General features: G+C 69.3%; 46 protein-coding genes and 1 pseudogene. 18 read left to right on the top strand and 29 right to left on the bottom strand.

All coding sequences use genetic code 11. From position 1 onward, the window contains the following. The 3 genes from miaB to recA form a co-directional block, all read right to left on the bottom strand. Positions 1–1,138, bottom strand: a 1,138-nt coding sequence (gene miaB / locus A5646_RS17635) for a tRNA (N6-isopentenyl adenosine(37)-C2)-methylthiotransferase MiaB (RefSeq protein WP_067023075.1), incomplete at its 3' end; no start/stop codon positions are given. A 59-nt stretch (positions 1,139–1,197) separates the two neighbouring features. Next, the gene (gene recX, locus A5646_RS17630; protein ID WP_067023063.1) at positions 1,198–1,719 is read right to left on the bottom strand and encodes a recombination regulator RecX; all 522 of its coding nucleotides are present in this window, start codon (positions 1,717–1,719) and stop codon (positions 1,198–1,200) included. Further along, entirely contained in the window at positions 1,685–2,737 is a 1,053-nt protein-coding gene (gene recA / locus A5646_RS17625; RefSeq protein ID WP_066860775.1) for a recombinase RecA, read from the bottom strand. Before recA ends, recX begins: the two co-directional genes overlap by 35 nt. Before the next feature lie 231 nt (positions 2,738–2,968). Here recA and A5646_RS17620 point away from each other — a divergent pair, with 231 nt between their 5' ends. Continuing rightward, positions 2,969–3,628 carry a (2Fe-2S)-binding protein gene (locus tag A5646_RS17620; RefSeq protein WP_067023060.1) on the top strand — a complete coding sequence of 220 codons (660 nt, stop codon included), beginning with the start codon at positions 2,969–2,971 and terminating at the stop codon, positions 3,626–3,628. A 54-nt stretch (positions 3,629–3,682) separates the two neighbouring features. Further along, on the top strand, positions 3,683–4,309 hold the full coding sequence (locus A5646_RS17615; protein WP_066860941.1) for a flavodoxin family protein: 627 nt from the start codon (positions 3,683–3,685) through the stop codon (positions 4,307–4,309). A gap of 30 nt (positions 4,310–4,339) precedes the next feature. On the opposite strand, the gene A5646_RS17610 is transcribed toward A5646_RS17615, so the two are convergent. The 3 genes from A5646_RS17610 to A5646_RS17600 are packed head-to-tail and all read right to left on the bottom strand — an operon-like array spanning position 4,340 to position 6,076. Next, on the bottom strand, positions 4,340–4,546 hold the full coding sequence (locus A5646_RS17610; RefSeq protein ID WP_067023057.1) for a DUF3046 domain-containing protein: 207 nt from the start codon (positions 4,544–4,546) through the stop codon (positions 4,340–4,342). Between the two features lie 41 nt (positions 4,547–4,587). Beyond that, positions 4,588–4,860: a hypothetical protein gene (locus A5646_RS17605; protein WP_066879634.1), complete on the bottom strand. Its 273-nt coding sequence runs from the start codon at positions 4,858–4,860 to the stop codon at positions 4,588–4,590. Positions 4,861–4,909: 49 nt separating this feature from the next. Further along, a complete protein-coding gene (locus A5646_RS17600; protein ID WP_067023072.1) occupies positions 4,910–6,076 on the bottom strand; it encodes a glycosyltransferase in 1,167 nt (388 codons plus the stop codon). A 50-nt stretch (positions 6,077–6,126) separates the two neighbouring features. Here A5646_RS17600 and A5646_RS17595 point away from each other — a divergent pair, with 50 nt between their 5' ends. Next, the gene (locus A5646_RS17595; protein WP_066860787.1) at positions 6,127–6,558 is read left to right on the top strand and encodes a limonene-1,2-epoxide hydrolase; all 432 of its coding nucleotides are present in this window, start codon (positions 6,127–6,129) and stop codon (positions 6,556–6,558) included. A 16-nt stretch (positions 6,559–6,574) separates the two neighbouring features. Here the strand turns inward: A5646_RS17595 and A5646_RS17590 are convergent, their stop codons facing one another. From A5646_RS17590 to pgsA, 4 genes are all read right to left on the bottom strand, one after another. Then, complete coding sequence (locus A5646_RS17590) at positions 6,575–7,384, bottom strand: hypothetical protein (RefSeq protein WP_066879639.1); 810 nt, start codon at positions 7,382–7,384, stop codon at positions 6,575–6,577. A 10-nt stretch (positions 7,385–7,394) separates the two neighbouring features. Further along, positions 7,395–8,213, bottom strand: a complete 819-nt coding sequence (gene pspA / locus A5646_RS17585; protein WP_066860793.1) for a phage shock protein PspA — start codon at positions 8,211–8,213, stop codon at positions 7,395–7,397. A gap of 123 nt (positions 8,214–8,336) precedes the next feature. After that, a complete protein-coding gene (clgR, locus tag A5646_RS17580; RefSeq protein ID WP_066860796.1) occupies positions 8,337–8,663 on the bottom strand; it encodes a transcriptional regulator ClgR in 327 nt (108 codons plus the stop codon). A gap of 108 nt (positions 8,664–8,771) precedes the next feature. Next, positions 8,772–9,380: a CDP-diacylglycerol--glycerol-3-phosphate 3-phosphatidyltransferase gene (gene pgsA / locus A5646_RS17575; protein ID WP_066860946.1), complete on the bottom strand. Its 609-nt coding sequence runs from the start codon at positions 9,378–9,380 to the stop codon at positions 8,772–8,774. A 38-nt stretch (positions 9,381–9,418) separates the two neighbouring features. On the opposite strand from pgsA, the gene A5646_RS17570 reads away from it, so the two are divergent. After that, entirely contained in the window at positions 9,419–9,952 is a 534-nt protein-coding gene (locus A5646_RS17570) for an amino-acid N-acetyltransferase (RefSeq protein WP_066860799.1), read from the top strand. 51 nt (positions 9,953–10,003) lie between these two features. On the opposite strand, the gene A5646_RS17565 is transcribed toward A5646_RS17570, so the two are convergent. Beyond that, complete coding sequence (locus A5646_RS17565; protein WP_156749228.1) at positions 10,004–12,688, bottom strand: DNA translocase FtsK; 2,685 nt, start codon at positions 12,686–12,688, stop codon at positions 10,004–10,006. 2 nt (positions 12,689–12,690) lie between these two features. Here A5646_RS17565 and A5646_RS17560 point away from each other — a divergent pair, with 2 nt between their 5' ends. Genes A5646_RS17560 through A5646_RS17550 form a run of 3 tightly spaced genes read left to right on the top strand, consistent with a single transcriptional unit; the run spans position 12,691 to position 14,713 of the window. Continuing rightward, positions 12,691–13,005 carry a putative quinol monooxygenase gene (locus A5646_RS17560; protein ID WP_066860802.1) on the top strand — a complete coding sequence of 105 codons (315 nt, stop codon included), beginning with the start codon at positions 12,691–12,693 and terminating at the stop codon, positions 13,003–13,005. After that, complete coding sequence (locus tag A5646_RS17555; RefSeq protein WP_067023055.1) at positions 13,005–13,835, top strand: mycofactocin-coupled SDR family oxidoreductase; 831 nt, start codon at positions 13,005–13,007, stop codon at positions 13,833–13,835. The genes A5646_RS17560 and A5646_RS17555 overlap by 1 nt, the downstream gene beginning before the upstream one ends. A gap of 5 nt (positions 13,836–13,840) precedes the next feature. Then, on the top strand, positions 13,841–14,713 hold the full coding sequence (locus tag A5646_RS17550; RefSeq protein WP_082976065.1) for an SAM-dependent methyltransferase: 873 nt from the start codon (positions 13,841–13,843) through the stop codon (positions 14,711–14,713). Between the two features lie 90 nt (positions 14,714–14,803). Here the strand turns inward: A5646_RS17550 and A5646_RS17545 are convergent, their stop codons facing one another. The 9 genes from A5646_RS17545 to A5646_RS17505 all read right to left on the bottom strand — a co-directional run bounded on the left by A5646_RS17545 (position 14,804) and on the right by A5646_RS17505 (position 24,145). Further along, positions 14,804–16,480, bottom strand: coding sequence for a ribonuclease J (locus tag A5646_RS17545; protein ID WP_067023051.1), 1,677 nt, complete (start codon positions 16,478–16,480; stop codon positions 14,804–14,806). A 19-nt stretch (positions 16,481–16,499) separates the two neighbouring features. Then, positions 16,500–17,402, bottom strand: coding sequence for a 4-hydroxy-tetrahydrodipicolinate synthase (gene dapA / locus A5646_RS17540; RefSeq protein WP_066879648.1), 903 nt, complete (start codon positions 17,400–17,402; stop codon positions 16,500–16,502). 70 nt (positions 17,403–17,472) lie between these two features. Then, positions 17,473–18,225: an FAD-dependent thymidylate synthase gene (gene thyX / locus A5646_RS17535; RefSeq protein WP_066860954.1), complete on the bottom strand. Its 753-nt coding sequence runs from the start codon at positions 18,223–18,225 to the stop codon at positions 17,473–17,475. A 5-nt stretch (positions 18,226–18,230) separates the two neighbouring features. Beyond that, positions 18,231–19,322 (bottom strand): restriction endonuclease subunit S, encoded by a 1,092-nt coding sequence (locus A5646_RS17530; RefSeq protein ID WP_067023049.1) that lies wholly within the window; start codon positions 19,320–19,322, stop codon positions 18,231–18,233. Further along, positions 19,319–20,725, bottom strand: coding sequence for a type I restriction-modification system subunit M (locus A5646_RS17525; protein ID WP_067023046.1), 1,407 nt, complete (start codon positions 20,723–20,725; stop codon positions 19,319–19,321). Before A5646_RS17525 ends, A5646_RS17530 begins: the two co-directional genes overlap by 4 nt. After that, positions 20,725–21,948, bottom strand: coding sequence for a winged helix-turn-helix domain-containing protein (locus tag A5646_RS17520; protein WP_067023043.1), 1,224 nt, complete (start codon positions 21,946–21,948; stop codon positions 20,725–20,727). The genes A5646_RS17525 and A5646_RS17520 overlap by 1 nt, the downstream gene beginning before the upstream one ends. Before the next feature lie 55 nt (positions 21,949–22,003). Further along, positions 22,004–22,738 (bottom strand): cell division protein DivIVA, encoded by a 735-nt coding sequence (locus tag A5646_RS17515; protein ID WP_066860823.1) that lies wholly within the window; start codon positions 22,736–22,738, stop codon positions 22,004–22,006. Between the two features lie 74 nt (positions 22,739–22,812). Further along, positions 22,813–23,337 (bottom strand): dihydrofolate reductase, encoded by a 525-nt coding sequence (locus A5646_RS17510; protein WP_067023040.1) that lies wholly within the window; start codon positions 23,335–23,337, stop codon positions 22,813–22,815. A gap of 7 nt (positions 23,338–23,344) precedes the next feature. Beyond that, a complete protein-coding gene (locus A5646_RS17505; RefSeq protein WP_067023039.1) occupies positions 23,345–24,145 on the bottom strand; it encodes a thymidylate synthase in 801 nt (266 codons plus the stop codon). A 151-nt stretch (positions 24,146–24,296) separates the two neighbouring features. On the opposite strand from A5646_RS17505, the gene A5646_RS17500 reads away from it, so the two are divergent. Beyond that, positions 24,297–25,046, top strand: a complete 750-nt coding sequence (locus tag A5646_RS17500) for a dienelactone hydrolase family protein (RefSeq protein WP_067023036.1) — start codon at positions 24,297–24,299, stop codon at positions 25,044–25,046. On the opposite strand, the gene A5646_RS17495 is transcribed toward A5646_RS17500, so the two are convergent. From A5646_RS17495 to A5646_RS17480, 4 genes are all read right to left on the bottom strand, one after another. After that, complete coding sequence (locus A5646_RS17495; protein WP_067023033.1) at positions 25,035–26,246, bottom strand: glycosyltransferase; 1,212 nt, start codon at positions 26,244–26,246, stop codon at positions 25,035–25,037. The two genes, A5646_RS17500 and A5646_RS17495, sit on opposite strands and share 12 nt — an antisense overlap. A 158-nt stretch (positions 26,247–26,404) precedes the next feature. Further along, positions 26,405–27,508, bottom strand: coding sequence for an acyl-CoA dehydrogenase family protein (locus tag A5646_RS17490; protein WP_067023030.1), 1,104 nt, complete (start codon positions 27,506–27,508; stop codon positions 26,405–26,407). Further along, positions 27,505–28,704: an acyl-CoA dehydrogenase family protein gene (locus tag A5646_RS17485; RefSeq protein WP_067023027.1), complete on the bottom strand. Its 1,200-nt coding sequence runs from the start codon at positions 28,702–28,704 to the stop codon at positions 27,505–27,507. Before A5646_RS17485 ends, A5646_RS17490 begins: the two co-directional genes overlap by 4 nt. Then, on the bottom strand, positions 28,701–29,483 hold the full coding sequence (locus tag A5646_RS17480) for an SDR family oxidoreductase (protein WP_067023025.1): 783 nt from the start codon (positions 29,481–29,483) through the stop codon (positions 28,701–28,703). The genes A5646_RS17485 and A5646_RS17480 overlap by 4 nt, the downstream gene beginning before the upstream one ends. Positions 29,484–29,614: 131 nt before the next feature. Between A5646_RS17480 and A5646_RS17475 the strand changes: the two genes are divergently transcribed. Further along, positions 29,615–29,944: a PE-PGRS family protein gene (locus tag A5646_RS17475; RefSeq protein ID WP_066860851.1), complete on the top strand. Its 330-nt coding sequence runs from the start codon at positions 29,615–29,617 to the stop codon at positions 29,942–29,944. Positions 29,945–29,956: 12 nt separating this feature from the next. On the opposite strand, the gene A5646_RS17470 is transcribed toward A5646_RS17475, so the two are convergent. Both A5646_RS17470 and A5646_RS17465 read right to left on the bottom strand, forming a co-directional pair. After that, a complete protein-coding gene (locus A5646_RS17470; protein ID WP_067023022.1) occupies positions 29,957–33,202 on the bottom strand; it encodes a carboxyl transferase domain-containing protein in 3,246 nt (1,081 codons plus the stop codon). Further along, on the bottom strand, positions 33,199–34,731 hold the full coding sequence (locus tag A5646_RS17465; RefSeq protein WP_197505227.1) for a class I adenylate-forming enzyme family protein: 1,533 nt from the start codon (positions 34,729–34,731) through the stop codon (positions 33,199–33,201). The genes A5646_RS17470 and A5646_RS17465 overlap by 4 nt, the downstream gene beginning before the upstream one ends. A gap of 39 nt (positions 34,732–34,770) precedes the next feature. Here A5646_RS17465 and A5646_RS17460 point away from each other — a divergent pair, with 39 nt between their 5' ends. The 8 genes from A5646_RS17460 (at position 34,771) to A5646_RS17420 (ending at position 47,511) form a co-directional block, all read left to right on the top strand. Continuing rightward, positions 34,771–35,604: a thioesterase family protein gene (locus A5646_RS17460; RefSeq protein ID WP_197498020.1), complete on the top strand. Its 834-nt coding sequence runs from the start codon at positions 34,771–34,773 to the stop codon at positions 35,602–35,604. Positions 35,605–35,857: 253 nt separating this feature from the next. Continuing rightward, on the top strand, positions 35,858–40,171 hold the full coding sequence (locus A5646_RS17455) for an AAA family ATPase (protein WP_197505226.1): 4,314 nt from the start codon (positions 35,858–35,860) through the stop codon (positions 40,169–40,171). Between the two features lie 100 nt (positions 40,172–40,271). Continuing rightward, entirely contained in the window at positions 40,272–41,072 is an 801-nt protein-coding gene (locus A5646_RS17450) for a hypothetical protein (RefSeq protein ID WP_066879682.1), read from the top strand. Further along, positions 41,038–42,246, top strand: coding sequence for a polyprenyl synthetase family protein (locus A5646_RS17445; protein WP_082972233.1), 1,209 nt, complete (start codon positions 41,038–41,040; stop codon positions 42,244–42,246). The genes A5646_RS17450 and A5646_RS17445 overlap by 35 nt, the downstream gene beginning before the upstream one ends. Further along, positions 42,243–42,701, top strand: a complete 459-nt coding sequence (locus A5646_RS17440) for a hypothetical protein (protein ID WP_066860866.1) — start codon at positions 42,243–42,245, stop codon at positions 42,699–42,701. Before A5646_RS17445 ends, A5646_RS17440 begins: the two co-directional genes overlap by 4 nt. A gap of 271 nt (positions 42,702–42,972) precedes the next feature. Further along, positions 42,973–43,995, top strand: coding sequence for a hypothetical protein (locus tag A5646_RS17430; RefSeq protein ID WP_066860872.1), 1,023 nt, complete (start codon positions 42,973–42,975; stop codon positions 43,993–43,995). Next, entirely contained in the window at positions 43,988–44,392 is a 405-nt protein-coding gene (locus A5646_RS17425) for an SCP-2 sterol transfer family protein (RefSeq protein WP_066879688.1), read from the top strand. Before A5646_RS17430 ends, A5646_RS17425 begins: the two co-directional genes overlap by 8 nt. After that, positions 44,389–47,511 carry an NAD(P)-binding protein gene (locus A5646_RS17420; protein WP_067023013.1) on the top strand — a complete coding sequence of 1,041 codons (3,123 nt, stop codon included), beginning with the start codon at positions 44,389–44,391 and terminating at the stop codon, positions 47,509–47,511. The genes A5646_RS17425 and A5646_RS17420 overlap by 4 nt, the downstream gene beginning before the upstream one ends. A 17-nt stretch (positions 47,512–47,528) precedes the next feature. Here A5646_RS17420 and A5646_RS17415 read toward each other — a convergent pair whose 3' ends face one another. The 3 genes and pseudogenes from A5646_RS17415 to A5646_RS17405 all read right to left on the bottom strand — a co-directional run. Then, on the bottom strand, positions 47,529–47,930 hold the full coding sequence (locus A5646_RS17415; protein WP_066860964.1) for a flavodoxin family protein: 402 nt from the start codon (positions 47,928–47,930) through the stop codon (positions 47,529–47,531). A 62-nt stretch (positions 47,931–47,992) separates the two neighbouring features. Further along, entirely contained in the window at positions 47,993–48,448 is a 456-nt protein-coding gene (locus tag A5646_RS17410; RefSeq protein WP_066860881.1) for a hypothetical protein, read from the bottom strand. A 24-nt stretch (positions 48,449–48,472) separates the two neighbouring features. Continuing rightward, positions 48,473–48,757: pseudogene (locus A5646_RS17405) on the bottom strand (dihydrodipicolinate reductase C-terminal domain-containing protein); the annotation flags it as partial. On the opposite strand from A5646_RS17405, the gene A5646_RS28250 reads away from it, so the two are divergent. After that, on the top strand, positions 48,672–48,910 hold a 239-nt coding region (locus tag A5646_RS28250; protein WP_369806956.1), incomplete at its 3' end, for a dihydrodipicolinate reductase C-terminal domain-containing protein. The pseudogene A5646_RS17405 and the gene A5646_RS28250 sit on opposite strands and share 86 nt — an antisense overlap.

Genomic DNA, 48,910 nt, shown 5'->3' with positions numbered 1-48,910 from the left:
TCAGCCGGTCATAGCGTTCCTGCACAACGGCTTTCGGGATCTGCCCGTCGAGTTCAGCGGCCGGGGTGCCGGGCCGCTTGGAGTACTGGAAGGTGAACGCGGCCGAAAAGCGGGCCGCCCGCACCACGTCCAGTGTGGCCGCGAAGTCCGCTTCGGTCTCACCGGGGAACCCGACGATCAGGTCGGTGGTGATGGCGGCGTGCGGCATGGCGGCCCGGACCCGGTCGATGATGCCGAGGTAGCGCTCGGCGCGGTACGAGCGCCGCATCGCGCGCAGCACCCGGTCCGACCCGGACTGCAGCGGCATGTGCAGGGCGGGGCAGACATTGGGCGTCTGCGCCATGGCCTCGATGACGTCGTCGGTGAATTCGGCCGGGTGCGGCGAGGTGAACCGCACCCGCTCCAGCCCGTCGATGTCGCCGCAGGCCCGCAGCAGGCGGGCGAAGGCGCCGCGGTCCCGCGGCAGCGCCGGGTCGGCGAAGGACACCCCGTAGGCGTTGACGTTCTGGCCCAGCAGCGTGACCTCGAGCACGCCGTCGGCCACCAGTGACCTGACCTCGGCCAGGATGTCGTCCGGGCTGCGGTCGACCTCCTTGCCCCGCAGCGACGGGACGATGCAGAACGTGCAGCTGTTGTTGCACCCGACCGAGATGGAAACCCAAGCGGCATAGGCGGATTCGCGAGCGCTGGGCAGTGACGACGGAAACTCCTGCAGCGCCTCGGCGATTTCCACCTGGGCGACCTGGTTGTGCCGGGCCCGCTCCAGCAGGGTGGGCAGCGACCCGATGTTGTGCGTGCCGAAGATGACGTCGACCCAGGGCGCCTTGCGCAGCAGCGCGTCGCGGTCCTTTTGGGCCAGGCAGCCGCCGACGGCGATCTGCATCTCGGGATTGCCGCGCTTGCGGGGCGCCAGGTGGCTGAGGTTGCCGTACAGCTTGTTGTCGGCGTTCTCCCGGACCGCGCAGGTGTTGAACACGACGACGTCGGCGTCGGCACCCTCGGCCGCGCGTCGGTATCCGGCCGCTTCCAGCAGGCCCGCCAACCGCTCCGAGTCGTGGACGTTCATCTGGCAGCCGTAGGTGCGGACTTGGTAGGTGCGCGCCGGCGCGGCGTCCGCCGCCACGGTCTCTCGCACCATCGAAGTCACCCGGCCATGGTACGGCGGCCGGTCGGCACGCGAGAAACCGCACGTCAGGGCTAGACCCGGCGCCGCTCCCGCTCGGCGGCCAGCTCGGCGAAGACGACCTCGCACGCCATGTTCTGGCTGTAGCCACGGCGCGCCAGCATCCCCACCAGCCTGCGGGTCACCCGGGCATCGTCGTCGTTCAGCGTTTCCCGGCGCAGCTTGGACCGGACCAACTGCTCCGCCCGGTCCCGCTCGGCGCCGGCGTCGATCCCGGCGAGCACCGAGGTGATCACGTCGTTGTCGACGCCCTTGGTGTGCAGTTCGGCGGCCAAGGCGCGCTTGCTTTTCCCGGCGTGGGTCCGGCGGGACTGCACCCACTCCTGGGCGAAGTCGGCGTCGTCGATCAGGCCGACGGAGGCCAACCGGTCGAGCACCCGCGCACTGACGTCGTCGGGATAGCCGCGCTTGGCCAGCCGGCCGCGCAGTTCGGCGCGGGTGCGCGCTCTCGCGGTGAGCAGGCGCAGGCACAGCGCTCGCGCCTGCTCCTCGCGGGAGGGCTCAGAAGTCGACGGGGGCGGGCAGGACGCTGTCATCGGACAAGCCATCGGTCACGACCGCGCCAATGCCGAGCTTTTCCTTGATCTTCTTCTCGATCTCGTTGGCGACTTCGTCGTTTTCCTTCAGGAACGTGCGGGCGTTCTCCTTGCCCTGGCCGAGTTGCTCGCCTTCATAGGTGAACCAGGAGCCGGACTTGCGGATGAAGCCCTGCTCCACGCCCATGTCGATCAGCGAGCCTTCCCGGCTGACCCCCTGGCCGTAGAGGATGTCGAACTCGGCCTGCTTGAAGGGCGGCGCCACCTTGTTCTTGACGATCTTGACCCGGGTGCGGTTACCGACCGCGTTGGTGCCGTCCTTGAGCGTCTCGATCCGGCGCACGTCCATGCGCACCGACGCGTAGAACTTCAACGCCTTTCCACCCGTGGTGGTTTCGGGGCTGCCGAACATCACCCCGATCTTCTCGCGCAACTGGTTGATGAAGATCGCCGTGGTGCCCGAATTGTTCAGCGCGCCAGTCATTTTGCGCAGCGCCTGGCTCATCAGCCGGGCCTGCAGCCCGACGTGGCTGTCGCCCATCTCGCCTTCGAGCTCGGCGCGCGGCACCAGCGCGGCCACCGAGTCGATGACCAGGATGTCCAGCGCGCCGGAGCGGATCAGCATGTCGGCGATCTCGAGGGCCTGCTCCCCCGTGTCGGGCTGGCTGACCAGCAGGGAATCGGTGTCCACGCCGAGCTTCTTGGCGTACTCCGGGTCCAGGGCGTGCTCGGCGTCGATGAAGGCGGCGACGCCGCCGGCGGCCTGGGCGTTGGCCACCGCGTGCAGGGCGACCGTGGTCTTACCCGAGGATTCCGGGCCGTAGATCTCCACGACCCGGCCACGGGGCAGCCCGCCGATGCCCAGGGCCACGTCCAGCGCGATGGATCCGGTGGGGATGATCGAAATCGGCTGACGCGTCTCGTCGCCGAGACGCATCACCGAGCCTTTGCCGTAGCTCTTTTCGATCTGGGCCATCGCCAGTTCGAGAGCCTTCTCGCGGTCGGGGGCTTGCGCCATGGTGTCTCTCCTATAGTCGGTGTTCGTCTGACCGGTATCGGTCGGTTGGCGGTGACACTAGAGAAGGCCACCGACAAGTTGACTGGCCGAACGCTCACCACACTAGCCGAACAGGTGTTCGATTCAAGTTCGACACGCCGTTGCGCCCCGGCGCGTGTGGCAACATCGGCGATCGAAAGGCGCCGACGGGCCTCTTCGGGGCGGATCCCCCCGAGAGGCGGTCGCGAACCCATGGACATCTCCCCCCAGCTGGCCGAAACGGCTTCCTACGGAGGCTTTTTCGCGCTGACCGTGGGTGGGGACCCGGCGGGATGGCATCCGGTCGCGCGGTCCTACGCCGACGGCTGCGCCGACCTGATCGACGCCACCGCCCGCCGCTACCACACGACGGACCTGCGGATCGGCGCGTCGCTGGTCCACCTCGCCCACGCCACCCGGCTGTGGTCACCGGTGCTCGCCTGCGCGATCGGCCACGGCGTCGTCCCCGACCTCGATGAACTGCAACGCGCCGACGACGACGCCCGGTTACGACTGCCCAGGCCCGTCGGGCAGCCCGTCGATTCGCACGACGCGCTGTACCGGGTGGTCGTCGAAGAACACCTGCAACCGCTCGCCGCCGGCCTGCGGGTCAACCTGGCGCCCGCCCTGCTCGCGGGCAACATCGCCTCCGCGCTGGTGGGCGCCGCACGGGCCCTGGTGGCGGCGCGGCCCGACCTGCACCGCAAGACCACCGAGCTGACCGGGTCGCTGCTGGACACCGGCGTGCTGGCCGGATCCGGTGTCATCACCGGCCCGCAGCTGGGATTCCGGCGCCGCAGCTGCTGCCTCTTCTATCGGCTGCCCGCGGGTTCGCTGTGCGGTGATTGCGTGCTGCACCGGGTGCCGGGATAGGCCGCTGGGGCGCGGGCCTCGTTTGTCGTTGCCCGGTCGGGGTACGTGAGCACCATGTCCTCAGCCGCAACCCCGTCCCTGCGCGCCATCGCGTTGGTCTGCTCGTTGAAGAAGAGCCCGGCGCCGTCCAGCAGCGAACTGCTCGCCGACCAGTTGCTCGATCAGCTGCGCAGCGCGGGCGTCGAGGGTGAGAAGGTGCGCTGCGTGGACCTGGCGCTGCTGCCCGGGGTCGAGGCGGACATGGGTCCCGGCGACGAGTGGCCGGCGCTGCTGGACAAGATCAAATCGGCGGACATCGTCATCGTGTCGACGCCCACCTGGGTCGGCCACATGTCCAGCGTCGCCCAGCGCGTCCTGGAGCGCCTCGATGCCGAGCTGTCCGACACCGACGACGCGGGCCGACCGGCGATGGTGGGCAAGGTGGCGCTGGCCGCGGTCGTGGGCAACGAGGACGGGGCGCACAAGATCGTGGCCGACCTGTTTCAGGCGCTCAACGACATCGGGTTCTCGATCGCCGCGCAGGGCTGCACCTACTGGAACGGCGAGGCGATGCAGGGCACCGACTATACCGACCTCGACGGCGTCCCCGAGCCGGTCGCGTCGGCCACCGGAAATGCGGCGCGCAACGCCGTGCACCTGGCCACCGTGCTGCGGCAGAACGGCTACCCGGCCTACGAATAACTACGAATAACTACGAATAGCGCGCGGCGATCACCACTGTTCGCGCGGCACGTCGAAGTCGACGCACAACGCCCGCCACACGTCGCGCGGCTCGATGCCGGCCTCGATGGCCTGGGCGGCGGTGCGCCCGCCGAAGCCGCTCAGCACGTGATCCACCAGGACCGAAGACCCGTACGTGGTGCCGAAGCGCAGCACCACCCGCTCGTGAAACTCCGTTAGCCGCACGCCAGTCAACATACCCAGCGCACATGGATCGGACACCTGAGCGGGCGGCCCGCCTACCTCCAGCTGGCCGGCAGATCGACGATGTGATTCGGGCAGTCCTCCTGGACCGCAATCGACATGATGTCGCGCGCGCGTTGGGCCGACATGGTGGCCCGCAATTGCATGAAGGTGTATTCGGCCGGAGCGAGTCCCTGTTGCGCGGCGGCCGGATCGTCCAGCAACTGGCAGGCCTGCTGTTCCTCGGGACTGTCGGCGTGCGCGACGGCGGCGCCGCCCAGCGAGCCGGCCAGCAGGGTGCCGGCGGCGATTGTCGTGATGATCCTCATCGAGTGCCTCCCGCCGAAGCATAGGGCCACCGGCCCGGGGCGCCGCGGTTCATCCGGCCACCGCAAGCGCGTCGCGGCACACCCGGACCGGATCGGCGACGTCGGCGATGCCGGCGGCCGCGGCCTGCGCCGCGGCCCGGTAGCAGGGCGACGACAGCACCTCGTTGACCGCGGCCACCAACGCGTCGGCGGTCAGCGGGCGGATCAGCCGCGCGCTGCCCTGGCGCAGCACCCGGTTGGCGATCTCCCACTGGTCGCCGCCGCCGGGCACCACCACCAGCGGCACGCCGGCCAGCAGCGTCTTGGCCACCATGCCGTGGCCGCCGCCGCAGATCACCAGGTCGGCGTGCGCGAGCAGCTCGTCCTGACGCCCCAGCCCGACCGCCGCCCACGGCGGCACCGCGAGCTCCGGTCCGTCCAGCCGCGACACCAGCAGGCGCGAGCCCGCCGGCATCGTCTCCCCCGGCGTCAAGCACTCCAACGCGACTTCGGCCAGGCCTTCCGTCCCGATCAGTGCGGTCGACGGCGCGATGACCACCACCGGCCCGGAGCCGGCCGGAACCTCGAGGACGCGGTCGGTCGGTTCGAAGTGCAACGGCCCGACCAGGACGGCCTCGGCCGGCCAGTCCGGGCGGGGGACCTCCAGCGCGGGCAGCGTCGCGATCAGCCGCCGCAGCGGCCCGGGATCGCGGGCCGGCAGGCCGATCTCGACGCGGGAAGCCGACCGTTGCCGCAGCCCGGCCCGCCAGGACCGCGCCGTCAGCGCGCGCATGGTGGCGTCGCGCAGCCGGCCCCGGATGCCGGTGCCCGGCGCCAGCCCACTGCCTATCGGCGGCAGGCCTTTCGACGGCAGGTACAGCGGGTGCGGGTTGAGCTCGATCCACGGGATGCCGAGCAGTTCGGCGGCCATGCCGCCGCCGGCGGTGATGACGTCGGACACCACCAGGTCGGGCGCGAGTTCGCGCAGCGCGGGCACGTTGAGTACCGCCATCCGCGCGGCGCGCCGGTGGATCCTGGCGCCGGCGTCGACGTCGTCGTCGGGGTCGGCCAGCCCGTCCAGCGCGACGGCGTCGATGCCGGCGCCGCGGGCGGCGTCGAGCCATTCGGCGCCGGTGAAGATCGTGGGTTCGTCACCGGCTTCGGCGAAGCGTTGGCACAGCGCGATCGCCGGGAACGAATGCCCGGGATCCGGCCCGGCGACCACGGCGACGCGCATCGTGCTCACCCTGCCATAGCGCCCCGCGGCCACGCGCCTACGCTGACAAGATGACCGAGCTGACTGGGACAACCGTTGCGAACACCCGTACGGTCGAAGGCTTCCTGAACGCGCTGCAGGAGGCGGATTACGACGCCGCGGGCGCCGCGCTGGCCGACGACCTCGTCTACGAGAACGTCGGCCTGCCCACCATCCATGGCCGGGCCAGGGCCATCAAACTGTTTCGCCAGATGGAGGGCCGCGCGGCCTTCGAGGTGAAGATCCACCGCATCGCGGCCGACGGCGGCGCGGTGCTGACCGAACGCACCGACGCGCTGATCTTCGGCCCGCTGCGTCTGCAGTTCTGGGTGTGCGGCGTGTTCGAGGTCCAGAACGGGCGAATCACGTTGTGGCGGGATTACTTTGACTTCTTCGACATGCTCAAGGCCACCGCGCGCGGCCTGGCGGCGCTGTTGGTGCCGTCGCTGAAAGCGACGTTCTGACAACGCTTCTCGGCGACTAGCCGGTTCCCCGCAGCCCGCCGAGTTCGTCGAAGGCCTGCGCCCAACCGAGCAGCCGGTCCGTCGCCCCGGCCAGCTCCGCGCGGTAGTGCTGCGACGCGGCCGATCCGTCGCCGTTCGCCGAGGACACCAATTGCGCTGCCGCGGTGACCATTTCGTTGTATTGGCGAACGCCCGCAGACAGCTGGGCGGTGAACGCGTTGATGGTGGGCACCAGATACGTCCGCGATTCCGCGCTGGCTTCGGCCGCCCGCTCCATCGACACCACCTGCGCGGCGGTGGACGCCATGGCGGCCGAGGTTCTGGTGGCGGCGGCGGTCAGGTCGCGGATCTCGGCGGCCGGCAACATCGCGCCCCGCTCGATCACCGCCACCAGGGAGGAAAATCCACGCTCGGAGGCGCCCAGCGCGTACATCGCCGGGCGCGCCGCCGAACCCGGCGGCGGCAGCCGGCGCCCGGTGGTGGCCCGCGGCACCGGCAGCGGCTCGGAGCGCAGCCAGCGATAGCGAAGCAGCAACAGCGTCGCCGGGATCGCCATGAACACCGCGACGCCGCCGGTGATTTCGAGCAGCAGCGCGAACCAGCCCCAGGCCGCCAGCAGCATCGTCACCGCCGCCCAGAACACACAGCCCGCGCTGAAGATCAGGCCCCAGCGCAGCGCGCGACGACGGCGCCGCAACTGGCGTGCGCGCGGGTCCGCGGCCGCGCTGAGCTTGCGGGCCACCAGGTCGGACAGGTCGGCGGCGGTGGCCAGTCCGCGGTGCAGGAACGCGCGCCACGGACCGGGCCGCGACGCCTTCACCGCCATGACGCTTCGGCTACTGGCCAAGTGGCTTCTCGGTCACCGAGCCGCCAGCGCTCTCCGCGGGCGCGGGCGTCGTCCCCGCGGCCGGCGTCCCGCCGGTCGGCAGGGCCTCCCCGCGCATCGAGGCGCGAATCTGCTCGAGCCGGGAATGACCGGCCATCTGCACCCCGGCCTGCTCGACCTCGAGCATCCGGCCCTGCACCGACCCCTGCGCGAGCTCGGCGGCCCCGATCGCGTTGGCGTACCGTCGCTCGATCTTGTCGCGCACCTCGTCGAGGCTGGGCACGTTGCCGGGGGCGGCGAGATCGCTCATCGACTGCAGCGAGGCGCTCACCTGCTCCTGCATCTTGGCCTGCTCGAGCTGGCTGAGCAGCTTGGTGCGCTCGGCGATCTTCTGCTGCAGCACCATGGCGTTCTGCTCGACGGCCTTCTTGGCCTGCGCGGCCGCGCCCAGCGCCTGGTCGTGCAGCGTCTTGAGGTCTTCGACGCTCTGCTCGGCGGTCACCAGCTGGGCGGCGAACGCCTCGGCGGCGTTGTTGTACTCGGTCGCCTTGGCGGCGTCCCCGGCGGCGGTGGCCTGGTCGGCCAGCGTCAACGCCTGACGCACGTTGACCTGCAGCTTCTCCACGTCCGCCAGCTGACGGTTGAGCCGCATCTCCAGCTGCCGCTGGTTGCCGATGACCTGCGCGGCCTGCTGGGTCAGCGCCTGGTGCGTGCGTTGCGCTTCCTCGATGGCCTGCTGGATCTGCACTTTGGGGTCGGCGTGCTCGTCGATCTTGGCGTTGAACAGCGCCGTGAGGTACTTCCACGCCTTGACGAACGGATTGGCCATGAGTTAGCTCCGCCTTCGCTTCTTGAGGATCCCCGGGTGGGCCTGAGGGCTCTGCGCCTGTCGCTCAATTTAGTGGGTCGGCGCCGATCGCCCCACCCCTTACGCGGGATCGGTGCCCGGCGCTCAGGCCAACGCCAACGAGGCCACCGGTGGGATGACGACCTTGATGCTGGTGCCGCTCGCCCCGTCCGCGGGCGCGCCGACGGCCGTGCGCTCCTCGCTGGCCATCCGCTCGCCGGCGTGGATGAGAACCGACGACAACGGTACGTCCAGCGCGTCGCAGATCGCGTTCAGCAGCTCGCTGGAGGGCTCCTTGCGGCCGCGCTCCACCTCGGACAGGTAGCCGAGGCTCACCCGCGCCGAATCGGAGACCTCGCGCAACGTGCGGCCCTGTGTCGTGCGGGCCTCGCGCAGCACGTCGCCGATGACCTCGCGCACCAATGGCGCCATCCCGCCCTCCTTCGTCCGGTCGGCCCTGCGCGGCACGCACTGCTGCGGCAGGTGCTCACTAGGTGAACGCCGAGAGCGGTGGTCTGGTTCCCGGTCGGGGCCGGAGAATCAACCGGGCGTGCGGCGGACTTCCCGCACCGTCGACACGACGTAGTCGATGCCGGTGATCACCGTCAGCACGATCGCCGCGCCCATCACCACCGCCGCGACCACCCGGAACGGCCCCGGGGTTCCCGTCCAGGGCAGCACGAACAAGCCGATGGCCAGCACCTGCACGACGGTCTTGAGTTTGCCGCCCCAGCTGGCCGGGATGACGCCGCGGCGAATCACGGCCAGCCGCAGCACGGTCACCCCGAATTCGCGCGTCAGGATCAGCACCGTGACCCACCACGGCAGCTCCCCGAGCATCGAGAGCCCGATCAGCGCCGAGCCCACCAGCGTCTTGTCGGCGATCGGATCGACGAACGCGCCGAATTCGGTCGCCATGCCGTAGTTGCGGGCCAGCAGGCCGTCCAGCCGATCGGTGATGCAGGCGATCGCGAAGATGACGAAAGCGATTACGCGGAAGCCGCTTTCGCGGCCGTCGCCGGCGAACAGGGCGAGTAGGAAGACCGGCACCAGCACCAGCCGCAACAGGGTCAGCGTATTGGCGAGATTGGCGATGTTTGCGCGGCCCGGCGGTCCGGTTAACGGACCCGTCTGCGGCTGCCCCGACACGGCAACAGAATAACGGTTGACCAGCACAGCCGTCCGAGATGTCGATACTGTTAGCCGTGAGCAGAAGTCCAGAGCGTTATCGGCCGCTGGTTCGGCGCGCGCGAACATCCGATGTTCCGGCCATCAAGCACCTGGTCGACACCTACGCCGGAAAGATCCTGCTCGAGAAGAATTTGGTGACGCTGTACGAGGCCGTGCAGGAGTTCTGGGTGGCCGAGCACGAGGGCCGGGTGGTCGGTTGCGGCGCCCTGCACGTGATGTGGTCCGACCTCGGCGAGATACGCACCGTCGCGGTCGATCCGGCGATGACCGGCCACGGCATCGGCCACGCGATCGTCGACCGGCTGCTCGAGGTCGCTCGCGAGCTGGCCCTGAAGCGGCTGTTCGTGTTGACGTTCGAAACCGAGTTCTTCGCCCGGCACGGGTTCACCGAGATCGAGGGCACGCCCGTGACCGCCGAGGTGTTCGAGGAGATGTGCCGGTCGTATGACATCGGTGTCGCCGAGTTCCTGGACCTCAGCTACGTCAAGCCCAACATCCTCGGCAACTCCCGGATGCTGCTGGTGCTCTAGCTCGATTGCGGCGACCCGCATCGCCCGGCTGCGCCGCCCTCGCGATCGCCGCTACTCGTCCTCGTCGGATCCGTTGGCATCGCTGCCGCCGCGGATCAGCGCCAGCGTTCCGGCCAGTTCGTCGGGCTTGATCAGCACCTCACGCGCCTTGGAGCCCTCCGACGGCCCGACGATCCCGCGGGTCTCCATCAGGTCCATCAGCCGGCCGGCCTTGGCGAAGCCGACGCGCAGCTTGCGCTGCAGCATCGACGTCGAACCGAACTGGCTGGACACCACCAGCTCGACTGCCTGCAGGAACACGTCCATGTCGTCGCCGATGTCGGGGTCGACGTCGGTGCGTTCGCCGGTGGGCTTGGCGGCGGTGACGCCCTCGGTGTACTCCGGTTCGGCCTGGTCCTTGCAGGCGGTGACGACGGCGTGGATCTCCTCGTCGGTGATGTATGCGCCCTGCAGCCGGATCGGCTTGCCCGCGCCCATCGGCAGGAACAGGCCGTCGCCCATGCCGATCAGCTTTTCCGCGCCGGCCTGGTCCAGGATGACGCGGCTGTCGGTCAGCGACGACGTGGCGAACGCCAGCCGCGACGGCACGTTGGTCTTGATCAGCCCGGTTACCACGTCCACCGACGGCCGCTGGGTGGCCAGCACCAGGTGAATGCCGGCGGCGCGGGCCTTCTGGGTGATCCGCACGATGGCGTCCTCGACGTCGCGCGGGGCGGTCATCATCAGGTCGGCCAGCTCGTCGACGATCGCCACCACATACGGGTAGGGCCGGTACTCGCGCTGACTGCCCAGCGGCGCGGTGATGGCGCCGGAGCGCACCTTCTCGTTGAAGTCGTCGATGTGGCGCACCCGGGAGGCCTGCATGTCCTGGTAGCGCTGCTCCATCTCCTCGACCAGCCACGCCAGCGCGGCCGCCGCCTTCTTGGGCTGGGTGATGATCGGGGTGATCAGGTGCGGAATGCCTTCGTAAGGCGTGAGTTCCACCATCTTCGGGTCGATCAGGATCATCCTGACCTCCTCGGGGGTGGCCCGCGCCAGCAGCGAGATCAGCATCGAGTTGACGAAGCTGGACTTACCGGATCCCGTGGAACCGGCGACCAGCAGGTGCGGCATCTTGGCCAGGTTGGCCGAGATGAAGTCGCCCTCGATGTCCTTGCCCAGCCCGATCACCAGCGGGTGGTGGTCGCGCCGGGTCGACGGCGCGGTGAGCACGTCGGCCAGCCGCACCATCTCTCGGTCGGTGTTGGGCACCTCGATGCCGACCGCGGACTTGCCCGGGATCGGGGCCAGCATGCGCACGCTCTCGGTGGCCACCGCATAGGCGATGTTCTTCTGCAGCGCGGTGATCTTCTCGACCTTCACGCCCGGCCCCAGCTCGACCTCGTAGCGGGTGACGGTCGGCCCGCGGGTGCAGCCGGTGACGGCGGCGTCCACCTTGAACTGGGTCAGCACCTCGGTGATGGCGTCGGCCATGACGTTGTTGGCGGCGCTGCGCTTCTTGGGTGGGTCCCCGGCGACCAGCAGGTTCAGCGAGGGCAGCGTGTAGGGGCCCTCGACGACCCGGTCCAGCTCGACGGTGTCGTGCTTGTCCGCCGACCGCCCGCGCTTGCGGCCCCGCGACGTGGGCTGGACGGCGGGCTCGGGCACGGTGGGAATGTCGTCCTGCAGCGCGGCCTGGGCATCGTCGTCGGGTGACCAGGCCGGCGGCGGCGCCTCGTCGGGGACGGCAGGCGCCTCGTCGTGGTAGTCGTCGCGGTCCGCCGCGGCAGCGTCCTCAAAGTCGTCGAACTCGTCGGCGTAGTCGTACGGCTCGTCGTCGTAGCCCTCGTCGACGAACCGGGTGTGGAACAGGTTGCGCATCACCACGGGCACCTCGCGGATCGTGGTGCCGGTCAGCAGCAGCAGGCCGAACATGAAGCCGATGAACAGCAGCGGCGCCGCGATCCACGGGGTGAGCCCGTCCGAGAGCGGCCCGCCGATGGCGAAGCCGATGAAACCGGCCGCGCGGCGGCGCGCTTCGGGGTCGCCCGGCGAACCGGACCACAGGTGGCGCAACCCGAGCACCGACAGGGCGATCAGGCTGGCGCCCAGGATCAGCCGGGGCCGCACGTCGGGGTTCGGCTCGGTGCGCATCAGCGTCACCGCCACCGCGGCGGTGACGACCGGCAGCGCAAGCACACCCGCGCCGATGAAGGTCCGCAGCGCCGTGTCGACCCACGTCCCGACCGGCCCGGCGGCGTGGAACCACGAACTGGCGGCGACCACCACCGAAAAGCCCAGCAGCAGCAGCGCGATGCCGTCGCGGCGATGCCCCGGGTCGATGTCGTGGGCGCGCCCGATCGACCGGGCCGCGCCGCCCGTTCCCCGCGCGGCCATCATCCAGATGGCGCGCATGGCGCGACCGCAGGTCAGCCCGGCGGAAACCAGCGGGGCCTGGTTACGCCGCCTGGCGGGCTTGCCGGACTTCTTGCGGGGCGCCGCCGGGCGCGCTCCCCGGGACCGGCTGGGCCGCGATGTGGCCTTTGACCTGCTCGTTCGGCTTCCGGAGCGGGCGGCGGTCTTACTGGGCATGCCGGCAAGCGTAGTCGCAACGGCATCATCTACACCACCCGCCACACTGGTAACGGCCCGGCTTGTCCGGCATGGCCCGAATCGGCCCTCACATCGCGTGAGTAGGGTGACATCCGGTTGCGAGAAGTCGTGCTCGTCACCCACCCGGAGCGCCCAGGAGGCCATCAATGCCCGTCGTCGTCGTCGCCACCTTGACCGTCAAACCCGAGTCGGTCGACACCGTTCGCGACATCCTCAAAACCGCGGCCGTGGAGGTGCACGAGGAGCCGGGCTGCCAGCTGTATGCCGTGCACGAATCGGGCGAGACCTTCGTCTTCGTCGAGCAGTGGGCCGACGCCGAGGCGCTCAAGGCGCACAGCACCGCACCGGCGGTCACCAAGATGTTCACCGCGGCCGGCGAGCACCTGGACGGGGCGCCCGACATCAAGATGCTGCAACCGGTCCCGGCGGGCGATCCGGCCAAAGGACAGTTGCGGCCCTGATGGCCAGGTCGTCGAAAGGGCCCCTGACGGGCAAGGTCGCCTTCATCACCGGCGCGGCGCGCGGGCAGGGCCGCGCGCACGCGGTGCGGCTGGCCGCCGACGGCGCGGACATCATCGCCGTCGACCTGTGCGACCAGATCGCCAGCGTGCCCTACGCCCTGGCCACGCCCGAAGACCTGGCGGCCACCGTGAAGCTGGTGGAAGACACCGGCTCCCGGATCGTGGCCTCTCGTGGCGACGTCCGCGACCGCGAATCGCTGTCGGCGGCACTGCAGGCCGGCCTGGACGAGTTCGGCCGGCTGGACATCGTGGTGGCCAACGCCGGCATCGCCCCCATGCAGTCCGGCGACGACGGCTGGCACGACGTCATCAACGTCAACCTGACCGGCGTCTACCACACCATCAAGGTCGCGATACCCACGATGGTCAAGCAGGGCACCGGCGGGTCGATCGTGCTGATCAGCTCGAGCGCGGGGCTGGCCGGGGTCGGCAGCCCCGACGCCGGTTCCGTCGGCTATGCCGCCGCCAAGCACGGGGTGGTCGGGCTGATGCGGGTCTATGCGAATCTGCTTGCTGGACAGATGATTCGGGTCAACTCGATCCATCCGTCCGGGGTCGAGACGCCGATGATCAACAACGAGTTCACCCGCGAGTGGCTGGCGAAGATGGCCGCCGCGACCGACACGCCGGGCGCCATGGGCAACGCCATGCCGGTGGAGGTGCTCGACGTCGAGGACGTCGCCAACGCGGTGGCGTGGCTGGTGTCCGACCAAGCTCGCTACATCACCGGCGTGACCCTGCCCGTCGACGCGGGATTCCTGAACAAGTAGCCGCCATGGCCCGAAACCTGGTTGCGCAGACGGCATTTGGTCCGATGGTGCTGGCCGCCGTCGAGCAGAACGAGGCGCCCGGCCGCCGCCTGGTCGACGACGACTTCGCGGAGCTGTTCTTGCCCGCCCCGCTGCGGTGGCTGGTCGGAGCCACCCGGTTCGCCCCGGTGCGCCGGGCGCTGATCCGCGGCTCGGAGTTCACCGGTCCGGGCTTGTGGGCAAACCTGGCCTGCCGCAAGCGTTTTATCGCCGACAAGCTCAAGGAGTCGCTCGACGACATCAACGCCGTCGTCATCCTCGGCGCGGGCCTGGACACCCGCGCCTACCTGCTGACGCGGCGGGTCCGCATCCCGGTGTTCGAGGTCGATCTGCCGGTGAACGTCGCGCGCAAGTTCAAGACGGTCCGCCGGGTGCTCGGCGAGCTGCCGCTGTCGGTTCGGTTGGTGGCGTTGAACCTCGAGCATGACGACCTGCTCACCGCGCTGGCCGAGCACGGTTATCGCACCGACTACCGGGTGTTCTTCATCTGCGAGGGCGTCACCCAGTACCTCACCGAGGCGACCGTGCGGCGCACCCTGGACGGGCTGCGCGCGACCGCGCCCGGCAGCCGGTTGGTGTTCACCTATGTGCGTAGGGATTTCATCGACGGCACCAACCGGTATGGCACCCGCACCCTGTACCGCACCGTGCGCCAGCGGCGGCAACTGTGGCATTTCGGTCTGCAGCCCGATGAGGTGGCCGCGTTCCTCGGCGAATACGGCTGGCGGCTGGTGGAGCAGGCCGGTCCCGACGAGCTCGTGCAGCGCTACGTCGAGCCCACCGGCCGCAAACTCAAGGCCTCGCAACTGGAGTGGTCGGCCTACGCCGAGAAGATCTGAGTGCAGCGATCCTCCGCGACACTTAAACATCTGCGACGACACGCCGGTCATCACCGCAATGAGTTAAGTTTCGCGGCCCAGACGCCGAGTTCAGACCTCGATGACGGTCGGCACGATCATCGGCTGACGGCGGTAGGTCTCGCCCACCCACTTGCCGACGGTGCGCCGCACGCCCTGAGCGATGCGGCCCGGATCGGTGATGTTCTCGGCCGCAAGCGCTTCCAGTTCGGCCTCGACCCGGCGCACGGCGGGCTCGAGCGCCTTGGGGTCCTCGGAGAATCCGCGCGATTGCAGGTGCGGCGGGGCGACCGGGCGACCGGTGCCGCGGGTGACGATGACGGTCACCGCCACGAAGCCCGACGACAGGATAAGCCGCTCGCCCAGGGTGATGTCGCCGACGTCGCCGTTGATCAGGCCGTCGACGAACATCTTGCCCACCGGCACCGCGCCGGCGATGGAGGCCGTGCCCGCCACCAGGTCGACGCTCACGCCGTTCTCGGCCAGCAGAATCGACTCCTCCGGCACGCCGGTGCGGGCCGCGAGTTTGGAGTTGGCGCGCAGCATGCGCCAGGTTCCGTGCACGGGCATGACGTGGCGCGGCCGAATCCCGTTGTACAGGAACAACAATTCCCCGGCGTAGGCGTGCCCCGAAACATGCACGCGCGCTTGGGCATTGGTCACGACGCGAGCACCGATCTTGGCCAGCTCGTCGATGACGCCGTAGACCGCCTCCTCGTTGCCCGGGATCAGCGACGACGCCAGCACCACCAGGTCACCGGCGGTCAGGGTGATGCTGCGGTGCTCGCCGCGCGACATCCGCGACAACGCCGACATCGGTTCGCCCTGCGTGCCGGTGGTGATCAGCACCACCTTCTCTGGCGGCATCATCTCGGCGGCGCCGATGTCGATCACGTCCGAATCGGCCACCCGCAGGAACCCGAGTTCGCGGGCGATGCCCATGTTGCGCACCATGGACCGGCCGACGAACGAGACCCGCCGGCCCAATGCGACTGCGGCGTCGATGATTTGCTGCACGCGGTCGACGTTGGAGGCAAAGCATGCCACGATGACGCGGCCTTCGGCGCCGCGGATCAGCCGGTGCAGCGTCGGGCCCACTTCGCTTTCCGACGGGCCGACACCCGGGTGCTCGGCATTGGTGGAATCGCACAGGAACAGGTCCACCCCGGCGTCACCGAGCCGGGACATGCCGGGCAGGTCGGTGGGGCGGCCGTCCAGGGGAAGCTGGTCGAGCTTGATGTCACCGGTGTGGAGGACGGTTCCGGCACCGGTGTGTACGGCGATCGCCAGCGCGTCGGGGATGGAGTGGTTGACGGCGAAGTACTGGCATTTGAACACGCCGTGACTGCTCTTCTGGCCCTCGCCCACCTCGACGAACACCGGCTTGAGGCGGTGCTCGCGGCATTTCGCCGCGACCAGCGCCAGCGTGAACTTCGAACCGACGACCGGGATGTCGGGGCGCAGCTTGAGCAGGAAGGGAATGCCGCCGATGTGGTCCTCGTGGGCGTGGGTGAGCACCAGCGCCTCGATGTCGTCGAGCCGGTCTTCGATGTGGCGCAGATCCGGCAGGATCAGATCGACCCCGGGCTCGTCGTGGGTGGGGAACATCACCCCGCAGTCGATGATCAGCAGCCGGCCCAGGTGCTCGAAAACCGTCATGTTGCGGCCGATTTCGCTGATGCCGCCAAGAGCGGTGACCCGCAACCCTCCCGTGGCCAAGGGGCCTGGCGGGGCGAGGTCTACATCCACTTCTCGGAAACTCCTCGGGTCACCGCAGCACTGACGCCGCACGCATATCGGCGGCCAACGCCTCGAGTTGTTCTGGCGTGGCGGGCATTTGGGGCAACCGCGGATCGCCGACGTCGATGCCCTGCAGGCGCAGGCCGGCCTTGGACATGGTCACCCCGCCCAGCCGGGCCATCGCGTCGCACAGCGGGGCGACGGTGGCGTTGATCTTGCGGGCGGTGGCGATGTCCCCGGAGCTGAAGGCGGACAACATCTCCCGCAGCTGCCCCGCGGCCACGTGCGAGATCACGCTGATGAAGCCGGTCGCACCCATGGCCAGCCACGGCAGGTTCAGCGCGTCGTCGCCGGAGTAGTAGGCCAGTCCGGTCTCGGCGATGATCTGGCCCCCGCTGTGCAGGTCGGCCTTCGCGTCCTTGATCCCGACGATGTTCGGGTGGGCGGCCAGCGCGCGGATGGTGTCGGGCTGGATCGGTATCACCGAGCGCGGCGGGATGTCGTAGAGCAGCACCGGCAGGTCGGTCGCGTCGGCGACGGTGGTGAAGTGGGCGATCAACCCGCTCTGCGGCGGCTTGGAGTAGTACGGCGTGACCACCAGCAGCCCGTGGGCGCCCTCGGCCGCGCAGGCCTTGGCCAGCCGGACGCTGTGGGCGGTGTCGTAGGTGCCGGCGCCGGCGATGACGCGGGCCCGGTCGCCGACGGCGTCCAGCACGACGCGCAGCAGCTCTCGCTTCTCGTCGTCGGTGGTGGTCGGGGACTCGCCGGTGGTGCCGGAGATCACCAGGCCGTCGCAGCCCGCGTCGATCAGGTGATTGGCCAGCTGGGCGGCCGCGGCGGTGTCGACGGAGCCGTCGGGCCGAAACGGTGTGACCATCGCGGTCAGCACGGTTCCCAGCCGCGCTGGGGCGTCGAATCCGGCGGTGCTCACGGTGTTCAGGTTACCTGGCCCCAGCAAGGTATTTAGCACCCGCGTAGACGCGCCGTCGCGCGACTTCGCGTCAGGCTTCGGTCGCCAGCGGGCTGGTCGCGACCTCCGTGCCGTCGGCCAGGGTGGAGATCTCGAAGTCGGCGAACACCGCGGGCGCCACACCCGAGAGCTGGCGCAGGCATTCGATGGCCAGCCGGCGGATTTCCACGTCGGCGTGCTCGCTGGCGCGCATCGCGATGAAGTGGCGCCACGCCCGGTAGTTGCCGGTCACCACGATGCGGGTCTCGGTTGCGTTGGGCAGCACGGCGCGGGCGGCCTGGCGGGCCTGCTTGCGCCGCAAGACGGCGCTGGGTTGATCGGCGAACTTGGCTTCCAGTTTGGTCAGCAGCTCGGTGTAGGTGGCACGGCTGGCGTCGGCGGCCGCGGCCAGGATCTGCTGCAGTTCCGGGTCGTCCTGCAGTCCCGGGGGCACGACCACGTGCGAGTCCTTCTCGGGGACGTAGCGCTGCGACAGCTGCGAATACGAGAAGTGCCGATGCCGGATCAGCTCGTGGGTGCACGATCGGGAGATGCCGGTGATGTAGAACGACACGCTCGCGTGCTCGAGCACCGAAAAGTGCCCGACATCGATGATGTGTTTGATGTAGCCGGCGTTGGTCGCGGTCTTGGGGTTGGGCTTCGACCAGCTCTGGTAGCAGGCCCGGCCGGCGAACTCGACCAGCGCGGGACCGCCGTCGGCGTCGGTGTCCCATGGCACGTCCGGGGGCGCCAAGAAGTCGGTCTTGGCGATCAGTTGCACGCGCAGCGGCGCGATCTCGGCCACGGCGCTCACCTTAGCCGGGCGACGATGCGCGCCACGGAGTGGCGCGAGGAGACCCGCACCTTCCCGCAGACGAGCAACGGCAGCAGCGCATCGCGCAAGGCCGACAACCGCGCGCTCTCGGCGCGCCCGGCGTGACACAGCGCACCCAGATCGCTGATCGTCCGCAACGCCGCCGGGCTCAGCAGGCGCACGTCGGGGACCGACACGTCCAGCAGGTCGCCGGGCCGGATCCGTTGATGGCTGCCCGAGGTCCCCGCGGCCCGCCGCTGCAGCCGCAGGGAGACGTCCGGCTGCCGCAGCGCCGACCACAGCGCCGAGGAATCGCAGCCCTGTGGGCGCAGCACGACGAACTCGGTGCTGGCCACCGCCATGTGCGACGGCAGGCTCGGCACGTTCCAGATCCGCGGGATCCTCGGGTTCAGCTTGGCGAACAACACACAGGGCTCCGTCAGGAGCAGCTTGGCGCTGCGCACCGCCGCGGCGTCGACTAGGCGGGGTCTCGCGCCGTCGTCGAACGCCGGAAGGCTGAAGTGGGCGAGGCGATCGTCGAATTCGCTCACGTGGCAGATCACCGTCGACCGGCTCGCCAGGCTGGACAGCCGCACCCGACCCGGCGCCGCTTCGGCGAGGGCGATCATCAGGCGTTCGGCCGCCCCGATCACCCGGTCGTTGGCGGCGATCTTGTCGTCGAGGGCGCCCAGCACCTCCGCGATCCGACGCCGTTCGCCCGCGGCGACGGTCGGCACCGACACGTCGTTCAGAATCCTCTGGTTGAGCAGGGCCTGACCCGACCCGGATCGGTGGTCGGCCAGCCGGCAGGTGTGCAGGGCGTAGTACCAATACCGGGTCTCTCGGGGGTCTTTGGCGCGGCACACCAGCGCGTTCTCGGTGACCCAGACGTCGGAGTCGCAGTAGCGCAGGCTGCCGCAGTACGACCCGACGCGGCCGAGCACGATCACGGGCCCGCTGGCGTTGTGCTCGGCGGCGTAACCGATCGCGCCGTTGGCCCCATAGATGGGGACCCCTCCGCCGGACGCCCGCCGGGGCGCGCTGCTTCCGCTGCGAAAATCGAGGTGATCGCCCAGGACGGTGTTCACCGCAGCCGCTCCACCTGACGGCGCACCGCTTGGTCCGCGCGCGCCGATTCGTCCAGCGCGGCCAGCAGCTCGCCGGTCAATCGCGCGATCTTGTCGGCGGCCGGCTCGCCGTCATCCGGCACGGCCGGCGCATCCACATAGCGCCCGGGGGTCAGCGGGTAGCCCGCCGCCCTGATGTCGTCCACCGGCACGGACCGACAGAATCCCGGAACATCCTCATACGCAAGGCCTTTGGCGAGGGCCGACGCCGCGCCGGACCACCCGTGGTAGGCATCGGCGATCCGGACGATCTCGTCGCGGGTCAGTGCGCGCTCGGCGCGATCCACCAGCTGGCCCATGCCCCGCGCGTCGACGAACAGCACCTGCCCAGATCGGTGCGCCTTGTCCATGGCGAAGAACCACAGGCACACCGGTATCGCGGTGCTGCGGAACAGTTGCGCGGGCAATGCGACCACACACGACACCAAATCCGCCTCGACGATGCGGGCCCGAATGTCGCCCTCCCCCATGGCGTTCGACGACATCGAACCGTTGGCCATCACCACACCGGCCGTGCCGCCGGGCGCCAGCTTGGACAGGATGTGTTGGATCCAGGCGTAATTCGCGTTGGTGGCGGGCGGAACGCCGAAGCGCCAGCGCGGGTCCTCCTCGTCGCGGGCCCAATCCTTGATGTTGAACGGCGGATTGGCCATCACGTAGTCCATCTGCACGCCGGCGTGCAGGTCGGTGACGAACGTGTCGGCGCACCGGGCGCCCAGATCTGAGCCGTCGATGCCGTGCACGGCGAGGTTCAGTTTCGCCATCCGCCAGGTCTGCTCGACGCTTTCCTGGCCGTAGACGGTGACGTTCGCGGGGTCACCGTCGCGTTCGGCGACGAAGTGCTCGGTCTGCACGAACATCCCGCCCGAGCCGCAGCACGGGTCATACACCCGCCCGCCGGTCGGTTCGAGCACCTCGACGAGCAGCCGCACGACGCTGGGCGGGGTGAAGAATTCGCCGCCCCGCCGCCCTTCCGCGCGCGCGAAATTGCCCAGGAAGTACTCGTAGACCTCGCCCATCAGGTCGCCGGCCCGGCTGTCGCGGTCACCGATCCGGGTGCCGTCGAGCACGGTCACCAGCTCACCGAGGCGACGCCGGTCGAGGTTGCCGTACAGCCGGGGCAGCATCCCGGCCAGCGCCGGTGTCGCCGTCATCACGGCGTCCATCGCCTCATCGGCCAGCCGGCCGATGCCTTCGGAGGTTACGTTGTCCGCCAACACTTTCCAGTGTGAGGCGGAGGCATGCTTCAGGAACACCAGCCCCAGGATCACGTCCTTGTACTGGCCGGCCGACAGGGAGCCGCGCAGCTTCTCGGCCGCCTTCCACAGTGTGGCGTTGAGTTCCCTGGACGTCGACGCCGCCATCAGCCGGCCCGCTTGGCCGCCGCGCGCAGCTCACCGGACAGATCACCGTTCCCGGCGACACTGAACCCGCCCAGGCCCAGCCAGGCCGCCATGGACTGCAGTTCACCGGCCAGCGCCGCGGCGACGCGATCCCTGGGCGCATCCGGTTCCCCGAACGCGCCGAGGACCCGCAGTGTGCCGGCGGCGCGGTCGGCCTTGAGGTCGACGCGCGCCACCAGTCGCCCGTCCATGAGCAGCGGCCACACGTAATAGCCGTACTGCCGCTTGGCGGCCGGCGTGTAAATCTCGATGCGGTAATGGAATTCGAACAGGCGCTCGACGCGCGGACGGAAGAAGATCAGCGGGTCGAACGGACACAGCAGCGCGGTGCCGCGGTCGGTGCGGGGCACCGCGCGGCCCGCCCGCAGATAGGCCGGCGCCGACCAGCCGTCGACGTCGACGGGCTCGAGGTCACCGGTGGCCACCAGCGCGGCGATCACCGGCTTGACCTGGGCGGCCGACAGCCGGAAGTAGTCGCGGATATCGGCCTCGGTGCCCACGCCCAGCGCGGTGGCGGCCCGCAGCGTGAGCTCGCGGATCGCCTCGTCGTCGTCGACCTCGCGGGCCAGCACGCGGGCCGGCAACACCCGCTCCACCAGGTCGTAGTGGCGGGCGAAGCCCACCCGCGTGGCGGTGGTGAGCACCCCGGCGGAGAACAGGGCCTCGGCCACCCATTTGGTGTCGCTGCGGTTGCCCCACCAGCTGCCTTTGGGCCCACGCGGTCCGGCCTCGAGGTGGGCCTCGATCTGTCCGGCGGTGCTCGGTCCGAGCTCGGCGACGGCGGCGACGACCTTGTCGGCGAGTTGCGGGTTGGCCTTGACGATGTGGGTGCCCCAGCGGCCGTGGGAGTACTGGCGCATCCGCCAGCGCAACAGCGGCCAGTCCTCGACGGCCATCAGCGCGGCCTCGTGGACCCAGTATTCGGCCAGCAGCCGTGCGGACCGCGGACCCCAGGCGGCGCGGTCGAGCACGTCGCGGTCGTAGGCGCCGAGCCGGCTGAAAACCGGGGCGTAATGCGCCCGCACCGCCACCGAGACCGAATCCAGTTGCAGCACTTGGATTCTGGAGATCAGCCGCTTCAGGTGTGCCCGGGTGATCTCACCGCCGGGCCGGGGCTCGGTAAAACCTTGGGCTGCAACGGCTATCCGGCGGGCTTGGTCGGCCGATAGCCTGCGGGTTGGCACGGCGCAGAGAATACCTCTTGGGTGCGACAACCCCGGCAGGCCACGCCAGCGCGACTCAGCCCGCGCGGACCTTGCGGTCCAGCGGTTTCAGCACAGCCTCGTCGCCCGAGTCGTTTTGTTCGGCGTAGGCCGCCTCGAGGGCCTTCGGCACCTCGTCGAGGTCGTGGTAGACGCCCATCAGCTGCTCGAGGATCTTGATGCGCCGCGCCGTCGCCTCGTCCACCGCGCGCTGCGCCTTCTCCCGGTAATGGTCGGCGCCCTTCTTCGCGTCGCCGAGCAGCTGCTCGCACTCGCGTTCGGCCTCCTGGCGCGCCTTCTTGATCGCCGATTCGGTCTCGGCGCGCATCTCGGCCAGTTCCGCGTCGAGCCGCTCCTTGGTCTCCGCGTACTCGGCTTCCAGGGCTTTTTGCTGCGCGGCCATGTCGGCCAGCACCTCGTCGCGCTTTCGTTCCGCGGCTTCGGCCTCGGCCTCGGCCGCCGCGATCACCGCATCCGCTTCGGCGCGCGCCTCGGCCTGCATCTCGGCCACCTCGTCGACCGCGCGGCTCAGCATTTTCGCCATCCGCTGCTGCACCGCGTGGGGCGAGGGCGAGGTATCCGTGAGCACGGCCACCTCTTTGCGCAGCGCGGCCGTCTGATCGGCGGATTCCTGCAGCCGGGCCCGGAGGCTCTCGACGTCGTCAAGCAGCAGTTGCTGCTTGGTGGTCAGCATCTCGATGTGGGCATCAACCGCGGCGGTGTCGTAGCCCATGAATTTTCGAGAGAACGTCTTCACGGGTTCGGTTATCACTGCCAATTCCCCCTTCTCTCTTCGAACGCCTGGTTGACCCTGTGCGACCGACCCCCGCGTCCGAGTATGTCAGGTCAGCCCGGGGGCGCGCCCGGGTGCGCGGCGGGCCGCCGGTAGCTGTGGAAGCGATACCGCAGCCCCGAGCGGCTGGCCTGCCACTCCCCCGTCTCACCGACCCAGGTGTCGTCCAGCGTCGGCGCCAGGGCGTCGTCGTCATCGCGGCGCAAATCGATTTCGATCTCGGTGACCTCGCAGCGGGTGGCGTGCGGCAGCGCCAGCAAATAGATCTGCTCGCCGCCGATGACCCAGGTCCGCGGCTCGCCCTCGGCTTGGGCCAGCGCCGCCTCCAGGGATCCGACCACCTGCGCCCCGTCGGCGACGAAGCCGGTGTCGCGGGATAGCACGACGTTGCGGCGCCCGGGCAGGGGGCGCACCCTCGCCGGTAACGACTCCCACGTCCGCCGGCCCATGATCACCGGGTGACCCATCGTCACCTCTTTGAACCGCAACAGATCTTCCGGCACGTTCCAGGGGATGTCACCACCGCGCCCGATCACGCCGGAGCTCGACTGAGCCCACACCAGGCCCACCTCGGTCATGCGGCGGTCATACGGCGACGGGGGCTTTGATCGCCGGGTGCGGGTCGTAGTTCTGCACGACGACGTCCTCGTAGACGTAGTCGAAGATCGAGTCCCGTTGCGCCAGAACGAGTTCCGGGTAGGGCCGGGGATCGCGGCTCAGCTGCAGGCGCACCTGTTCGACATGGTTGTCGTAGATGTGGCAGTCCCCACCCGTCCACACGAACTCGCCGACGGCCAGGCCGGCCTGGGCGGCCATCATGTGCGTCAGCAGCGCGTAGCTGGCGATGTTGAACGGCACGCCCAAGAACAGGTCGGCGCTGCGCTGGTAGAGCTGGCAGCTCAGCCGCCCGTCGGCCACGTAAAACTGGAAGAACGCGTGACACGGCGGCAGCGCCATCTGCGGGATCTGGCCGACGTTCCACGCCGACACGATGATGCGCCGCGAGTCGGGGTCGGTGCGCAGCAGCTCGAGGGCGGCGCTGATCTGGTCGATGTGCTCGCCCGAAGGCGTCGGCCAGGATCGCCACTGCACGCCGTAGATCGGCCCGAGATCGCCTGTGTCGCTTGCCCATTCGTCCCAGATGGTGACCCCGTGCTGGTGCAGCCAGTCGACGTTGGAGTCGCCGCGCAAAAACCACAGCAGCTCGTAGATCACCGATTTCAGGTGCACCTTTTTGGTGGTGAGCAGCGGGAAGCCGGCCGAGAGGTCATAGCGCAGCTGCTGACCGAACAGGCTGCGGGTCCCGGTGCCGGTGCGGTCGGATTTGGCCGTTCCCTGCTCGAGCACCAGGCGAAGCAGGTCCTCGTAGGGAGTCGGGATCGGCACGCCGTCAGAATAGCGGCGATCGCGAGCGCGGCGAAGCCGGGCGCGGCGGGTCGACGCGGATGTTTCGCGGCGATCGCGAGCGCGGCGAAGCCGGGCGCGGCGGGTCGACGCGGATGTTTCGCCTCTAGGCCCGCGGAGTAAAACGGGTGCCATGCCGAACATCATCGACGTCGTCACCACACCCGATGGCACCTGCACGGTGCACCTGTTCACCCCCGATGGCCCCGAATCGCAAGTCCCCTGGCCCGGGTTGGTCATGTATCCCGACGCCGGCGGCGTGCGTGACACCTTCGAGCAGATGGCCGCCAAGCTGGCCGGGTTCGGTTACGCCGTGCTGCTGCCGGATGTCTACTACCGCACCCCGGACTGGGCGCCGTTCGACATGGCGACGGTCTTCACCGACAAGAGGGAACGCGGGCGCCTGTTCTCGATGATCGGCAGCGTCACCCCGGACCGGATGGCCGCCGACGCGACCGCGTTCTTCGACTACCTGGCCGCCCGCCCCGAGGTGCTCGGCGAGCGGTTCGGGGTATGCGGCTACTGCATGGGCGGCCGGACGTCGCTCATGGTGGCCGGCCGGGTGCCCGACCGGGTGGCCGCCGCGGCGTCCTTCCACGGCGGCGGCCTGGTGACCGACACCGAGGACAGCCCACACCTGCTCGCCGACCGGATGACCGCCACGGTGTACGTGGGCGGCGCCCAGAACGACGCGTCGTTCACCGCCGATCACGCCGAGCAACTGGACAAGGCCCTGACGGCGGCCGGCGTCGAGCACACGATCGAGTGGTATTCGGCCGGCCACGGATTCGCGGTCCCGGACAACGGGCCCTATGACGCCGCCGCAGCCGAGCGGCATTGGGACGCGATGACGCAGGTGTTCGCCTCGGCGCTACCGCGTTAGCGCCGCCCGCAGCACGGTCGCGGCCACGGCCGCCCCGTCCGTGCGGATCGTCGCCGCCACGGAGCGCGCCCGCTCGCGGGTCCGCTCGGTCAGCACCGCCTTGAGCGCGGCCGACAGCGACTCGGTGGTCGGGGCCGGACCGTCGTGGGCGGCGCCGATGGCCAGGTCGCGCACCCGGCCCGCCCAGTAGGGCTGATCGGCCCCCTGCGGCACCACCACCTGTGGCGCACCGGCGCGGGCGGCCGTCGTGGTGGTTCCCGCCCCGCCGTGGTGTACAACGGCGGCGACCCGGGTGAACAGCGCCTGGTGGTTGACGTCGCCGACGCCCAGGCAATCGGCCCCGTCGTCGATCGGGGTCAGCTCCGCCCAGCCGCGGGACACCAGGACGCGGTGGCCCTGCGCGCGGATCGCGTCGATGGCGACCCCGGCGACGTCGTGGGAGGCGCGCATGGGCATGCTGCCGAAGCCCACATAGACCGGTGGCGTTCCCGCGTCCAGGAACGCCACCAGTTCGGCCGGCAGGGGCCGTTCGTCGGGCAGCAGCCACGCGCCGGTCTGGACCACGTCGAGGTCGCTGGGCTGGCGCCAGGGATCCAGGATCGGGTCCGTCGCCAGCCAGGGCGATTCAGTCAGCGCGTAGTCGCGCAGGTTGTCCAGCGGCGCCAGCCCGATGGCGGTCCGGTGAGCGTTGAGCGTCGCGCCGAACAGCTCCTGCATGTGCCGGCCATCCAGTTGCCACAGCACCCGGTTGTCGACCATGCCCGGGGGGAAGGGCCCGTAGGCGGGCGGCGGGTGGTGCGGCGACGGCAGGATGGTGGGCTGGTAGGTGACATAGACGTAGTGGATGCCCAGCCGTTCGGCCACCGAGCGGGCGGCGGCCGCCGCCGGCGGGAAACCGGCCACCACCAGCGCGTCGCACCCTTCGGCCGCGGCGGCCACGGTGTCGAACTGCACGGCGATCAGCGCGTCCAGGTGCCGGCGGAGGTCCTCCTCCGACGGCAGCGCCCCGGTCTTCATCGCCCGCAGCGATTCGCCGAAGGGCAGCAGCGGCACGTCCACCCGGGCCAGCAGCTCGACGAATTCCGCGTCCGGCGGCGCGCTCACCCCCGCGTCCACGCCGAGCGTCCGCAGCTGCAGCGCGAGCGCGGCAAGCGGCTCGACGCCTCCGCGCGAGTCGTACGCCGACAGCAACACCCGCATCGCACCGCTCCCACTTCCACCCGGGTGGTCGCAAAACTCTATCCTCGGCGCGCCGTCCGGCCGCGCAACGAGGGGCCGTTTGCCGTCATTGGCGGGCCCGCAGGTAAGAATCACCGCGAGCCCAGGCACGGCGCGCGCCCGCGCCGCGGGTGGCAACGTCAGAATGCCGGCAGGTCCACCAATTCGGCCAGGCGGGCGCGGTGACGGTATGCGGTGCCGAATGCCAACTGGTCGCTCTTGGCGCGCTTGAGGTACAGGTGTGCGGGATATTCCCAGGTCATGCCGATCCCGCCGTGCAGCTGGATGCACTCCTCGGCGGCATGCACGGCGACGTCGCTGCAGTAGGCCTGGGCGATGGCCGCCGCGGCGTCCGCGTCCGCGCCGTCCCGGACGCAGGTGTCGGCGGCGTAACGGGCCGCGGCGGTTGCCGCGCCGATTTCGAACCACAGGTCCGCCAATCGGTGCTTGATCGCCTGGTAGGAGCCGATCGTGCGGCCGAACTGCCGGCGTTGCCGGACGTATTCCAGCGTGGTCTCGAAGCACCACTGGGCGACCCCGAGTTGCTCGGACGCCAGCAGCGCAGCCCCGGTCCGGATGGCTTCGATGACGGGCTCGTCGCCCGCGCCGGCGCGCGACGACGGTGTCTCCGAAAAGGACACGGCGGCAAGGGGTCTGGTCATATCCAGCGCGAGCAGCGGGGAAACCCGCAGCCCCGCCGCGCCGCGGGCGACGGTGTGCAGCTCGAGCCCGGCGGGCGCGGCGACCGGGACCACCAGCACGTCGGCGGCGTCGGCGCCGGTCACGCCGGTGACCGATCCGCTCAGGCCGTCCGAGTCGCCGCTGACCAGCGGGACCGGGTCGCCCGGCGCGCTCGACAGCGGCACCACCAGCGCCGCCGTCAGCTCGCCCTGCGCCAGCGCCGACACCGTCTCGGTGTCACCGGCCCGCAGCAGCGCGATGGTGGCGAGCACCCCGCTGGACAAAAACGGCACCGGCGCGACGGCCCGGCCGATCTCCTCCATGACCACCGCGGCCTCGCGGGCGCTCGCGCCGGCGCCGCCCAGCGACTCCGGAACCAGCAGGCCGGCCACGCCCAGCTCGGTGGCCAGCGTGCGCCACACGCCCGAAAAGTCTTGCGGTTCGGCGTTATACAGGCTTGCCACGCCTTCGGGCGGACACCGCTCGGCGAACAGCTGGCGCACGCCGGCCCGCAACGCCTCCTCGGTGTCGGAGTACAGCAGGTCGGCGAGGTGCGCGCTCATCGGGGCAGGTCCTTCCAGGCGACGTCCTTGTCGACGCGGTGTTCGCCCGGCAGGCCCAGGATCCGCTCGGAGATGGTGTTGCGCAGGACTTCTGAGGTGCCGCCCTCGATCGAGTTGCCGCGCGCCCGCAGGTAGCGGTATCCGGGCCCGCGGCCGGTCAGGTCGACCGTCTCGGGCCTGCGCATGGTCCAGTCGTCGTAGTAGAGGCCGGATTCGCCGTGCAGCTCGATCTCGAAGCCCGAAATCGCTTGCGCCAGCTTGGCGAACGCCACCTTCATGCCGGCGCCCTCCGGGCCCGGCTGACCGGTGGCGGCCTGCTGCCGCAGCCGCTCGCCGGCGAGCCGAAGGACCTCCGCCTCCACCCACAACCGCATCAGTTGATCGTGCATGGCGGGGTTGCGCAGCGCCGGCTCGTCGCGCCACGCGGCGGTGACCTTGCCGATGTGGCCGCCCTCCCGCGGCGCCCCGGCGCGGGAACCGATCGCCACCCGCTCGTTGTTCAGGGTGGTGGTCGCGACCCGCCAGCCGCCGCCCTCCGGGCCCAGCCGATTCGCGTCGGGCACCCGGACGTCGGTGAGGAACACCTCGTTGAACTCGGCCTCGCCGGTGATCTGGCGCAACGGCCGGATCTCGACGCCGGGCTGCGTCATGTCGCAGAGAAAGTAGGTCAGGCCAGCGTGTTTGGGCACGGCCGGATCGGTGCGGGCCACCAGGATCGCCATCTGCGCGTGTTGCGCCTGCGACGTCCACACCTTCTGGCCGTTGACAATCCAGTCTTGAGGGTTATCCGCGTCGCGCACCGCGCGGGTCGACACCCCGGCAAGGTCGGATCCCGCGCCCGGCTCGCTGAACAGTTGGCAGTAGATCTGCTCGCCGGTGAACAAGGGGCGCAGAAACTTTCGTTTCTGGTCGTCGGTGCCGAACGCGGCGATGGTCGGCGCGGCCATGCCCATCCCGATGTAGTTCTTCGGCGTGCCGCCCACCGGCGCACCGGCGGCGGCCAGCCGGGCATCGACGCGCTCCTGGGCGGTGCGCGGCAGATCCAACCCGCCGAAGCCGCGCGGCAGGTGCACCCAGGCCAGCCCCGCATCGTATTGCGCGCCAAGGAAATCCCGCGGGTCGCTGGTCGCCGGATCGTGCTCGTCGAGCAGTGCCTGAACCCGTGCGTCCAGGTCGGTCGTATCGACGGCGGTCATTGACCGCCGCCCGGCGCGGACTGGAAGCCCTGCGCGGCGCCGAGCAGCAGGCCGCCGTCGATCACCATGGTCTCGCCGGTGATCCAGCTGGCCGCGTCGGACACCAGGAAGGCGACCGCCCCGGCCACGTCGACGGGTTCACCGATGCGCCCCAGCGCGATCGACGAGGCCAGCGGGTCCTCGTGGTCCTTCCACAGCGCCTCGGCGAGCCGGGTGCGCACCACCCCGGGCGCGATGGCGTTGACCCTGACGCGCGGCGAAAGTTCCAGCGCCAGTTGCTTGGTCACATGGATCAGCGCGGCCTTGGTGGCGTTGTACATGCCCATCGCCGGCGATTGATGCAGACCGCCGATGGAGGCGGTGTTGACGATCGCCCCGCCGTGCTCGCCCATCCACGCCTTGACCACGAGCGAAGTCCACAACAGCGGGGCCCACAGGTTGACGTCGAAGATCTTGGTGAAACGGGCGTGATCCTGGTCGATCAGCGGACCGTAGGCCGGGTTGGTTCCGGCGTTGTTGACCAGGATGTCGACGCTGCCGAAGCGCTCCAGCGTGAGCTCCACGCAGCGCCGCGCGGCGTCCTCGTCGACCGCGTGCGCGCCGACGCCGAGGGCCTGCTGGCCCACCTGGGCGGCGGCCTCCTCGGCGGCCTCCTGCTTGCGCGCGGTGAGTACCACATTGGCCCCCGCGGCCGCCAGCTGCTGGGCGATCGAAAGCCCGATTCCACGCGACGCGCCGGTGATGATCGCGGTGCGGCCGGTCAGATCTTGCGAGGTCATGTGGTCAGGCCTTCCGTCGCGGTGACGCCGCCGTGCGGCAGCGGGAACTTCGTGCTGTCGAATTTTATTCGCGATGTTTTGGACACGTGTTGAGGTGGTATGCCAGCCGCATGTTATCGAAATTGACACTCATGAAACCGCTGGTTGTTGCCGGGGCTGTTGCTGCGGCTATCGCCGCCGCCCCCGTGGCCGCGGCTGACGTGTACGTCACCGGATTAGCCGCCAACTCCCCCGCCCCGACCCACGTCACCTTCAAGGACGACCCGGGTGGCGGCGGCTGCGACGCCAACGGAAACTGCGGCTCGGGCGGCCAGTTCAACGGTCCGGGCGGCGGACCTGGTGGCCAGGGCTGCGTCCCGGGCGTCGGCTGCGGCTCCGGCGGGCAGAACGCGGGACCCGGTGGCATTCCGGGCGGGCAGGGATGTCTGCCCGGCGTCGGCTGCGGCTCCGGCCACGCCTGATCGCTCTACCCCTCAGCCTCCCGAGAGCCTGGTGATCCAGGCCCGGGAGGCTGCCGGGTCTATGACGTCGTCCAACTCGAACGTGGTGGCCGCCCGCAGCGCCTTGCCGTGCTCGTAGGCCGCGGCCACCAGGCGGTCGAACAGGACTTGGCGCTCGGCCGGATCGTCGACCGCCGCCAACTCCTTGCTGAATCCCAGGCGGACGGCGCCTTCCAGACCCATGCCGCCGATCTCGCCGGTCGGCCAGGCGATGGTGAACTGCGGCGCCCGGAATGAACCCCCGGCCATCGCCATCGCGCCGAGTCCATAAGCCTTGCGCAGGATGATCATTCCCAGCGGTACCGTCAGCCGCGCACCCAGGACGAACATCCGGCCGAAGCGGCGGACGGCCGCGTCCTTCTCCGCGTCGGGCCCCACCATGAAGCCCGGTGTGTCGCACAGCGAGATCACCGGCAACCCGAACGATTCGCACAAGGCCAGGAAGTCGCCGGCCTTGTCGGCCGCCTCGGCGTCTATCGCGCCGCCCAGGTGGTGGGTGCTGTTGGCGATCAGCCCGTACGGCACCCCCTCCACGCGAACCAGGGCGGTGACAATCCCCACGCCGTAGTCTGCCCGCAGCTCGAGCACCGAGCCAATGTCGACGATCGACTCGATCGCCCGGTGCACGTCGTATGCGCGTAACCGGTTCTGCGGCACCACATGCCGGGCCAGCCGTGGATCCGGCGCCGACCAGTCACTCAGCGGGCCCTGGAAGTACGAGAGATATTGCTTGGCCAGCGCGACCGCATGGGCCTCGTCGCGGGCCACCAGGCTGACCACGCCGTTGCGGCGCTGCACGCCGATCGGCCCGATCGCCTCCGGCGGATACACGCCCAGCCCGCCGCCCTCAATCATCGCCGGACCGCCCATCCCGATGTTGGCGTCCGGCGTCGCGATGATCACGTCGCACACCCCCGCCAGCGCCGCGTTGCCGGCGAAGCAACGGCCCGAGACGATCGACACCAGCGGCACCTCGCCGCTCAACGCCGCGAGCATCCGGAAGGTCGGCACGTCCAGGCCGGCGGCGCCGCCGACGTCGGTGTCGCCCGGCCGGCCGCCGCCGCCCTCGGCGAATAGCACGACGGGCAAGCGCTTTCGCGCGGCGAGATCGAACACGCGGTCGGTTTTGGCGTGGTTGCGCATGCCCTGCGTGCCGGCCAGCACCGTGTAGTCGTAGGACACCACGACGGCCTGCGCCGCGTCCCGCCCGAACCGGTCCGCGCCGATGGTGGCCAGCCCGGCGACCAGGCCGTCGGCCGGGGTGTTGACGATCAAGTCGGATTCCGAGCGCCGGCTGCGCTGAGCCGCGATCGCCAGCGCACCGTATTCGACGAAGCTGTCGGGATCGACCAGATCGGCGATGTTCTCCCGGGCGGTGCGGCGTCCCCGCTGGTGCCGTTTGGCGACGGCGGCCTCGCGGCCCTCGTCGAGGGTCAAGGCATGCCGGCGCACGACCTCGTCGAGATCGGCTCGCGGGCGATCGAGATCCGTTGTTGCCGAGACGGATTCGCCGTCACCGGCGGCCGCGGTGCGGGTGAAGACCAACAGCGGATCTCCGGTCCCGACCACCTGACCGGGTGTCACCAGGATCCGGACGGTCCGCAGCGCGTCCGGCGCGACGAGCACGTGCTGCATCTTCATCGCTTCCAGGACAACCAGCTGGCTGCCCGCCGCGTATTCGGCGTCCTCGGACGCTACCTCGATGACGGTGCCGGCCAACTGGGCGCGCAGCGCATCCTCGCCGGGATACAGTTCGATCGTCGCCGCCCGGGGTTCTTGCTGGTGTGACAGCGCGGCCTGGGCCAGCTCGGGAAGCTTCTCATCGAGGAAACCGGTGCTCACCCAACCGGATTCGATCCGGTCGTCGGTCACCAGCTCGCGCAGGAAGGCGACATTCGTGTGAACGCCCTCGATGCCAAATTCGGCCAGGGCGGTGCGGGCCTTGCGCACCGCGGCCCGCCATGATGACCCGTGCCCGGCGGATGACGCGTGCACAAAGACGATGAGTTTGGCCAACAGCGAGTCGTACTGCGGGCTTATCGCCAATCCCGCCCGGCCATAGGTGTCGACGCGCACGCCGGGACCACTGGGCGGGGAGAACACGGTGAGGGTGCCCGCCGAGGGCGCGACGGAGAAGTCGGGCCCGAACGTCTCCATGTTCACCCTGAGCTGGATGGCGATGCCGCGGCGGGCGGCCGGCTCGCCGATGACTTCCAGTCCGTCGGAGGCGATTCCGGAGGGCAACCCCAGCTGGTAGAACGACGCACCCCGGGCGATGGCGAGTTGCAGGGCGACCAGGTCGAGCCCGGTGGTTTCCTCGGTGACGGTGTGCTCGACCTGGATTCGCGGGTTGACCTCCAGAAAGACGAATTCGTCGCCGGTGACCAGAAATTCGACGGTGGCCAGCCCGCGCAGCCCCACGCGGGCGCATAACCGCACCGCCGCCCGGTGCAGGGCGCGGCGCAGGTCATCCGAAAGGCCTTGGGCGGGGGCGATTTCCACCAGCTTCTGGTAGCGCCGCTGGATGCTGCAGTCGCGGTCGCCGACCGCGTGTGCGTGCGTCTGGTGTCCGGCCGGTGCGGCGACCACCTGCACCTCGATGTGGCGGGCGTCGGCGAGCAGCGCCTCGGCGAACAGCGCGGAATCACCGAATCCCAGTTGGGCTTCGGCGGCGCAGCGCTGGTAAGCATCGTCGATCTGATCGGCGCTGTGCACCTTGCGCATTCCACGGCCCCCGCCGCCGGCGAGGGCCTTGATCATGATGCCGCCGCCGTGGGCGGCGAAGAACGCCTTGATGTCCTCGACGCCGCTCGGGCCGTCGGTCGCGGGCAGCACCGGCACCCCGGCGGCGATCGCCGCGCCGCGGGCGGCGGTCTTGTTGCCGAGCAGTTCGAGCACCCGGGCATCGGGACCGACAAACGTGTAGCCACCGGCCGCGCAGGCGTTGGCGAATTCAGCGTTCTCGCTGAGGAATCCGTAGCCGGGGTGAATCAGTTCCGCGCCGGCGCTCTTCGCCGCCGCCAGCATGGCGGGCTGGTCCAGGTAGGCCCGCGGGCCGGTGCCTGGCAGGCCGATCGCCTCGTCGGCGGCGTGCACGTGCGGGCTCTCGGCGTCGTCTTCGGCATACACCGCGATGGTGCGCATGCCCAATTCGGTTGCGGTGCGGATGATTCGCAGTGCGATCTCGCCGCGGTTGGCGACCAGCAAGCTCGCGTTCATCGCAGCGGCTCGCCCCACTGGACCTGTTCGCGGAGCCTGGCCTTGAGCAGCTTGCCGCCGGCGTTGCGGGGCAGCGCGGTGTCCACCACCGTGACGTATTGCGGCACTTTGTAGTCGGCCAGCTGGCCGCGGCAGTGGTCGAGCACCGCCGGCACGTCGATCTCGTCGCCGCCGCCGAACAGCACCGCTCCCACCTTCTCCCCCATGACCTCGTCGGCAACCCCGAGCACGCAGGCGTCCGCGACATGGGGCGCGGCCAGCAGCACGGCCTCCACCTCGACGCTGGAGACGTTCTCGCCGCCGCGGTTGATGATGTCCTTGAGCCGGTCGACGATGTGCACCCGGCCCGCCTCGTCGACGCGGACCACGTCGCCGGTGTGCAGCCAACCGTCCGCGAAGGTGGTGGCGGTGGCCTCGGACCGGTTCCAGTAGCCGTTGGTCACGTTGGCGCCGCGCGCCACCAGCTCGCCCACGGCGGGGTCGTCGCCGAACGGGATCACCCCGAGGTCCACCGACGGCACCGCGTACCCGACGGAGTCGGCGTGCTCGACGGCCTCGGCATCGGGCAGCACGGTCATCAGCGACGCCGTCTCCGTCATGCCGTAGCCGTTGAACACCGTGGCGTGGCCGAACGCGTTCTTCACCGACCGCACCAGCGACGGGGCGATCGGCGCGCCACCGTAGCCCACCCACCGCACGCCCGACGTATCCAGCGCGGAAAAATCCTTGTGGCGCAACAACAGCGAGTAGATCGCCGGGACGGTGACCATGACCGAGATGCGCTCGGCGGTCAGCGTGGCGAGCAGCGTGTCCAGGTTGAGCGCGGGCATGATCACCGACGCTCCGCCGAGCCGGGCCGCGGCCAGAAGCTGGGTGTTGCAACCGGTCACGTGAAACAGCGGCACCGAGATCAGCGTGCGCATCGCGTCGCCGAGGTTCCGCGGCTGTTGCAGACAGCGGATCCCGTTCTCGGTGTTGGTCAAGAACGCCTCGTGCGTGGTCGGCACCCCCTTGGGATGGCCGGTGGTCCCCGAGGTGTAGAACAGCGCGGCGGTGTCGGCGCGGCCCAGTCGCTCGGTGACGTACGGCCGACCGTCGGGCAGCGGCGCGTCGGGCGCCAGATCCACCCGCGCCCCGGAGTCGGACAAAACGAACTCGACCTCCGGGCGCGCCGAGCGCGTATTGACCGCCACCGCAACGCCACCGGCCATCGCGGTGCCCCAGAACGCCAGCGCCCAGTCGATGCCGGCGGGGTAACGCAGCGCGACGCGGTCGCCGGGCTGCAGACCGCCGGCGCGCAGCCCGCCGGCGACGCGCGCCGCGCGGTCCCACAGCTGCCGGTACGTCAGGCGGTCGCCGCCCAGCTCGACCAGGGCTTCGGCATCCGGGCTGGCGTCGACGTGCTCGGCGAGCATGTCGAGCAGGGTGGCCGGGAGCCCCTCGTAGCGCGGTATGCCGTCGGGGCCGCGGGACACCCCGGCCATCGGGAACGGGTTGGGGCCACGTGGAATTTCAATCACTGGAGGCATGCCCGGTCCTTACTATCCTGCTGCCCTATCGTGATAGCGGTGACGATCCAGGATTCCGCCATCATGCCCGAGGCGTTCTTCACTGTAGACGGCGACTCCTATGTTCCGGGGCCGATGACCCAGGGCCCGTGGGGTGCGGCGATGGGCGGCCAGATCGTCGGCGGGCTGTTGGGTTGGGGCATAGAGCAATCCGGCATCGACCCCGACTTCCAGCCCGCCCGGCTGACCGTCGACCTGATACGGCCGGCGCTGCTGCTGCCGGTACAGATCCGGACCTCGGTCCAGCGGGAAGGCCGGCGAATCAGGCTGGTCGACGCCGCCCTCATGCAGCGCGACGCGACCGTCGCGCGCGCCAGCGCGTTGTTCCTGCGCCGCGGTGAGCATCCCGAAGGCCAGGTGTGGTCGTTTCCGGTCGAGATGCCGCCGCTGCCCAGGGCCCACGACGGCTTTCCGACCGACATGCCGTTCCACATCTGGGGATACGGGGCGACGTTGGAGGGCAGCCCCGGTATCGCCGCCGGCGAGTGGGAGCAGTCCCATGCCCAGAAGTTCGCGTGGGCGCGGGTGTTTCGGCCAATGGTGCATGGCCACGCCCTGACGCCGTTCACCCGCCTGGCGTTCGTCGGTGACATCACCAGCTCGCTCACGCATTGGGGCACAGGCGGATTGCGTTACATCAACGCCGACTACACCGTCACCGCCAGCCGGCTGCCCGACGGTGAATTCGTCGGGCTGGCCGCACAGAGCCACTACGGTACGGCCGGGGTCGCCACCGGCACCGCAACGCTGTTCGACCAACACGGCCCGATCGGCACCAGCTCCGCCCTGGCGGTGGCCCAGCCCGCCGGCGCGTTCAAGCCGACCCACGCCTAGTCGATCATCGTTGCTGTGTGCGCCACTCCATTTGCTGGGAGGCGACTCTGCAAACCTCGGACAGCGCCCGGTATTGGGCTATGCTGCTCTGCACGACCCGCCAAATGGATGCTGCACAGTCCCGCAGCGGGACCGTCACTCCGGTGGGTGGACATTTCCCTTGGAGGGGAACCGCCATGCGCATGGGCTCGGACTCGCGATCCCCTTGCGGCGCCATCCGGCGCACGGCGCTCAGCACGGAGCGCCCCGGGCCGTGACGACGCCGGTACTGGATCTCGACGGCCGGGTGGCCGGCCGACGGCAGGAGCTCGGCGAACTCCGGAACGCGGTGGCGACGGCCGAACGGGTCAGCGGAGGGTGCGTCCTGCTCAGCGGGGTCCCCGGGGTGGGCAAGTCGACGCTCATCCAGGCGTTCGGCGTCGAGATCTCCCGCCGCGACTGCGTATTCGCCTACGGAAGGTGCCGCGACGGCGGCCCGGCTCCGTATTCGGCGCTGGCCGACGCGCTGAGCTCGGTCGTGCGCACCATGGAGGCCACCGGCCCGGCCGAGCGTGACCGTTGGCGAGCCGACCTCGTCAGCGAGATGTCGGGGTTTGCGGGTGTCCTCTCGCCACTCGTGCCTGAATTGGCGCCGGTGCTGGGTGAGCCCTCGACCGACACCGATCTCGACGCGGCGGACGCTCGCCGCCGGTTGCACCGCGCAGCCATCCTGCTGGTCTCGACCACGGCGTCCTACCGGCCGGTGGTGCTGGCGATCGACGACCTGCAGTGGGCGGACCGCGACACGTTGCTGCTGTTGTCCGAACTGCTGACGGTGTCGCTGCGCAACGTCCTGGTGGTCGGCGGGCACCGCGCGGGCGAGTTCGACCCGGACGCCGGGGGCATCAAATCGGACAACCTCACCACCATCGAACTGCAACCGCTGGCCACCGAGGACGTCGAGGAGCTGCTGGCCGACGTGTGCGGCCGGAGCGTGGAGCTGGCCGATGTGGCCGCCGAGTTCCACCATCGGACCGGCGGCAATCCGCTGCAGGTCCGTCAGCTGCTCTACCGCGCGCAACGCGAGGGCGCGCTGACCCCGGTCGGCCCCGGCGGCAACCCGAGCTGGGACCTGCGCGTGCTTACCTCGATCGAGGTTTCCGCCACGGCCGCCGAGTTTCTCGGCCGCTACCTCGACCAACTTCGCCCGATCGACCGCGAGGTGTTGGGTTCGCTGTCGTGCTTCGGCGGCGAGTTCGACCTGGACGACGCCACCGCGGCGGCCGCGCAGCCGCCCGAGGTGGTGGCCCAGGCGCTGTGGTCGTGCCTCGAACTCCGTCTGCTGGAGGCCGTGGACAGCGGCGGCCGGCGGATCGCCAACGCGATCAGCCGCGACGCCCGGTACCGCTTCAGCCATGACCGGGTGACCGAGGCGGCGCGGGTGGCCCTGTCCGACGACGAGATCCGCGCGACACACCTGCGGATCGGTCGGTGGCTGGTCGAGCGGGAGGACGACCGGTTGTTCGAGGCCGCGCGCCATCTCGGCATCGGCGGGCGTGGGCTCGCCGACGACGCCGAGCGCGTTTGTTTCGTCGAGGTGTTGCGGCGGGCGGCACAGAAGGCGAGGGCCCAGGCTTCATTCCCGTTGGCGCTCAACTACTGCCGGGACGCACTGACGCTGCTCGGCGGGCAGCGTTGGACCGCACACTTCGATCTGACCCGGCAGCTGCAGCTCGACGCCGCCGACGCCGCGTTGCTGGTGGGTGACGTGCCCGCGCTGAATGCGCTACTCGACGAGGCCGAGGAGATCCTGCGCGACCCGCCGGACCGCGCGCGCATCGCTTACCTGCGGCTCAAAGGGCGCGTCGCGCAGAACCGTCTGCAGGAGGCGCTCGAGATCGGGCTGCAAGCGCTCGCCGAGTTCGGCGAACGGGTGCCGACCGACGCGGGCACGCCGCGCATGGCCAACGCGGTCGTCCGGATGAGGTTGACAATGCGCGGGTGGAGCAATGAACGGCTGCTTCAGCTGCCGCACTGCGATGACCAACGGGTCATCGCACTGCACCGGATTCTTGCCGAGCTATGCAACATGGCGGTCCGGGTCCGGCCCAACCTTCTGCCCTTGCTCGTGCGAAAGCAGCTCGATCTCACGCTGGCCCACGGCCACACGCCGTCTTCGCCGCTGGTCATTGCCGGTTACGGGATCGTCCGGGTGCTGCTCGGTGACCACGCGGGCGGCCAGCGCTTCGGCGAGGTAGCCATGCTGCTCGCCCAGCGGCCGGAATTCCGCGAGGCCCGGCCGCAGACGGTGTTCATGCACCTGGACTACATCCACCATTGGCGCCACCCCCTCCGCGAGGGCTTAGCCGCGCTTCGCGACGCCGTCGAGGAGGCGCTCGACCAAGGCGACCAGGAAAACGCCGGGCTTCTGGTCGCGGTCCTGCTCTCCCAGTCATTCTGGGCCGGTCGTCCCCTCCCTGAGATCGACGCCCTCGCCAGCTCCCTGATCCCACACATCCGTTCCCAGCCGGTTGCCGGCGCGCTTTGCCAGGCCGTGCAGCAGCTTTGCCTCAATCTGATGGGCCGCGGCGCCGATCCCTTCCTCCTCGCCGGCGAGAGCGGCTACGACGAGCGGGAAGTGCTGCCGGCGGCCCGCAGCGAGGGCGACGAGGTAGCCCTGGGTGCGGCCGCGACCATGAAGCAGGGCCTGCACTTCTGGTGTGGCGACTATGAGGGCACAGTCGCCGCGACGCCGGAGGCAATCGAGCACATCGGTGGGATGGCCGGCACTGCGATCTCAGAACTCATCTACCTGGTGGGCGCGCTAAGCATGATTCGACAGGCGCCGCGGGACCGCTCGACGGCCCACTTCGTGCGCCAGACTCTGGCATCGCACCGCAAGTGGGCGGCGAGCGCGCCGGAGAACTACGCGGCGTCGCACGCGCTGCTCCAGGGAGCCTGGGCCCGGGCGCGCGGGCAACACGCCAAGGCGGAGCGCTACTTGCATCAGGCGATTGAACTCGCCGAGGAAAGCCAGCTGCCGATGATCAGCGCTTACGCCCACGAGGAGGCCGCGGCGCTGTATGGCGACACGGGGCGGGCGCGGCTTCGGGACCACATGCTGGGATCGGCGTACCAGCGCTGGCTGACTTTGGGTTTCGCGGTGCGCACCGACTGGCTGGCGCGCGAGCACCCCTGGCTGCTCAGGCGCGACCTCGTCCAGAAAGGCTCGGCGGGGATCGACCCTGTCGGCGCGCATCAGCTACTGCGCGCGCTGTCGGGAGCGCGAACTTCGGATGCCTTGGCCAACATCATTTTGGGCTCGGTCGCCGACACGACTGGTGCGGGCCGCGTCCTGCTCCTCACCGGCGACGCGGAGAACTTGGCCGTCCGGGCCATCCACGATCACGGCGAGATTTCGATCGTGGACGGGCCATGGACCGAGGTGTCTTATGACAGGAACATCGTGCGCCGCGTGCTGGACGGCGGCTCTCCGGCCATCGTCGCGGCCGACCGTCAGGCACGGACCCCGCCCGTCCTCATCGTTCCGATCACCTTGCACGACACAACAATCGGCGTGATTTACGCCGAGCGGGACGCACCGGACGGCAACTTTGTCGCCGAGCACCAGGAGGCGGTCGCCTTCTTGTGCGCCCAGGCCGCCGCGCCGCTGTGGAACTTCCAGCTCGAGGCCCGACTGCGGGCCGCCGACGAGTACCGACAGTCCCTCATGGACGCACAGTCGAGATTCGTGCCCAACGAGCTGCTGCGCATCCTCGACATCGACGACCTTCGCCGCGTCCGCAACGGCTACCGGGTCGAGCGCGAGATGACGGTGCTCATCAGCGACATCCGGGGCTACACCACCATGATCGAGGACATGAACGTCGGTGAGGCGAGCAACCTGGCGATGGGTTTTCTGCGTGCCGTCGAGCTCCCGATCATCGGCTATAACGGCATGATTCAAGACGTCCGCGGGGACGAGATCGTCGCTGTCTTCGAATCCGAGCCCGACGCCGTTCGGGCAGGACTGGCGATGCTGCGCTCCTTGCGCGCGCACAACGAAGAGCGAAAAGCGGCCGGATCCGAAGAACTACGGGCCGGAATCGGCATCAACACCGGGATGGTCGGAGTCGGGCTGGTCGGCGGGGTGAACCGCATGGTGCTCACCATCATCGGCGACGCGGTGAACCTGGCCGCGCGCATCGAGAGCACCAACAAGCGCTACGGCTCCGCCTTGCTCATCTCCGATCACACGTACCAGCGCCTCGGGGCGTCCGAGCGGTTCAACGTCCGCCGCATGGAGCGCGTCATGGTGGTCAACCGACGTCGACCGGTGACGATTTACGAAGTGTACGACGAGGATTCGGCTCCACTTCGCGCCGCGAAACGCGCGGCGCAGCCCGCGTTCGACGAGGCCTTCGCACTGTTCGACGCGGGCGACGTCGACGGGGCGCGCGCCGCCTTCGAACGATGCCGCGCGCTGCTGCCCGACGACCCCGTCGCTCCGCTGCATCTGGCGCACTGCGACGCGATGGCGCGCGGTGAAATGACCCCTGGTCAAGAGGTCGCACTCCTGAACAAGTAGCGCAGTACCCCACTTTCGATACTTTGCTGAAGCGATTGCGTGATGTGTGGTATTTGTCACATGATTTGTACCGACAGCCGGGGGCGGTCAAGGAGCGGCCATGTACCTGAGTGCAGAGCGGTTGGCCCTTGCCAACCAAGCAGTCAAAGAGACGTTCGGGCAGTGCAGCGTTGCCTGGCAGGCCATCCCGCACTGGGACACCGGCGACCCTGGTCAGATGTTTGTCTCCGATGGCATCGTCAAAACTCCAAATGTTGTGCCATTGACGCCGAAGAGCTCAAAGATCGACGTATCGCTCGCGCAGGCGATCGCGCCGACCCCCGACGCGCTGCTCACCGCGGCCACCGCGGCGGCCGTCGACCTGGCCAAGCAGGTTGACCAAGACGTCATCCCAGCGATCTACGGGAAGGTCCCCGCACCGAATCTGACGACCATCGCGGCAGCAAACATCAACCCAAAGGACCTGCAAACCCCGCTTCTGACCTCCCGGGTGCACGTCGAAGATGCCGGGTATCGGGCGCCCTCCTGCCTCGTTACCAATACGCTCGGGCTCACCAAGCTCAACGAATTCGTCAGCGGGTACGTCAACATCCTTCAGCAGCTGATGATGGTGGCGAATGTCAACGCGTTACACCGAATCGACAACGTCCAAACCGCACCCCCTTCAGCCCCCGATACGGGGGAGCGGCTGCTCGTCATCGGCCGTCGGCGGCGGATCCCCCAGGGCGCGGCGCCGGAGGCCTCGCCCGGTGAGGAGCCCGTGGACCTCGCGGTCAGCGTGTTGCCCAGCCTTGCGGTCGCCGGCGAAAACAGCTCGGGTGGAATCGAGCTCTACGCGCGGATCAGTTATGCAACAAGGGTCACGGATGCTACCGGCCTCGCCGCTGTCGCACACGGCTAACCGACTTGACGGCAGCATCAACCCGACCGCAGGCAACCCACTCGACGACTACCTTGAGCTGTGCAAGCAGGCCTGCGACAGCGAGATCGAGCGGCTCTACGGTCCGGGTGAACGCGGGTCGAACGGCCTCTACGACCTGATCCTCGATTATCCGCTGCGCGGCGGCAAGGCGCTGCGACCGGCGCTGAGCATCGCGATGTGCCTTGGGCTCGGCGGCCACCTCGAGGCCATATTGCCCACCGCCGCGACCCTCGAGCTGTACCACAACGCGTTTCTCATCCACGACGACATCGAGGACGAATCCTGGTGGCGGCGAGGCAAGCCCACGCTGCACATCGACCATGGCGTGCCGATCGCCGTCAACGTCGGCGACGCCATGCTCTCGCTGTCGCTACAACCGCTACTGGACAACGTCGAGCGGGTAGGGCTCGGACCCGCCCTGCGCATCCTGCGGGCCGTCGCCAAGATGACCCGGCTGACCGTCGACGGGCAGGCGCTGGAGCTCGAGTGGGTCCGGTCCAACACGTGGCGGCTCCAGGATGCCGACTACCTCAAGATGGTGGAACTCAAGACGAGCTGGTACTCCTTCATCACGCCGCTACACGCCGGCGCGATCGCCGCTGGCGCCGGAGCAGAGCGGTTGCCTCCGTTGGAATCCCTCGGCCGCCACCTGGGAGCGGCCTTCCAGATCACCGACGACCTGCTGAACTTGCGGGCGGACCCGCAGGAGTACGGGAAGGAGATCGGCGGCGACCTCTGGGAGGGCAAGCGGACCCTGATGCTGCTGCACACCTTGCGAAGTGCCGAACCGCAGGACCAGGTTCGGGCGGTGGCGATTCTGGCCAAGCGCCGACCGAGCGCCGACGGCGAGTTGGGGCTGACCAACCTGCTCGATCGCCTCACCGCCCGCGGTGAACTGTCCCAGTCGGGTCGGGCGGAGATCGAGGCCCGGCTGCAGGGGCATCATCCGTCGGAGCCCAAGGCCCTCAAGGACATTCAATGGCTCTATGAATTGATGCACCGCGTGGGCTCGCTCGAGCATGCCCGCGACGTCGCCGCCGGGCATGCCCAGAAGGCTGCCGTGGCGCTCGCGAAGCTCGACTGGTTGCCGCACAGTCGTCATCGAGACATGCTGGCCGACCTGGTGGACTACGTACACGGGCGGACCCGATGAACCCCGAAGCCACGCTCGGCATGCTGGCGGAACTCGAGCGGATCCGCGAGCTCACTCTTGACCTCATCGAACAACAAGCCCCGCAGTTGCAGCCGCCCCCGCCGGACGAAGCCGCCGAGATGCAGCGCAGGGTGTTCGACCTACTCCTGGGGGCGCGCCGAGCGGTCCTCGGCAATCCCGCGGCCGCCCGACGGCTGCACGACCTCCTCGTCGCCGAGGGCCGCCGTTACGCAAGCACACCCCGCGGGGCACGGCTACGCGACGCGTTGGCCGCCTCGGAAGCGGTGGAGAACCTACGGCGCGTCTGGGAGATGGTGAGCCTCAACGTTCTCGGCGGTCCCGCCGCGCCCGATGCCGTTCCCGACGCCTGGGTGGATCTGATGGCAGACGCCGTCGTCGGGCGTGGCCTCGACGATTCGATTCTGAATCGCCTGCGGCCCGAGGGGTTTGCATGACGCTCACCGATCCTCGCGAAGCTCTCGCAGACCAAAGCGATTTCATCGGCTATCTGGTCGGCCTTGCCGGCGTCGCCCGGGTGGTGCACAGCCTGGCCACAGACGGCGAAGGCCGAGCCGGGCACCCCCGCGCCCCAGACGACTTCGTGCACCTTCTGCTCGGGTTTGCGAGCCTCGGAGCGACGATCGAGGGATTCGCCAATTCGGCTGTCGCACAGCCGAATCCGAGTGCCACGCCACCACCCCCGGACCCGAGTACGCGGTGGCTCCGATGAGCGCGCTCCTGGCCCGCAGCGACTTCCTCCGCGCCCCGGTGCTGGCCACCGCCCGGCCCGCGGGTTTCAAGGAGTGGCAGCACTTCGTGATTCACGGGCTGGACGTGCGGGTTTTGATCAACTTCAGCCTCAACAATGAACTGCTCGCCGGAGACGAAGTCCGGCTCGCACCACGCGTCATCATCATCGCTCACGACGAGACATGGACCGGCGCCATCGAGCGGTTCGACGGGCGCGCTCTGAACGTCTCGGCCGATCTGGGTGAACTGACCATCGGCGGTAACCGAATGACCATCGTGCCCGACGGCTATCGCGTGGCAATCGATTTGCCTGACAACGGTATTCGGGGCGAACTGCACTTCATCTCGGCGAGCCGGCCATTCGTGGTCCGCAACGAACCGGCGGGTGAAGGCCGCGTCAGCTGGCTCTTCGTACCGAGGCTGCGCGCCGACGGATGGCTGCGCATCGGCGGACGAGAACACCGTTTTGAGGACGACCTCGCCTATCACGACCACAACTGGGGTCGGTTCCGGTGGGGCGACGACTTTGGTTGGACGTGGGGCACCATTTTGCCGGCCAGACCCGGAGACCCGTGGTCGATGGTATCCGTGCATATCACCGACGGGAGGCGGCAGCGCTCTCTGTCCCGATCGCTCTACGTGTGGCACCACGACGAGCCCGCCGCGATATTTCGCCACGCGGCGGTGCAGGCGCGCACCCACGGCCTGCTCGACCGCGCGGCCGACTGCGTCTTGCCGCCCCCGATGCGGCTGCTACTGGACGGCGAGGTGCCGGGGGTGCCGGAACGGATCGAGATCACCGCCACGCGGGCTGGCGACAAGGTGCACGCCGAGTTCCGCTCGCGTTCTTATACCCGCCTGGCCCAACCGAGCGAGGTACACCTCGACCGATCGACTGTGCTCTGCGAAGCCGACGGCGCCGTTCGGGCGAGCGGCACAGTGAATGGCGAAGACTTCGACTTCGTCGGTACCGGAGTATTCGAGTTCCTCCATGGCTGAACGGGTTTCGTCGCTACTGCGGCGTTCAGTCGAGCACCTCGAGGACGAGGTGCCCGACAGTTACCGGGCGCTGGTCGCAGAGCTCGGCCCGATGGTGGTCGAGCTCGACGTCGACGGTGAGGTGTTTTCCCTGCGTGGTGGTGATCGACTTCAGGTGTTCGACGGTGCGGCGCAGACTCCATCCGTCCGGATCATCACCTCGCGCGCCGCCATCCTTGACGTGCTGGATGCCCGGGTGGCGCTCGGGGCGGCCGTGGAGGCGGGCGCGGTGAGCGTGTGGGGTTCGCTCGATGACGTCCAGCGGGCCCACGACTCGCTGCTGGCGTACGTCCATGCGGCGGTGCGGGCGCCCTCGCAGCCCGGCGTGCTGTCCGAACTCCGTTCGGGGGCAGCATGACTGAGAGCATCTGCACCCCGGGATCGGGCGAACCTCGTCCCACTGTGGCGGTCCTCGGGGCGGGCATCGCCGGGCTCACCGCGGCGCACGAGCTCGCCGAGCGCGGCTTCGTCGTCACGGTGTACGAGGGCCGACCCGACGAACGGAATGGACTGGGAGCCCAGCCGGCCGGAACATACCCGCCCGTCAAGATTGGCGGCCTCGCCGCGTCTCAGTACTCGACGGTGGGCCCGCAAGGCGGAAGCCAAGCCCAGCTGCGTCCCTTCCCAGGCCGGCGGGGCCAGCCGCGTCCTCCCGGCCGAGCGGTTGCGGGTGAACACGGCTTCCGCTTCTTCCCCGCGTACTACTTACACACCTGGGACATGTTCCAGCGCATTCCGGTCTACCAATACAGCGGTACGGCCGGCTGGACGCCGACTTCCCGCACCGTGTACGACAACGTCCGGCGGGTGATCACCCAGGGCATGACGGTTGGCGGCAAGCCCTCCCTCGTCTTTCCCCGTGAACTCCCCCGCAGTCCTGCCGAGTTTCTCGGCATCCTCAGCCAGATCGCCGGATTGGGCTTCACCGCCGAAGATCTCGCAATCTTCCAGAGCCGGATACTCCGCTATCTGGCCACCAGCCCCTTGCGACGCGCCATCGAATTGCAGAACCTCTCCGCCTACGACTTCTTCGTCGGGTACGACAGCTCGACCGGGACCAAGCAATTCTCCTATTCGCCGAGTTTCGACGCGCTCTTGCGCGAGATGCCAAGGGTCCTGGCCGCTTTCGACTCGCGTTGGGGGGACGCACGGACCAACATCACCACTTATCTTCAGCTGTACCTGAACATGGACCGCCACGACGATAAGGCCGACGGGGTACTCAACGGTCCCACCACCGAGGTGTGGTTCGACAACTGGTACCACCACCTCGTCGCGCTTGGCGTACGTTTCGTGCGCGGTGTGGCGAGTCGCCTCGATTCTTTCGCCTTCGACCCGAGCCAGCCGCCCCATCTCCGACCTCGCGTGCAGATCACGTTCGCCGACGGTACGCGGGTGACTCCGGACTACACCGTCGTCGCCGTCGATGCCCCCGCAGCCGAATCCATCACCGCGCCGCTGCGCGCGGCGGGCACAGGCGGCACCGTAGGTAGGCTCGACGGATTTACTACGTCTGCACCCCCACCCGACGGTCCGCTGCAACCCGCCTCGGCACGGGTCCCGCGGCGACGGAATCCCTACAACATGGACGAGCTCGGACGAGTGCCCTGGGATCGGTTCCAAACGCTGTGCGGCATCCAGTATTACTTCGACACGGAATTCCAGCTGCTCCGAGGACACATGCTCTACGCCGGCACGGAGTGGGCGCTCTCGTCGATCAATCAGCATGGATTCTGGGAGAAGGAACCGATTCTGGACCGCGACGGCCACGTTTCGGTGCTGTCCGTCGACGTCGGGGACTTCAATACCCTCTCCCGGCACCTGGGCAAGGCGGCCCGCGACTGCGCTCCTGATGAACTCGCCGCGGAAGTGTGGCGCCAGATCGTTGCCGCCCTCACGAGCAACAACGAATCCCTTGCGGCGGAGGCGATGCCGTGGCCCGCGTGGTACGCGCTGGATCGCGGCCTGAAAATGGCCGCCGGACCCGGTCAGGGCCAGGGTCGCGTGGTTCAAAACGAGACGCCGTACCTCGTTCCCATCATCGGCGACTGGGACAATCGGCCCGGCAGCGACCCGTGGAACCCGCACGGATCGTCTTGGAGTAGCGCACCGCCCGAGGACTGGTGGCTCGAAGACCTGGAGCTGCGGAACGTCTGGCAAGCCCGCCACGGCGGCTATCAGGTACACAACAATTCGGTGGTCTTCGGGGGCACTTGGAACAAGACCTTTACCCGGATGACCTCAATGGAGGCCGCGTGCGAGTCGGGACGTCACGCCGTCAACGCCATCCTCGACCACTACGTCTGGGTGGCATCGGGTGGTCGCGATCGCCGGGAGAAGACCACGCTCGCTTGGGAGTTTCCCTTCGGCTTCCTCGATCAAGGTCTGTCGAGCCCGATTCGATTCCCGACCCCAGCCGGTGACTATTGCTACGTGTTCGACTGCGAAAATCGTGAGCCGGCCGACACGCGCCTGCTACGCAACATCGATTCGAAGTTCTGCGAGCAGTCACTGCCGCATCCACTGGACATCCCGGCCGCGCTTTCGTTCGGTGCCCCTCCGTCCCCTATTCCCACCTTCACGGGAGGTCAGAAAATGTTCACGCCCACAGCCGATTCCAACCAGCAGTTGCTCAACTACCTCCAGGCTTGGCGACAGATTCTCGACCAGTGGACGGCCATGGCAGCCGCGTCACCATTTCCGAACGCCCCGAACGTGTTTCCCACCGCGCCGCCGGGAGGTCAGTTCGCGCCGCCGTTCACGCCCTTCATGCCGTTGATGCCGACCGCGCCGTTCATGCCGCCGGCGCCGTCCGCCGCTGCGACGTCACCAGCGCCACCCGCGCCGGCCGACTATGCCCAGCAACTGTTCAGCTATCTTCAGGCGTGGCGGCAATACCTCGAGCAGGCGGCGGGCACAATGGCACCGTCAACGCAGCCATCGAACACCGGGCAGCCGACCGGCGTTCCCAACGGCGGCGGCAACGCCGGCACCAAGCGCCCGCCGGATACGCCGATTCCGCCCATAAGCGATACCGGCAGCAAGAGCGGTCCACAGGACGGCGACGGCAACGGCTCGTCTTCAACCTGGCCTCCGCCGATGCAGAGATTAGCGCCCGACAGCTACACCCTGAGCCAAATCAGCGGCGTCGGATCCGAACTGGCGGGGACCCCCATCGGCGGTGGGACAGAAACGTCGCAGCTGATTCCGCCCGATGTAGATTGGGCTACCCAGTACGAACCAATTGAACTCCCCCGCGAGCTAATCCAGAGGTTGGACGCGACCGCCTCATCGGCACGGCCCAGAGCCTCGCAGGTCTTATCGGAAACCCCCGAGCCACAGGCCGGTTCGGCATTTCTCAGGACGATGCACAGCGTGGAGCCCTCCGCGTCGCCCCAGGTCGCCCCGAGGTCGCTGTTCTCCACTCAGGGCGCTTCGACAAGCTTCCGGGAACACGGTGAGACACCCTCGCCCTGACCGGTTTTAGACGGCACTCACTCCATCAACTGTGCGGCGACGGTCGCGCCGAGCTCCCAGCACGCCTGCAGCTCATCCTTGGTCGGCTTGCCCGAAACCACCACGGTCGCCGCGGCTTTGGACCAACCCAGCCCGGTGGTGATGGTGTCGACGGCACGCTCGGCGCCCTCGGTGCCCTCGTTGCCGTGCAGGTAGAGCCCGAACGGTCGCCCGCGCGTGGAGTCGAGCAATTGGTAATAGGCGCAGTCGAACGCGTGCTTGAGGGCGCCCGAGATGTATCCGAGGTTCGCGGGCGTGCCCAGCAGGTAACCGTCGGCGGCCAGCATCTCGGCCGGCGACACCGTCAGCGCCGGGCGCCGCAGCACGTCCACGCCCTCGATGTCGGGGTCGGTGGCCCCGGAAACCACCGCCTCGAACATCTCGTGGGTATACGGCGACGGCGTGTGGTGCACGATCAGCAGCGTCTTGCGCGGTGTTTCGTTCACTGGCGGCCCTGCAGCTCGACCGCGGTCCTCATCGCCTCGCGCGCGCGGCGGCGGTCGCCGGCGTAGTCGTACGCGCGGGCCAGCCGATACCAGCGCCGCCAGTCCTCGGGGTGGTCCTGCACTTCGGTGCGCACCGCGGCGAACAATTCGTCGGCCGCGTCGCGCTGGATGCGGCCCGACGGCCGGCGCGGCAGCGCGCTGGTGTCCAGTTCCATTCCGTCGGCGGCAATCAGCCGGGCCAGCTTCTGGTGCGCGAATCCGGCGCGCAGGGTGGCGATCATTGCCCAGAGCCCGATCACCGGCAGGATCAACACCGCCAGTCCGAGGCCGACGGCCGCGGCCCGCCCGGAGCCGATCATCGCGAAGGCGACGCGCCCCAACAGCACGAAGTACACCAACAGCGCGACGCACATGAAGGCGACGAGCAATTGGGTGCGCAGCGCTTTGGTCATGGCAGAGGTCATGGCAGATTCAGGTCATTGCAGATCGAGCAGGGCCTCGAGACCCACCGTGAGGCCCGGGTGTTCCTTGATCCGCCGCACGGCCAGCAGCACACCGGGCACGAACGAGGTCCGGTCAATGCTGTCGTGCCGGATGCTCAGCGTCTCCCCCTCGGTGCCGAGCAGGATCTCCTGATGGGCGACCAGCCCGGCCAGCCGCACCGAGTGCACCGGGATGCCGTCGACGTCCGCGCCACGCGCGCCCGGCAGGCTGGTGCTGGTGGCATCGGGGTTGGGCGGCAAGTCTTTTCGCGACTCGGCAGAGGTCATCGAGCTGCATCACCCGCACAAGGCCGACGCACCGTCGGGAACCGCGACGCGCACCGCGAAACTGATCGCCGAGTCGCGAAAAGACTTGCCGCCCAACCCCGATGCCACCAGCACCAGCCTGCCGGGCGCGCGTGGCGCGGACGT

This window comes from Mycobacterium sp. 1245499.0 (assembly GCF_001673615.1).
Classification (GTDB): domain Bacteria; phylum Actinomycetota; class Actinomycetes; order Mycobacteriales; family Mycobacteriaceae; genus Mycobacterium; species Mycobacterium europaeum_A.
This window is presented reverse-complemented; position numbering and strand designations above follow the sequence as displayed.

Excerpts from the sequence above, each read along its gene's own strand:
- recX (WP_067023063.1), bottom strand. The coding sequence starts at position 1,719 with ATGACAGCGTCCTGCCCGCCCCCGTCGACTTCTGAGCCCTCCCGCGAG.
- recA (WP_066860775.1), bottom strand. The coding sequence starts at position 2,737 with ATGGCGCAAGCCCCCGACCGCGAGAAGGCTCTCGAACTGGCGATGGCC.
- A5646_RS17620 (WP_067023060.1), top strand. The coding sequence starts at position 2,969 with ATGGACATCTCCCCCCAGCTGGCCGAAACGGCTTCCTACGGAGGCTTT.
- A5646_RS17615 (WP_066860941.1), top strand. The coding sequence starts at position 3,683 with ATGTCCTCAGCCGCAACCCCGTCCCTGCGCGCCATCGCGTTGGTCTGC.
- A5646_RS17610 (WP_067023057.1), bottom strand. The coding sequence starts at position 4,546 with ATGTTGACTGGCGTGCGGCTAACGGAGTTTCACGAGCGGGTGGTGCTG.
- A5646_RS17605 (WP_066879634.1), bottom strand. The coding sequence starts at position 4,860 with ATGAGGATCATCACGACAATCGCCGCCGGCACCCTGCTGGCCGGCTCG.
- A5646_RS17600 (WP_067023072.1), bottom strand. The coding sequence starts at position 6,076 with ATGCGCGTCGCCGTGGTCGCCGGGCCGGATCCCGGGCATTCGTTCCCG.
- A5646_RS17595 (WP_066860787.1), top strand. The coding sequence starts at position 6,127 with ATGACCGAGCTGACTGGGACAACCGTTGCGAACACCCGTACGGTCGAA.
- A5646_RS17590 (WP_066879639.1), bottom strand. The coding sequence starts at position 7,384 with ATGGCGGTGAAGGCGTCGCGGCCCGGTCCGTGGCGCGCGTTCCTGCAC.
- pspA (WP_066860793.1), bottom strand. The coding sequence starts at position 8,213 with ATGGCCAATCCGTTCGTCAAGGCGTGGAAGTACCTCACGGCGCTGTTC.
- clgR (WP_066860796.1), bottom strand. The coding sequence starts at position 8,663 with ATGGCGCCATTGGTGCGCGAGGTCATCGGCGACGTGCTGCGCGAGGCC.
- A5646_RS17570 (WP_066860799.1), top strand. The coding sequence starts at position 9,419 with ATGTCGATACTGTTAGCCGTGAGCAGAAGTCCAGAGCGTTATCGGCCG.
- A5646_RS17565 (WP_156749228.1), bottom strand. The coding sequence starts at position 12,688 with ATGGCCTCCTGGGCGCTCCGGGTGGGTGACGAGCACGACTTCTCGCAA.
- A5646_RS17560 (WP_066860802.1), top strand. The coding sequence starts at position 12,691 with ATGCCCGTCGTCGTCGTCGCCACCTTGACCGTCAAACCCGAGTCGGTC.
- A5646_RS17555 (WP_067023055.1), top strand. The coding sequence starts at position 13,005 with ATGGCCAGGTCGTCGAAAGGGCCCCTGACGGGCAAGGTCGCCTTCATC.
- A5646_RS17550 (WP_082976065.1), top strand. The coding sequence starts at position 13,841 with ATGGCCCGAAACCTGGTTGCGCAGACGGCATTTGGTCCGATGGTGCTG.
- A5646_RS17525 (WP_067023046.1), bottom strand. The coding sequence starts at position 20,725 with ATGGCGGCGTCGACGTCCAGGGAACTCAACGCCACACTGTGGAAGGCG.
- A5646_RS17510 (WP_067023040.1), bottom strand. The coding sequence starts at position 23,337 with ATGACCGAGGTGGGCCTGGTGTGGGCTCAGTCGAGCTCCGGCGTGATC.
- A5646_RS17500 (WP_067023036.1), top strand. The coding sequence starts at position 24,297 with ATGCCGAACATCATCGACGTCGTCACCACACCCGATGGCACCTGCACG.
- A5646_RS17495 (WP_067023033.1), bottom strand. The coding sequence starts at position 26,246 with ATGCGGGTGTTGCTGTCGGCGTACGACTCGCGCGGAGGCGTCGAGCCG.
- A5646_RS17490 (WP_067023030.1), bottom strand. The coding sequence starts at position 27,508 with ATGAGCGCGCACCTCGCCGACCTGCTGTACTCCGACACCGAGGAGGCG.
- A5646_RS17485 (WP_067023027.1), bottom strand. The coding sequence starts at position 28,704 with ATGACCGCCGTCGATACGACCGACCTGGACGCACGGGTTCAGGCACTG.
- A5646_RS17480 (WP_067023025.1), bottom strand. The coding sequence starts at position 29,483 with ATGACCTCGCAAGATCTGACCGGCCGCACCGCGATCATCACCGGCGCG.
- A5646_RS17475 (WP_066860851.1), top strand. The coding sequence starts at position 29,615 with ATGAAACCGCTGGTTGTTGCCGGGGCTGTTGCTGCGGCTATCGCCGCC.
- A5646_RS17470 (WP_067023022.1), bottom strand. The coding sequence starts at position 33,202 with ATGAACGCGAGCTTGCTGGTCGCCAACCGCGGCGAGATCGCACTGCGA.
- A5646_RS17465 (WP_197505227.1), bottom strand. The coding sequence starts at position 34,731 with ATGCCTCCAGTGATTGAAATTCCACGTGGCCCCAACCCGTTCCCGATG.
- A5646_RS17450 (WP_066879682.1), top strand. The coding sequence starts at position 40,272 with ATGTACCTGAGTGCAGAGCGGTTGGCCCTTGCCAACCAAGCAGTCAAA.
- A5646_RS17445 (WP_082972233.1), top strand. The coding sequence starts at position 41,038 with ATGCTACCGGCCTCGCCGCTGTCGCACACGGCTAACCGACTTGACGGC.
- A5646_RS17440 (WP_066860866.1), top strand. The coding sequence starts at position 42,243 with ATGAACCCCGAAGCCACGCTCGGCATGCTGGCGGAACTCGAGCGGATC.
- A5646_RS17430 (WP_066860872.1), top strand. The coding sequence starts at position 42,973 with ATGAGCGCGCTCCTGGCCCGCAGCGACTTCCTCCGCGCCCCGGTGCTG.
- A5646_RS17425 (WP_066879688.1), top strand. The coding sequence starts at position 43,988 with ATGGCTGAACGGGTTTCGTCGCTACTGCGGCGTTCAGTCGAGCACCTC.
- A5646_RS17420 (WP_067023013.1), top strand. The coding sequence starts at position 44,389 with ATGACTGAGAGCATCTGCACCCCGGGATCGGGCGAACCTCGTCCCACT.
- A5646_RS17415 (WP_066860964.1), bottom strand. The coding sequence starts at position 47,930 with ATGTTCGAGGCGGTGGTTTCCGGGGCCACCGACCCCGACATCGAGGGC.
- A5646_RS17410 (WP_066860881.1), bottom strand. The coding sequence starts at position 48,448 with ATGACCAAAGCGCTGCGCACCCAATTGCTCGTCGCCTTCATGTGCGTC.